Here is a 57,671-nt window from a genome sequence, read left to right as displayed (position 1 = left end):
CGACGGCCTCACGTTCGCCGAAGCCATGGAGCGCGCGCCGGACGGGTTCGCGCTGCTCACCACACCGTGGCGCTACGAGATCGTCACCACCGATGAAGCGCGCCGCTCCACGCCGGAGGGGGTCTTCGAGGCCCGCGTGTTCGACGAGCACACCGAACTGCGCTGGCTCGACGATGCCGGCAGCGGCCGCACCGTCCTGCTCACCGAGCGTCCGGCGGCTCTTCCTGCGGAATTCACAAGGCACGACCCGATGGAGACCATCGGCACGATAAAGGGCCGCTACCTGTTGTGGGGAAAGGCCGTCCATTCATCGGACGGCTGGACGACCCTCACCACGGAGCGCATCGGCAGCCTGCGCGTTCCGGGCGTCTTCGGCAGAGGCGGCCACGTGGCGCTGGCGACCCGCGAGTACATCGCACGCGACGCGGAGCACGGCAACGCCTACATCGCGGAAGAACGCCTGCTGTCCTTCGAGCCGTCCGAGCCGCTGCGCGGGGAGAACGCATGACCGAGAAGAAGCCGCCGACCCCCCGCACGATCGCGAAGAACATCCGCGGGACGTCCGCTCCCGCCAGGACGCGTGCGGAGAACGGCCGGAACGGGCGCGGGGAGCCGTTCCTCAACCCGTACACCTTCGTTCCCGCCTTCTCGCGCGAGGGGATGACGGGCGCCTTCGCCGACGCCGTTCCCCAGGGCGCCGACCGGCTGCACGAGGAGAACTGGACGGGCACGATCGGCGTCCGGCTCACCGTCCGGACGCCGCTCCTGCTTCTCGACACCGCCCGCGCCCGCAACGCGCCGGACGCCGAGGAAGGCCACCTCACCTACCCGGTGCTGCTGCGCGGCGGCCGCCCCCACCTCCCGGCGACCGCGCTCAAGGGAATGCTGCGCGCCTCCTACGAGGCGATCACCAACAGCCGGTTCGGGGTGTTCACCGGCCATGACGAGCGCCTCGGCTGGCGGCGCGTCGCCGACGACGCCCGCGACATGGAGCCCGTCCGCGTCGGGAGGAACGGAAAGACGCTGGAGTTCTGGGCCGCCGCCAAACTCCCCTTCTACCCGGACGGGTCCCGCCTCCCCTATTCGAAGAACGGGCCCCCGAAGCACGGCGAACGCGTCTGGGTCAGAACGAGGCGCCGCAACAATGCCGAGGAGGTCACCGGCATCAAGCCGTACGCCAACGGCCGCCCCTCCCCCGAATGGAAGGAGGGGTATGCCTTCATCACCGGTCGGAACGTGGAGGCGAAACGCGACGAGCGCGTCTTCGTCCAGCGGCGCACCCCCGTCACGGCGAAGCTGACCGACGAACTCCGCGAACGCTGGGACGCTCTCATGGAGCACCACCGCAAGAGCCAGCCGGACATCGAGACCGACGGCGAATTCGACATCAGCCCGCACCGGAACGACGAAGACCGCCGCAAGCTCGCGCCGGGGACGTTCTGCTGGGCGTACCGGAAGAACGGACGCGTCGAGGCTCTCTATCCGGTCATGATCCCGCGCGAGCTCGCCGTCGCGAGCCCGGCCGAGATGGTGCCGCCGAAGGTCGAACCGGCGTCCCGCTACCGCGAACTCTCCCCGGCCGACCGCGTGTTCGGCTGGGTCGCGCCGGACGGATCCGGCAACCGCCCGGCCGCCTACCGGGGCCGGTTGCGCGTCGGCGACGTCGAATGCGTCACCCGCACCGGCGAAGCCGTCAGGGAATTCAAGGAGGGGCTGCCGCTGTCGATCCTCGTCCAGCCGAAACCGGCCCAGGGCCGGTTCTACCTGTCTGGAAGCGCCGCCGAACCGCACCGTCCCATCGAGAACCGCACGCCGAAGAACGACGTGCACCGCGACCCGGACCGGGCTCTGCGAGGCCGCAAGGTCTACTGGCATCACAGGCGAGCGGCCGCGAACGACTCCTACTGGAATCCGGAGGCGTCCAGCGGCGATCCCACGCAGCACCTCATCGACGGCCTGCTTTACCGGGAATACCGGCGACCGAACGCGCCCGGCGAAGACGGCCCGCTCACCGACGACGAGACGTCGTTCGCGACGACCGGCGCCCCGCAGCGCGACAAGCAGAACCGCTCCATACTCGGCTGGATCACCCAGGGAACCGAATTCACCTTCACCATCGGCGTCCGCGACGTTCCCGCGGTCGAACTCGGAGCCCTGCTCTGGCTGCTGACGCTCGACGGCGATCACCACCACCGCCTCGGCCTCGGAAAGCCGCTCGGCTTCGGCAGCGTCCACATGATTGTGGAACCGGAGCGCACGCGGCTCCACACCGGCGCGCAATGGTCGGAGTACTACCGCGATCTCACCGGAGAACTCCCCGGCTCGTCCGCCGAAACGGTGGTGCGAACCTGCGTCCGGGCCTTCACCGAGGCGGCGGAGCGGCAGCCCGGATTCACAAGGATCAGGGACGCCTTCCTGGCGGCGGCCCGCGGCAGCGACGACCTCCCCGTCCACTATCCCCGCGTGCGGCCGAAGCAAATGAAGGCACAGCGCACGCCTCCGAACCCTTCCGGGGAGTCGTACGCGTGGTTCACCGCCAATGAGAGGCTCGCCGACAGAAAGGTCGCGCCGGGCCGGGGCCGCTCCCTCCCGTCCGCCGGGGCACCGCTAGATCACGACCTCGACGTCTATGACGAAGAGGGCTGAGGACCGGCCGCCGCTGCTGGTCCATCCGATCGGCGGCGGCGACCTCGGTCGGCCGCCGCTGGCGACCTCTCCTGGGCCGATCGACTTCCACGGCGGTCCGGGCGACCGCAGGCCCCTGCGCAAGGTCTTCGACGGCCTCGCCGAGACCGGAACCGGCGTCAGCGGCCTCCTGATCGTCGCGACGACGAACGTCCCCGGACCGTCCCCGCGGCCGTTCGCCGCGCACGCGCGGGTGATGAAGGACCTGCTGTGCTCTGCGGAAGGTCTCTGCGGCCGGACGTTCCGGAACGATGACGTCCACATAGCCGAGGTCGGCGAACCGACGGTCCGCCACAGCGTGAAGGCGATGAAGCCGGTGCTCACCGCGCTCGCGCCCCGCGAGTGCCTGCTGACCACCGGGGCCGGTTCCTACGCCCTGGGCGCGGGCGTCCTGCTCGCCGGTATCGAGACCGGCGTGCCGATGACGCTGCTGCCGGTCGACGAACCGTCCGCCGCCTACCGGCTGCGCGACCTGGTCGATCCGCGCGACACGCTCCGCGACTGGCTGCTGCGGCACCGCTTCTGGGACGAGCTCGCCGCCGTCGACCCGCCGAACGCCGGGTTGTGGCGGCTGCTCGCCGCCCGGCAGCGCGCCGACACCGGCCTCGCCGCGGCCACCGAGCCGTCCGCCGGCCTCGACCGGGGGAGGCTCACCAAGCTCGCCGAGCTGTGGCCGACCGTCCAGGCCGCCTTCTACGAGCGCCTCGCGCGGGGCGAGGCCATCGACCACTCGCTGCTGCGCGCGTGGTTCGCGCAACGGATCGGCAAGCCGTCCGCGAAGGAGGCCGCCGCGCTCTCGGCGCCGGCGCGCCGAGTGCTGGAGGACCTCGCCGGAAGGCTCGGCGACCCGGAGGAGCGCGGCGGCGCCGCCTTGATCAAGGACGCCCGCCGCCGGCTCTCGCCCCTGCCCGAGGCGCGTCCCGAGGCCCGCCACGCGGCGCTGGTGGCCGACACCGAGTTCATCGACTTCTTCCAGCGGAGCGCCTCGCACGAGGAGCACCTCGTCCCGCCCGCGGCCCGCCGCCTGCCCGGCTCACTGCTCGCGAACGCCGACCAGTGGGAGAAGGGCGACCTGGTGCCCGGCCTGGTGGAACGGTGCGGCATGACGGCGTGGCCCGTCCTCGGGACCGGCGACGTCCTTGTCCTGATGTGCGTCGGAAGGGTCACCGGGGACGACCCGAACGACCGGGAGGGCCACGCGGCCGTCCGGCGGGTGGTCGACTGGGCGCTGCGGCGCCGCGGCGCCCTGCCCCGGTCCGGCAGGATCAGGCTGCGCCTGCTCGCCAGCGAGGAGACGATGGAGCGGGCCGGATCCTGGGCCACCCTGGCCGCGTCGACCGCGCCCGCCGGGAGCCTCGACGCCGCCGTCCTCGGCCCCTTCTCCACCGAACCGGGCGACGCCGCAGGCGTCAACGCGGCGCTGCTGGCCGAACTCGCCGAAACCGAGCCGACCGGCCTGTACGGCTCGACCAGCCTCCGCGATGTGGACGAGGTCCTCCTCGTCGTCAACTCGGGGAAGCCGGTCACGGTCAACGGCATGGTCGCCGCGGGCGTGCAGTGGTCGCTGACCGCCGCCTGCCCGCTGCGCGTCGCCGAACTCGGCCGCGACCGGGCCCTGCGGACCGTGCTCAGCGAAGCCGGGCTGACGCTGTGCCGCCTCGGCATGGACGCCCGGCTCGCCCGGCTCGCGTCGGCGGCCGTCCGGCGCCTCGACACCCGCACCGCCTGGCAGCTGCTCGGCAACGGCTCGCCGGCCCTCGCCGCCGCCCGCGAGGCCGCCGCCCGCGTCCATCGCGACCTGTACGGCCACGCGACGGCGACCGCGGACCGGGACGCCCGCTGCGAGGCGGCCTGCAACCGCCTCGAACTCATCGCCCACGTGCTGGCGGACGAGCCGTGGCCCGCGTGCTACACGGCCGTCGAAGTGCTCCGTCCGGGCCTTTTCGACTGGGCCGAGTGGGCGGCTCTCAGGCGGCGTTTCGCACCGCTCCGGAAACTGAACGCCTGCCGCAACGAGACCCCTTACACCCATCTGCTCGACAGGCTCCGCGACGAGCGGGCCGGGCGGACGGCCGGAACGAGGAAACGGCCGCCCGCCCCGCGAGTGGTCCTGGAAGAACTGCGCGGCTGCGTCGAGGTCTTCCAACTACTCCGTTCTCCAGAAAGCCGCCGAAGCGCCTCGGACCGCGAACTCGTCATCCGTTATAGGCGGCTATGCGAACAACTCGCCAAGTTGGGGGAGGAGGCCCGATGAACAGGCGTTCCCCCCGCGCCGAGCACTTGACGTGAGTTGAGGGCCTCCTGATACTGGTGACCGTTCGACGGCTGCGGCCGGAGAGCATTTCGAGGCCCTGTGCCTCCTGAGGAAGACCGGGTCCCCGGATTTCGTATCCGCGGGGCGGACGGTCTGTTCGGACTGCCTCAGGGGGATTCGTGCGGCCCATCTCTCATCTGGCCGACCGCGACGACGCGATCGCGTTCGCGGCATTCCACGCCTTCGTCTCTCCGGCGCTGCGCGCCGCCGCGCGCGGGCCGTTGCGCCGGGCCAGGCACGCCGGCCGTGCCTGCGCCGCGCCGACCGGGAACGGAGGGTGCGCCGAGTGCGAGGCGACGGTCGACGATCTCCTCCAGGAGGGCTTCGCCCGGCTGCGGCGCGCGCTGGACGGGGCGGTGCCGCGGACCCGTTCGGGACGGCCCGTCCGCGAAATGGTCCTGATATGCGAGCACCTGGCGTCGGCGGACGCGCGCCACGAGGACGCCGCCGCCCGGGCCGTGGAACTGCGCCATGCGGAAAGCGGTGACGAGCCGTGGCTGCGGGCCGCCCGGGCACAACTCGTCCATTACCCATTGCTGCATCTGGAGGAGCGGACAAGGCGCGCCGACGCCGTTCGCCGGGGTGCGTCGGCGCGTCCGGACCGGGACCTGCGGCAGGCGGCATGGGCCGCTCCGCTTCGGGACGATCCGGCGGGCCTCGAAATGCTGATCGTGGTGGTGTTCCGAATGCGGCGGAGAGTCCCGGATCCATTTCACGTGCCGGACGACTTGCGAGAGCGTCACGGCCTGACATGGACGGAGGCGTCCCGGCGTATGGGAACGGCCTTGGTGGCACTACGCAAGGCCAATCCCGGATTCTTCGCCGCCAATATCGGGGAGCCGGTGACCGGCCGCGCCGTCGAGCCGCCGCCGGACCCGCAGGACGGCCTCGCGACGGCCGCCGACCGGGAGCAGGCCCGTGCGACACTGGCCCGCCTGCTCACGGCCCGCGCCGACGAACCCGTGCGGTGTGCCGCGCGCCGCGAGTCGTACCGGCATCTCGTCGGCGCCCTTTGCACGCTCGGCACCGGGCGGGCCGCGGACCCGATCGCCATGGCCCTCCAGGAGCTCGGCGTCACATATGGGCAGGCTGACCGCCTGGTTCGACGTCTCGCGACCCTGGTGGCCGCCGCGGGCGTCGAATGGACGGATCGCGCGCTGGAGGCGCCGCCCGCGGCGCTCGGTGAATTCGTCTGATGGCCGCTATGCGCCCGCCCAGCGGCGGACCTCAGCGGCGAGCCGTCCGGCGTCCCTCATGCCGAGCATCACTTTCACCGTCCTGTCGGCCGTGCACAGAATGAGCGACACGCCCTCCGCCGCTGGACATACCTCAAGTCGGCGAACAACGACGAGAACGTCATCGCCGATCGGCTGTTCCGCCACCATCCGTTCGGGTCGCGGAAGGCATGCGATCGCCGCGTTCTCAGCGGCGGTGAACAAATGGCGCAGGTCGGCGCCGAGCGAGGCGGTGTCCACGTCGGCGCGGACCGTCAGCCCCGCCTCGCCTCCGGTCAATGTCAGCACGGCGAACGGCCCGTGGAACCAGGCGGCCACCCCGTCCACGGCCAACTCGCGCGGACCGTAAGGGCGGGCGCGAATCCGCCGCGCATAAGACTCGGGACGGGCCCGATCGACGACCATCGGTTCGGCCGGACATGGCGTTCGTCTCTCACCGCGCATTCCCACACCCCCAACCGATGGACGAACCCCCGAAAGGGCACAAGTCCTCACCACCCCGGTCCGGTCGGCGGCGGCCCCGGCTTCGGTCGCGGCGACGGCCCGGGGCGGACGCCGCCCCCCGGCCCCGGCGTGCGGGACGGACGGTGACGGCTTTGCCGGGCCCCGTAACATCCTTGCGCCACAAGTGCGAATGCGATATTGGTCATCGGCAACGGGCTCTGTGAAGTAGTGGGCATTCCCGGCCTTCGGAAGGTTCCAGAAAGCGGCATAAGACGCATTCGCCCACCGAACCGGCGGATATCCTTGGCCATCGGCGAGAGGGCCGCGCTCCTCTCGTGCCATGTGCGGCGGGACGTCGTTCCGGCTTGGTCATAATGTGCGGGAGCAAGCGTCCTAATCGGGAGAGGTGCAGATGCGGGACGACGCGGGACGCGTATGGTCCGAGATCATCGACATCGGGGGCATCGATCCCGCCGAGCTCGCCGAGATTCCGAGCGAGGCGCTGTACCGGGCGATCGACCGCGTCTATCAGGAGACCGTCGAGGAAACCCCGGCCTACCAGCGCTTCGACGCCGCGATTTGACGTGCGGAGGATAACCGCGCACGTGTTTGACTAGAGTAAGAATGCGGTGTTTGGGGAGGTTAGTCTCGCGGGACGACGCCGAAGTTCCGATGGGGCGGGACCACGGCCGCGCGCTCCCAGCGGTCGCCTCGGACCGACCGCGCCACCCACTTCCCGGGAGCAGCGATGACGACTGGACCGCAGGAGACGGCACCGGGGCGGACGAACGCGCCCGTGATCGCGACCTTCCACTCGCTCACCGGCGGGGTGGGCGGGACCATGGCCGTCGTCAACTGCGCCGCCCTGCTCGCCGCTGCGGGCCGCCGGGTGCTGGTCATCGACTGGGATCTGGCCGCTCCCCGCGTCCACGCCTACCTGCGGCCGTTCCTGGACGAGACGGCCGAAGGCGGCGGCCTGATCGGGCTGACCCGCCGGTACGGCGAGACCCGGTCCGATGAGGAGGCCCCCGCCGCGCCGTTCGACCCCGCCCGGCAGATCACCCGGCTGCACACCGGCGAGCTGGAGCTGCCGGGCCAGTTGGACTACCTGCCGCCGACCGACCCCGCCGAACTGCTGCGGCGCTTCACCTTCGGGCGCGGCTGGGACGAGCGGCCCGCGGGGGTCGACGTCGGCGAGTTCGCGGCGGCCCTGCGCCGGTCCCTCGCGGCCACCCCCTACGACTACGTGCTGGTCGACGCGCCCGACGGCAACTCCGACGCGGCGCACGCCGCCACCGAGCGGCTCCCGGACGTGCTGGTGCTCGGCTGCCTGCCGGTCGCCGACAGCGTGGCGCGGACCGCCGCGCTCGCGCGGCGGATCAACGAGCTGTCCCCCACGGTCCGGATCCTGCCCGTCCTGATGCGGGTCGGGCAGTCGGCGGTCGACACCGCCGAGTACAAGCGCGTGCTGGCGCAGACGGCGGAGCAGTTCGGCCGGTCGCGGCCCGGGAGCCCGGACTACTGGGAGCGGATGCGCGTCCCCGAGAGCCCGGATCCGCGGCGCGACGCGGAGCTCACCGTCCTCACCGCGCGGCCGGCCGCCGACACCGGGCTCGCCGCGGCCTACGGGCGGCTGGTCGCGGAGATCACCCGGAACCGGGTGCGCGCCGACGTGCCGATCAAGCGGGCCACCGTCGAGGCCTACCAGCGCATGCTCGGCCGGGCGCCGGAACGGGTCTCGGTGTGCGTGCTGGCCGACCCGAGGGACCGGGCGTGGGCCGACTGGGTCCGGTTCGAGCTGGTCAAGGCGGGCGTGGAGGTCTGCGACCCGCCCGGCCCCGGCGGGACGGTCACGGCCGACCGGCTGATCGCGGTCGGGACGTCCCGGCCCGACGCCGGCGAACCGCCCTGGGCGGGCCTGGAGGTGCCGCCCGAGTGCGAGGTCATGGCGCTGCGCACCTCCCGCCACGCCGCCGTCGAGGGCCTGAGCGTGACCCGCGAGATCAGGATGGACTGGCGGGACGAGGAGTCGGCGCGCGAGGCCCTGCTCCAGCCGTTCGCCGCGGCGGCGGCCGACACGCGCCGGGACCTGGCGACCGGGTTCACCCCCAAGTTCCCCCGCCGGTCGATCGACGTCCGCTACCTGCCGCCCCCGAACCCCGCGTTCGTCGGCCGGCAGCGGGAGCTGGACGAACTGCGCGACAAGCTGCAGAGGACGGCGGGCCCCTACGTGCTGCACGGCGAGGCGGGCACCGGCAAGAGCCAGATCGCCCTGGAGTACGCGCACCGCTTCGCCGCCGACTACGACCAGGTGTGGTGGATCCCCGCGCAGAGCGACCAGGAGGCCCGCGCCGTGCTGAGCCGGCTGGCCCGGCAGTCCCTGGACGGGCAGGCGGGCCGGCGCGGCGCCGCCTCCCTGGGGCAGGCCTCCTACATCGGGGGCGACCTCGTCGCGACCGCGCTGGACCTGCTCGGCGATCCGGACAACGGGACCTGGCTGCTGGTCTTCGACAACGTCGACGTGTCGACCGACATCTCCGCGCTGCGGCCGCGCCAGGGGGGCCACGGCCACGTCATCGTCACGGCGCGCGGGCTCGGCTCCGCCGCCGCACCCGCCGAGGAGCCGGTCGAGGACGCGCCCGCCGGGCCCCCGGCCGCGACGGCCGAGCCCGGCTCGTTCTCCCGCGCCGAGAGCGTGGAGCTGCTGCGCCGCGAGGTCCCGGCGCTGCCCGCGGAGTCCGCCGACCGGCTCGCCGACCTGGTCGGCGACCTCCCGCTCGCCGTGTCGCTGGTCGCCGCCTGGATCGCCGCCGACCAGCGGCGCCGCCTCGGCGGCCCGGACCCGGCCGAGGCCAGCGCGCCCGTCCCGGTCGCCGACGAGGCGCCGCCGGAGAGCGTGCGCGGGCGCACCGCCACGGGCAAGTCCGTGGAGGCGTTCCTGGAGGCGTTCGCCGAGCGGCGCCGGATCGAGGCGGAGACCCGGCGGGGCGTCGCTCCCCCGGCCGCCGCCGTCCTCGACCTGTCCCTGGAGACGCTCCTCGTCGGGCGGCACGGCCGCGCGCTGCGGCGGCTGGTCGAGGTGCTCGCCTTCCTGTCGCCGGAGGGGGTCTCACGGCCCCTGCTCTACTCCGCCGCGATGCTGGACGCGCTGCGCGCCGCCGACGACAGCTTCACCGACAGCACCGTGCTGGACGCCCTGCTCGTCCGCGCCCAGCGGCTGGGGTTCCTGGTGGTGGACCACGACCGCGACGGGCAGATCCTCACGCACCGCCTCGTCCAGCGGCTCGTCCAGGACAACCTGGGCCCCGCCGAGCGGGCGGAGCGGCGGGCGGAGACGCTGCGCATCCTGGCGGCGTACTGCCCGCCCGACGGCGAGGTGGACCAGCCGTACCACCGCGAGGCCCTCGCCGAGCTGCAGCGCCACCTGCCGCACACCGGCGACTGGGACACCGAGGAGGGCGCCTGGAACAGCGCCGACGAGCGGGTGCGGCGCTGGCTGGTCGTCCAGGTGCGCTTCCTGCGGCTGGCCGGGGACCGCGGCAGCGCCCGCGAGGGCCGCCGCATCGCCGAGACGCTGCTGGCGCGCTGGCCGGCCGACGACCCGATGACCGTGCGCGTGCGCATCGACTTCGCCCACCTGATCCGCTTCGACGACCCGCGCCGCGCCGCGGAGCTGTTCACCAGCGCGCTCGGCCGGCAGCGCAGGAGCCTCGGCATCCACCACCCCGCCACGCTGATGACCGCGCGGGGCCGCGGCGCGGTGCTGCGGCTGGAGGGCGCCTTCAACGAGGCGTACGACAACGACGTCGCCACCTGGCGGCAGATCCGCCGGGTGTTCGGTGCGGACCATCCGCTCACCGCGACGGCGACCGGGAACCTCGTGCTGTCGGAGATCCTCGTCGGCCACTACGAGGACGCGCTGGACCGCGAGCTGAACATGCAGGACAGGCTTGTCCGCGTGAGCGGCGACCGGGAGGTGCGGGTGCTCGCCTCGCGGATCGTCGCGGGCATCCTGCTGCGCGAGCTCGGCCGGTACGAGGAGTCGGAGGCCGTCCTCCAGTCGACCCTGACGACGCTGGAGGACATCTACCCGGAGAACGCCCTCAACCGGCTGAGCGCCCAGCGGGAACTGGCGCTCGCCCGGCTGCTGCGGCCGGACCCCGCCACGGCCTCGGCCGGTCAGCTGATCCGCAGGATCGTGCCGGTCTACGCCCGGACCTACGGCGAGTCGCACGCCCACACGCTCGCCTGCCGGATCGCCGAGGGCATCTGGGCGCGCCGGAGCGGCGACGACGCGGGCGCCGCCGAGATCATGGAGCGGTGCCGCGACCGGTACCGGGAGGTCTACCGCGCCGACGACCACCCGTTCGCGCTGCTCGCGCAGGGCAACCTGGCCCTCTGCGTCCTCGCCGACCGTCCCGGCGAGGCCCTGGAACTCGGCCGCGAGGCGATGGAAGGGCTGGCGGCCCGGCTGGACGTCGACCACCCCTACGTGCTGCTGGCCCAGCTCAACCACGGGACGCTGCTGGGCGGCTCCGACGACCCCCGCGACCTGGACGAGGCCGTCGAACTGCTGGAGCAGGCCCACGCGGGCTACACCGCGCTGCTCGGACACGGGCACCCCGCCGTGGCCGTCGCCGCCGAGAACCTCGGCGCGGTGCGCGCGCGGCGCCCGGGCCCGGCGGCACGGGAACCGGGCCGCCTCATCGAGTGGACGGCGCCCCTGATTTGAGCGGCCGGACACCGTCGACCAAGGACGCGGCGCGACCGAGGGCACCGCGAAGAGGACAGGGTGAGCGCGCAATGGCTACGAACATCGTGACGGACCAGGCCGGTCATCTGGACGAGCGGTGGCGGCGGCTGATCGAGACCGTCAGGCGCGGGATGGCGGCCGACGACGGGCTGCGGTACCTCGCGCACTTCACCGACGGCATCTACAACTTCGGCATGGGGCCCGTGCCCGTCCCCGACGAGGAGCGGGACGGCGCCCAGGGGGAGTTCGAGCGCTACCGGCGGATCGGCCGCCGGCTCAACGAGGTGGCCGAGACCGCCGACTCGTGGCTCCGCCCGCTGGACAGCGGCGAGCTGATCCGGCTCGTGTTCGCCTCCGAGCGGGGCGCGATCCTGCACTTCGGCGTGCGGCCGCACGAGTACCTGGTGGGCGTCGCCCGGGGCGCCGACCGGATCGAGACCGCCGACCGGCAGCTCGCCAAGATCAGCGAGGACGTGCGGGCGCTGCTCGCGCTCGGCCCGAAGAACCCCGGGGGCTACCAGCCGTTGCCCGACCGGCTGGACGCGCCGGCCCGCAGCGAGCTGAGGGTGGTGGGCGCCGACGAGTCCGGCCGGGCGTTCGCCGAGCTGCACCGGCGGCACGTCTCGCACACCGATCTCCACTACCTGGCGACCTATGTCGGGGACCGGCTGGTCAGCGAGGTGGACGCGTTCGACGACCCGGGCGTCGACGAGTTCTTCATCGGGGCCACCCCGGACTCCCGCCGCAGCCGTTACGCCGACATCGTTCGCCGGGTGAACGTGCTCGCCAGGAGGCTCGGCTTCCAGATGCGGGCCTTGCTGGACGGGAACCTGACCCGGATCGTGCTCGACGTCGAGCAGGGAGCGCTGTACTACCGCGTCCTCCCGGACGACGTCGTCATGCTGGGCGTCACGCTCGACCAGAGGATGGTGTGGGAGGCCGAGCAGCGGATGAACAAGGTGATCGCCGAGCAGTTCGGCGGCGACCGGCCCTGAAGACACGGCCCTGAAGACACGGCCGGGAGACACGGCCGGGAGCCACGGCCGATCCGTTCGCGACGGGCGTCAGGGGCCTCCCGTGGTCTCGGACGCCTCCAGCGCCGCTCTCAGGACCAGCCCGCCCAGCCCGTCCAGCGCGCGCAGGATCGCCACGTGCCGGGTGAACCTGTCCCCGCGATACCGGACGTCCCTCGTCTCGGCGTACGCCGCCAGGTCGCCGAGCCGCTCCAGCGACGACAGCGGGACGGTCTGGTAGACGGCCTCGTAGGTGTCGCACAGCGATTCCAGCCGGCCGCGGTCGGTCTCCCGCAGCGGACGGCCCCGCGTCTCCCGCAGCCAGCCGGCGATCCCCTGCTGGAAGGAGTCCAGCAGGCTCCGCAGCGTCAGCGCGACGCCGATCGCCTCGAACGCGTTGTTGCGGCGCAACCTGCGGATGAGGAGCTGGCTCACCGGATCGGACTGCCGCGAGGAGGCGTCGAAGGCGTCGTGGAGCAGGTCGGCCACCGCGTCCACCGCGTTCAGCGAGCTGCGCGCGCCGTGGAACAGCTGGTCCAGCCGGGGGTCGAGGTGGTCGGCGGCGGGCTGCTCGGGACGCTGCCTCTCCTCCCGGAGGCTCTGCGACACCTCGCGCCACTGCTGCTGCGTCTCCTGGGCGATCTGCTCCAGGCGGACGGCCAGTTCGGCCATGCCGTCCTGGGTCCGCGAGACCTGCCATCCGACGCGTTCGAGCTTGTCCCCGAACCCCGACAGCTCGGGCGGCGCCGCCGCCGGGACGGCGGACGCGGTGCCCGCGCCGAGCTGCCGCGCGACGCCCTCCAGCCGTTCGTGCAGCGTGTCGAGCAGTTCCGAGGGCTGGTAGAGGATCGGCTCGACGCCGCCCGCCTCGGTCAGGCTCCCGCGCAGGTCCTGCGAGAGGTACTCGGCGACGACGACGAGCGCACGCCGGTCCGGCCATCGGCGGCGCACCTTGCGGCACCGGTCGCCCACCGAGGCGGCGTCCCTGGGGTCCAGGACCGCGCCGGTGAGGATGATCGCGCAACCGCTCGCGTCCTGCCCGGCGGGTATCGGCACCCAGTACTCCACCATCGGCGCCAAGGTCTGCGCCGCGGGATCGTCCGGCAGCCGGTGCTGGGCGACGAACTGCCAGCCCTTGGCGAAGAGCACCCGCTCGACGCGGGCGTTCACCTCCGCCAGGGGCTCCCCCGTCGTGCCGAGCCGGCGCAGCGCCGCCGCCTGGACCGTCGCCGGGTCCACCGGCGCGCCGCGCGGGGCCGCCAGGTGGTAGGCGCGGTAGCACAGCCGCAGCACCGGCCGCGGCGCGCCGCCCGTGAGCCGGACGATCTCGTCCACCGCGGCGCGGGTGAAGTCCAGGGTGGGGCCGTCGTGGTTGCGGCGCCGGAGCGCGATGAACGACGCGACGTCCCGGCCGGTCATCGGGGTGGGGACGAGCTGGGTGCGGATGCGGGGCGACACGTCGACCGGCAGTGCCTCGAAGAACTCCGGGAGCGCGCTGAGCACCAGCATCCCGCCGGTCGCGATGAACGTGTCCAGCAGGGCCCGCAGCGGCCGGGCCCGTCCCCAGGCCGGCCGCCGGTCATCGGAGAGCAGCTTCTCCAGGTCGTCGATGATCAGGACGAACCTGCGCCCGAGCCAGCTGTGCAGGGTGGCGAACGCGCCCAGCGCGGCCAGCGCGCCCGCCTCCGACAGCGGCTCGGCGATGCCGCGCTCGGCGAGCGCGGCGGACGGCGGCAGCCCTTGCAGCCACTCCCACGCGGCCATGTCCAGGCGGGAGTGCAGCAGCAGCGACAGCGCGTGCCCGAGGTTCTCGTCCCCGACGATCTCGGGAAGCCGGGCCTGGAAACGGGACAGCGACAGGTTCCGCTGCCCCAGCCGTTGGACGACCTCGCGGGGATCGGCCGAGCCGTTCCGCAGGTTGTCGGCCAGGGCCGGGTTGTGCTCCTGGAACTGCTCGGCCACCACCAGGGCGTAGGCGTCGACCACCAGCGCGACGATGTCCTCGAAGTCGAAGCGGCGGATGAACGCCTCGCGGTAGGTCTCGTAGAACCCGGGCCCCTGCGCGCCGATGAACACGCAGACGGCGGTCGGAGCGGACCGGTCGACCGGGTGCTGCAGCCGGTTGATGATCTCGTTGACCAGGTGCGTCTTGCCGCTGCCCGGCTCGCCGGAGACCATGACGACCTCGCCGGACGCGGCGGCCGCGGCGGCCGCGGACGCGGTGTCGCCCGGCAGCGGGCGCGCGCGGGCCAGGTAGTCGTCCACGGCCTGCCACGCGTCGACCACCGAGGTCGTCGGGACGGTCCACGCGGTGGACGACGGATCGCCGAGGCGGGCCACCGCCCCGGGCGCGAACGGATTGCGCGGCGGGCCCGTCTCCTGCTCGATCTCATCCGTCATGGGGATCCCATTCCCGCGGAGAGGAACGTGTTGAAATCATCATCACCCACCTCTGGTGCGTTTCGCTGCAAGGCCAATTCCAAAACCGTTGCCAAAAAGTTCTGCAACAGGAAAATCGTGATGTGATCGCCGACGGTGCGGCGCAGCGGCCGCAGCGTCTCCATGCTGACCGGGGGGTGCACGGCCCCGCGGCGCTCGGCGCGCCTCAGCCGGTCTCTCAGGAACTCCTGGATGTCGTCGTCGGACAGCGAGTCCTCCAGCCAGAGCTCCACCAGCGCGGCGTCGGAGTCGTTCCTCGGCGCGTCCTCGCCGTGGACGACGTCGAGCTCGGTCATCAGGATCAGGCTGGGCTGGACGAGCCGGAGGTAGGACTCCACCTCGGCGAGCGACTTCGCGGGCGGGAGCACGAGGAGGAGGCAGGCGCCCATGCCCTGGATCACGCGACCGAGGAACTGGAGCACGTCGATGATGTCCGTCTCGCGCAGCGGCCGGGGCGGCGGCTCCGGCGGTTCCCCGAACCGCGGGGCGCCGCGTTCCGGCCGGTGCACGGGATCGGCGGGGCGGCGCTCCTCCAGATCCCTGAACAGGGGGGCGAGCCGGCTGACGGCCGCCTCGTCCAGCTCCAACTGGACGAGGCCGTAGAGCTTCTTGGCGATCCGCAGGGCGTGATCGAGTTGGCCGCGGTCGTCGATGTCGTTCTCGAGGAGATGGGCGTGGTAGATCTTGGGCGGCGTTTCCTGGCTGTTCTCCACCAGCCAGTGCGCGCACCGGTTGAGCAGCGCGGACTTCCCGGCCCCCTCGCCGCCCCGCACCAGTACGAGATGACCGCGGCGCGGCAGATCGGACGGATTGATCGCCATGCGTTCCTTGAACCGCTCGTACTCGGCTTCGGCGCTTTTCAGTTTTACGTAGTAGTTGGCATGGTTGCCATCGATGAGAGGGCACAGGACGCGCGGCGGTAAATCGGAGTAGCGCGGAAGCCAGAACGGATTGTGCGAGGTCAGCTCGCGCGCGCGGCGGCGTCGCGGCCGGCCGGAGACGGCGGCCATCACTTGACCCGTCCGGGGCGGACCCACAGCAGGGGATGCGGTCGAGGACGCTCCAGATTGCGGGCGACCACCATCAGCTCTCTCTTCATGTCCGCCAGCCGCGCGCGCATCAGCGCGCAGAACGCCGCGCGGTCGGCGGCCTTCTCGTCGCCCTGGTAGTCCCGCCATTTCGGACGGCGCGTCAACGGCTCGGTGTGCTCGCTGCCGTCCTCCAGCGCGGCGATGAGCCTGCGCACGCGCCACCACCAGGCCCGCCGCACCGCCACCTCCTCCAGATGCCTGCGCAGCGCCGCGGTCGCCGCCGCGCAGGAACGCAGGGTCTCGTCACGGAGTTGTTCGTCCTCCGCCTCCGTGAGGACGGCGTCGGCCTCGGCCAGATAGGCGTCGGTCAGTTCGCGCAGGGTGCCCGCGAGCGCGCGTCCGCGGTCGATGGCCCCGCGTAACTCGGTGGTGAACATCGTCAGCACGGCTCCGGCGAGCAGCGGGAGCAGCCACCCCGGTATCCCGGAGAACAGGCCGCCGCCCCGCTTCTCCTTCGGCGGCGCGGCCGTCTTGACCACCGCGTCGCAGGCGCGCGCGAACTCCTCGGGATGCAGGCGGCTCCACGTCCTCAGATCGGTGAGCCGCCCGCCGACGAGGATCTGGTCGGGCCCCGGTGCGGCGCTCGCGGACGGGGACGGCACGGGGGAAGGGCGCTCCCCCAGGTTCAGCGCCGCGATCGCATCGACCAATTCCGGCCACTGGGCGCGGCTGAGGCAGTAGACCTTCCGCGCCTCCCCGGCGCCGACCGTGGTCGTCGTGGCGGAGGGGGACGGCGCGGGGTCGTCCTCGGGGGCGGTCAGATTACCGGAACGGGAGGTGAGAGCCATGGCGGGGGAGATCGCCGTACCGAAGGCGACCGTGCACAGCAGCCAGAGGAACAGGACCCGAACACGCATTTATCACCCTCCCATCTCACGTTAAACCAGGATCGGCCGCGTGGTCCGGCCAAAGCCGAACATGTGGAAGGGCGGACAGACATGTCGGCCCGTCCCGCCTCAAACGTCCCCGGCGGCTCCGGCGGAACGCCGGGGTTTGGAGATCATGGCATACCTGGAGATAATCGGGATCGTCCTCTCCTCTACGTATGGCGAGCCATATATGCGTTGGCCGACCCATTCCATTTCGGTCAGGGATTTTTCGGCGCTGGCGGCCGGCGGCGGTGGAGCGGCGGTCGTCCGGGCGCTCGGCGATGTCGAGTACAGCCGCAACGTCCTGCTCGTCGCGGCCGTGGCCGACACCGCGCGGAGGGCGGGACACCCCGGCGCCGAGCGGATCGGCCGGGACCTCCACCGGCTGCTCGGGCTGCTCGAGCGGGTTCCGGACGCGGCGCGTCCGGTCCTCGGCCATCCGTCGGTCGGCGTCTGGGCCCTGCGCACCCTCCGCGCCCTGCGCGACCCCGGACCGGCGGGCGCCGCCGCCCCGGACGACGATCCGTCCCAGCTCGGCGCGCTGGTCGCCGCCGTGGCGGTCCGGGCCCGCATCCCCGGCGCCTATCGGGTCGCGGTGCGCGATGGGGCGGTCACGCTGCCCTCCGTGGGACGCGCCCTCCTCGACGACCGCGCCGTCCGGGCCACGGTGCGCGTCCCCGACGACGAGCCGGGCATCGCGGCACGCGTCCACACGGAGCGGCGCCGGGTCGACGTCCCGGACCCGACCGGCACGACCGCGCCGGGGTGGGAGGGCCTGCGGCCGCTGGCCGACGACCCGTTCCCGGTGCTCCTGGACGACACCGACCCCTACCGCTTCCCGCCCGGGATCAAGCTCGCCCCGAGGCTCGACGCCGAGACGCTCGCCGAGTTGCGGGACTCCTACGCGGCCGCGCTGCGCCTCCTCGACCGCGGCCACCCGGCCGTCGCCGCGGAGGCCGGAGCGCTCATCAGCACCGTCACGCCGCTCGTGGCGGACGCCTTCGGCCTGGCCAGCGCCACCTCGCGCGAGGCGTTCGGCTGCGTGGCCACCTCGGTCACCGCCGACCCCCGGCAGCTCGCCGTGACCCTGGTGCACGAGATGCAGCACGCGAAACTCGCCGCGCTGATGGACACCGTCAGCCTGCTGCCGGAGACGTCCGGCCCGCCCCGCTTCTACGCGCCGTGGCGTCCCGACCCCCGGGCCCTGCCCGCCCTGCTGCACGGCACGTACGCGTTCCTCGGCGTCACCGGGTTCTGGTACCGGCAGCGCCACCACGAGCGCGGCCGGAGCGCGTTCGAGGCGCAGGTCGAGTTCGCGCGGTGGCGCGCGGCCGTGCGCGTCGGGCTCGACCAGCTCCTGGCCGAGCCCGCGCTGCCCCCGCTCGGCGCCCGCTTCGTCCGCGGAATGCGCGACACGCTGGCGTTGTGGTCCCGCGCGCGGGTCCCGCACGCGGCCTGCCAGACGGCGGCCCGGCTGCTCGCCGACCACCGGTCCGCGTGGACGCTCGCCAACGGTTCGCTCCCCCGGCGCGTGGCCGACGCGGCGGGGCTCGTCTGCGAGGCGGAGAGCCTGCGATGACCCCGCACGCGGACGAGTGGCCGGCGACCCTGGACGTGCCCGCGCTGCTGGCGTCCGGCTGGCGGCCGAGCCCGTTCCGCGAGTTCGTCCTGAAGGTCCACAGCCGCTGCGACCTGGCCTGCGACTACTGCTACATGTACGAGATGGCCGACACGGGCTGGCGGCACCGGCCCCGGCAGATGCCCGGCCCGGTCGTGGACGCCGCCGTCGCCCGGATCGGGGAGCACGTGCGCGCGCACCGCCTGGACTCCGTCCGGCTCGTGCTGCACGGCGGGGAGCCGCTGCTCGCCGACATCGGCCTGCTCGCGCACACGGTCCGGGCGGCGCGGCGCGCGGCGGGCGGCGCGCACGTCCAGGTCACCGTGCAGACCAACGGGACGCGCCTGGACGAGGCCCGGCTGCGCGCCCTGGCCGAGCTGGAGGTCCGGATCGGGGTCAGCCTGGACGGGGACGCCGCCGCCCACGACCGCCACCGGCGGCGGGCCGACGGGCGCGGCAGCCACGAGCGCGTCGCCGCGGGCCTCCACCGGCTGACGTCGCCGCGCCACCGCTGGATGTTCACCGGGTTGCTGTGCACGATCGACATCCGCAACGACCCGGTGGAGACCTACGAGGCCCTGCTCCGCTTCGCCCCGCCCCGGATGGACTTCCTGCTCCCCCACGGCAACTGGCGCACGCCGCCTCCGTACCGCGACCCGGACGACCCGGAGAGCACCCCCTACGCGGACTGGCTGCTGCGGATCTTCGACCGGTGGTACGGCGACCGGGGCACCGGCACCGAGGTGCGGATCTTCGCCGAGATCCTGCAACTCCTGCTCGGCGGCCGCGCGTCCAGCGAGCTGCTCGGCCTCGCGCCCATCGGCGTCGCCGTCGTGGAGACCGACGGCACCATCGAGCACTCCGACCTGCTGAAGTCGGTGTCCGCGCAGGCCCCGGTGACCGGCCTGCACGTCAGCCGCGACTCCTTCGACCAGGTGCTCGCGATGCCGACGGCGGCCGCCCGCCAGCTCGGCGCCCGGGGGCTGTGCCCGACGTGCCGCGACTGCCGGTGGGCGAGGGTCTGCGGCGGCGGTCTCTACGCCCACCGCTACCGTCCCGGGACCGGCTTCCTGAACCCGTCGGTCTACTGCGCGGACCTGCTGCGGCTCATCGACGGCGTCCACCGCCGCCTGGTCAGCGACCTGCCCCTCCCCTTCGCCGCCCGGACCGGCGACTGACGCCCCCGCCCGGCACGCCTGGATCCGGCGGCCGTGGCGGTCAGGCGTCACGGGCCTCCGGTGGAGGCAGGTAAGGGCCGAAGTGGTCGGCGACGTCGGCGGCGACGGCGGCGGCGTCGCGGGACCCGTCGACCTCGATCACCCGGATGCCGAGGCGTCGCGCGGAGCGGACGGCGTCCTCGGCGACGAGGCGGTCCCGCTCCAGCCGGTTGCGCTGCGCCCGTTCGGGGTCGCTGACCTGGTGGCTGACGGTGGCGCTGCGCGGGAGTTCGCGGAGCTGGCGGTCGCGGAACGCCTGGGTGGGCGCCATGACGACCATCCGCCGGGGCGAGTCGATGATCGGGGCGACGAGCTCGGGGCGCAGCCCCCAGCCCTCGGCGATGATGGGGCGCCCGGAGACCAGGCAGCGCAGGTCGTCCAAGGCCCATTCGAACCGGACGGGGAAGCCCGCCAGCGTTTCGGCGGCCATGTCCTCCGGGGTGGTGTCCACCCAGGTCTGGTCGGGGTCCGGGTCGGCGGGAGGTTGACCGAGCATGACGCGGCGGGCGATCCGCCGGTCGTTGTGGCCGCGGGCGTCGTGGTGGTCGTAGTGGTAGGCGGTCAGCCCGTACCGGACGGCCAGCAGCCGCGCGACGGTGGACTTGCCCGCCCACTGCCCGCCGCTGATCCACAGGACCCGGTGAAGCGTGCCGAAGGGATCCCACACTTGCCGCTTTGTGTCGCTACTGTTCACGGGATCTCCTCGGATAGTGCTGGGGGCGTCCGCCGCGCAGGCCGTACAGTCTCCAATGCGGTCGATCATCGCTGATGGAGGTCCGGACGTATGACGTCGATGGAGATAGACGGCTCGATCCCGCATTCCGCGCGCGCCTACGGGTGGATGCTGGGATTAAAGGACAACTTCTCCGCCGACCGGAAGTTCCTGCTGGATCTGCTCCCGAACTTCCCCGAGTGCCTGGATATCGCCCGGCAGAACAGGCAGTTCCTGTACCGCGCCGTGAGCTACCTGGCCGCCCCGCCCGACCAGGGCGGCGCCGGGATCTCCCAGTTCATCGACTTCGGGTGCGGGCTGCCGTCCGGCGACAACGTGCACCAGGTGGCCAAGCGGTTCAGCGCCGACGCGCGGGTCGTGTACGCCGACATCGACCCGATCGTGCTGGCGCATGGCCGGGCCCTGCTCGCCGAGGACGAGTCGACCGTCATCGTCCAGGCCGACATGCGCGATCCGGCCGTCCTGCGGCACCCGGACCTGGTTCGCCTCATCGATTTCGACCAGCCGGTCGCGGTGCTGTACCTCTCGGTGGGGCACCACCTCAAGGACGACCCCGGCGGCGGTCTCGCGGGGGCGCGCGACACCCTGCACGCCGTCATCGACCACGCCGCCCCCGGCAGCCACATCGCCGCCTCGCAGGTCGTCTGCGACGACCCGGTCCGCGGCCACGCGTTCGGCACCGCCATCGACGCCGCCGGAATTCCCTGGCAGTCCCGGACGCCCGAGGAGTTCGCGGCCCTGCTGGACGGCCTCACCTCCCTCAGCCCCGGCCTCGTGAACCTCAAGGAATGGCGGCCGGACCCCGGGCAGCCGCCGCTCCCGGCCATCGACGCCGCGCTCCGGCCCTTCGAGGGCCGCGCCCAGGGCTCCAACCTCTACGAATACGGCGGCGTCCTGACCCGGTGAATCCCGGCGCCCGCCGCCGCGGACGGCCCGATCCCCGCGGCCGCTCACTTACCCGGCGGTAGGCGCCACCCGCCCGGCCTGGGGGTTGTCACACTCGGCGCGGTCCATCGACGTGGGAAGACCAGCCGGTTATGCTCCGACCCTATAAATGTCAACGACACCCCAAGGGCAACGGATGAGTGTCGACGAGACGGCCCCACTGCGCGTCCTCGTGGTGGACGGTGACCCCCATGTCCGAGCTGACGTGACCTCCCTGCTCGACTCCAGCGACGAGCTCCAGGTCGTCGCCGAGACGCCCGACCCCGGCGCGGCCCGCTCCCTCGCCGGTCGGCTCCGGCCCGACATCGTCCTGCTGGACGCCGCGTCCGCCGACCAGGCGGGCCCGCTCAGCCACACCTCGCGCGTCTTCGTCCTCGCCCGGCGGGACGGCCCCGAGGTCCAGGACGCGCTCCGCGCCGGCGCGTGCGGGCACCTCGTGCCCGGCGCCTTCACCGTCCCCGACCTGATGCGCAGCGTCCGGGACGCGTCCCGGACCTCGCTCGGCCTGTCCGCCCGCGAGTCGGAGGTCATGGACCTCATCGCCACCGGCCGCTCCAACGGCGAGATCGCCCGCCAGCTCTTCCTCAGCGAGAAGACGGTCAAGAACCACGTCAACCGCATCTACGCCAAGCTCGGCGTCAGCTCCCGCGCCACCGCCATCGCCCTCTGGCGCGGCATGGTCAGCGTCCTCCCCGCGCGGGACTAAACCGATTCGCACTAGGTCCGCAGCTCCTGATACTGTTCCTCCTGTCGCAAGGGCCCCAGGGGCCCGCCGACAGGCGCCGTTAGCTCAATTGGCAGAGCAGCGGACTCTTAATCCGCGGGTTCGGGGTTCAAGTCCCTGACGGCGCACCCGTGATGGCCTGGGTATACGCATCCACAGAAGCGTTGCCCATCGTCATTCTGGGGCCGTTGCCACGCATGCTGCTCCGCGTTCACTCGCCGTCCCCACTCCAGACATCAACGGCGCCAGATACGGCACCGGCGGCCTCTACTCCCAGTGCCTACAACGCACCGCGCTCCACCCAAACCGCCGCCAGACGCGCCCATCGCGACTCTCGCCCACTAACTCCGGCGACCGCTCCAGGGAATCGTCTCGATCCGGCGGGCGGGAGTCCCGTCGCCAGGGCGGCGGCCGTGCCCGTCAGCCACGAGTTGTGCCACCGTCACAAGCCCCTGTGCGAAGAGCTGAGTCGGTCAGGCGCGGGCTGCCGTAGTTGCGGTTGGTCAGCGCCCAGCCGATCGCCCCTCTAGCACGTCGGGTTGGCTAGCGGCGTTGCCGCAGTTGCTGGACGACCGGGACCACGGCCAGACAGAGCAGCGCAGCGCCTCCAAACGCCGCGCCCGCCGAGAGGACGGCATCGGCGGCCAGGCTGCCGTCAAGGGCCTTGAGGAAACCGACACACACCGCAATGAGTGTGGAGAACAACACCATGACCAGCAGCCAGGGGATCCAGGCGCTGTTCGGGGGCAGGGGTCTCGGAGAGTGCGAGGTGGTCAATGCGGACGGCGGGTGTGGGGTGTTCACGGCGACGCTTCCTTCTGAGGTCGGTGGTAGTCACTGGGCGCAGAGTCGTGTTCGGCGGGTGCGCTTAGGAGCGCGCCCGCCAGGACGGCGCGGGTGTGCGACAAGGACGCGGCTACGGTTCGGTGCGCGCGGTCCAGGTCGTCCAGACCGTCCAATGCGGCCGTGATTTTCAGTTGCTCGGTCAGATCCGGTAGAGGGACACGCAAGGTCCCGAGTGACTCGGTGCGCAGTGATGGGGCTGCGGTGGCTGCCGCTCGGTCACGCATCCAGGCGACGGACTCGTCCAGGCTCAGGTAGTGAAACAGGTACTCCGGCAGCACCTGGTCCACGCACTCCGGCCATACCCGAAGCCGGATGATGTTCGGGCTCATCAGCCAGCCGACCTGATGCTCCTGCACGAGTGCCGGCGGGATGATCGCGCCGGAGCGGACGCATACTATGTCCTTCGCCCGCAGTTCGAAGCCCGTCAGTCGGTAAGCGATCTCCTCCGAGACGCGCTCATCCTTCTCGTTGCTAATGCGCCGGTCCCTCAGGTGCCGTGGGAAGACGACGGGGACCGGACCGCCCATCTTGCGCTGCGCTTTGCCCAACTTGGAATAGGAGGGACCCGCTTGGATGTCGCATAGTGCGCCAAGGGCGGACGTCACGGTAGGCCGACCCTTCAGCGGCCTCGATTCGCGATTCGCGATGAACGGCAATCCGGCAACTGCCTCCTGGACCTCACTAAGGCGCGTCTCGGCATCACCTTGCCGTCTCCAGGCAAGCTCGAGGTCGTGCTCGTAGCGCTCGGCGCCACTCTTTTGAAGTTCGACATGGTCTAGAGGGTTTAGGGAGTACCCACTTCGCCTCAGCCCCTCTCGGGAGACCAGGGCACTGGGCACTTGCTGCTTCGTCGCGGATACTTCGAGGCCGACTGCAGCCTTCTCAGGATTCCTGCAGGTGCGATAAGCGTCGAGGAGCGTCTCCACATCCAGGGCGTCGAGAGTTCGGCGGGAGCCATTCTGCATTCCCATATGTCGTGCGTCGAGGAACAGCGTGCTATCGCATGGCGTGCCGGGATGACGGAGCAGCCATACAGAGACCGGTACTGCAGTTCCAGTAAACAATCGATCCGGGAGGGCAATGACACAGTCGACAACTCCGGATTGCACCAGTTTCCTGCGAATTGCACTCTCTGACTTGTGGCCCGAATTCCCTGCTTTGTTGGGCATAATGATCGCGGCCCGGCCTCTCCTGCTCAGTTTCGACAGGCAATGCTGCACCCAAGCGAAGTTGTCGTTATCCAAGGGAGGGGCCCCGTACTCCCAATGGCCCTCATGACGTTCCCCACGGCCAGGATCACTCATGTTGAAGGGCGGGTTGGTGAGCACGATATCGAACGGCTCCGAGGGCGTAGGGTCGGCGTTCCATGGAGCTTCGCGTTTGAGGTCGATAGTCGGCGCGGCACCGTGAAGGATGAGGTTCATGGTCGCGAGCCGCCAGGTGTCGGCGCGCCGGGTCTCGCCGTACGTCCGCAAGGTCTTCTCTCGCGGCAGGCCGTTGTCGTCGAAAGCGCAAGCGGCGACTGCCTCGATAAGGAATCCGCCGTCGCGGGCGAACGGGTCATAGATTGACTCCGGCAGCTCAGGGCCGAACTCGGAGCAGGCCAGTCGGGTCGCCACCCTGACCACCGCGCGTGGAGTGAAGAACTCGCCACTGCCCAGTGCGGCTCGTCGTTCGTACTCATCAAGGATTAGTCCGAACACGTCCTCGTCGAGGAGGCTCATCGCATCTACGACCTTGCGCAGATCGCGAGCGGTCCTGGGTTCGAGGCGCCCCAGCGCTTCCCGCATGCTCGGACGAATGCCGAGGCCGCGCATGTCCTCATCGACCGCGCAACCGATGTCTCGCAACAGTTGGGCAGTCTCGTCGAGATTGGTGACAGTGCGCGCCCTGGCGGCGAACCTCTCGAACTGATCGCCGGCGGCACCACGGAGGTAGTGGAGACATAGCAGCAGGTTCACATAATCGAGTACACCGGCAGCTCCGCGAACGCGGTCCACGGCAGTGTCCAGCAACTCGGTCACGATCCGCAGGTTGTCGGGGTGGGGTTCGTCGACCGCGCCGAACGGGTGGCGGTATGGCGATCGTCCCCCGGACCGGCGCTGTACCTCTCCGGCTAGGGGCGTCCCGCTTCCCGCTCTACGCCTTGCTCGATCGCCGTAAGTGGTTCCGACGGGCTCATTGATGGCGAGGCGTTCCGGTGGCACAGGCTGCCGATCCAACCAGGTCATGACCTCCGACCGCAGGAAGTAGTCCTGGCCGCTCGAGCGCCTAGGTGAAGGGAAGCCAGCATCCAGTCTCTCCCAGGAGGTCACGGTGGGGCGACTGACGCCAGCCAGCGCGGCGATCTCCGTGCGGCCGAGTAGAGCGTCCTTACTCGTCGGCGGATACGACATGAGCGTTAGCTCCCATAGCGGTGTGAGGTTGTGGTCTTTATGGCTAGTGAGCCTAGGAGCGCGCACTCCTCACGAACAAGTGCGCACTCGCAGTGCGCAACTGCCTATCAGCCTCCGAGGTGGCTCAACGCGACGAGCCACTCGCTTCCTGCGGTGGCGGGCTCGGTCTTCAGCAGGCCCTCGACGGCCTTGCGGCCTCATGGTCCTGGCTGCAGAGAGTGACGGCCCCGATCGTCAGCTGCCGCGAGGCGCGAGGAGGGCAGCCACGGCGGTGGCGGGCACGTGTACTTGGAAGGCTTCGCTCATGGTCACCTCCCCCGCCAGGATCGGAGAAGGTTATGCGTACCTACAACTGCCCGGATCTCGGATTAGCAGAAGAGAACCTCAACGAGAGCAACGCCGATAACATAGAGAAGCATTACAATAAGAGCCAATACTGTCAGAATAAACAACAGTAGTGCAACCAGCATCATAATGCAAAGAAACATGTATCCTACAGTTAGGATAATGCGCCAGGACAGACGGATCATGCTGAGCAATAACCGGATAGGCGCACCCGCAATCCCATGGGGCGAGTGGACCCAGACGGGTCGGCGCCACATTCGACGAAGAGACTCACCCAATTGACCTAACGCCAGGAAGCCGTCCTCGATGTCATCGTCGCTCACGTTTCCCACGCAAGACCCTCCACTGGAAATATAACGCAGGGGAACGACAACCCCACGTTCTTGCGCTTAAGCAAGTAGAAGTCCATCTCCCTACCGTTGGGAGGGGCAAAAGTTCAACAGGCTGATCAACTCCAGGGCGGTCGGGCGGGCTCCGGTGATGTCGAAGACCAGCCGCGCAGCCTTGTTGAGCGTCTCGGCCGTCTGGTTGACCTCCCAGCCGCCGAGTGCATCGCCTACCGATGCGATCTGGGCCAGTTGCGTCGGTCCGATGAGTCGGCGTGCGTCGTCGACCGCTCTGATTAACTCAGACCTGGACCACGTCACGTAGTTCTGCACAGCGATCGGTGTAATGACTTCGGTTCCCACAGCAAGCCCCGTTCTCCAGGGACGCACATCCTGAATGATGGGTAGCGGTGTGGACACCGAACCACGCAACCGGTTGAAGCGATGCGCCTTGAAGATCAAACGAAGCGTCGTCACATAGAGGTGGCCCCCGATCGCCTCCTTGCCCCCAGGCCGGTCAAGGGGAAAAGCTGGTCGGCGGCGAACCTGGACAGACCGTGCTCGGAGGGGATGACAATGGCGTTCGCTTTGCAGGAGCACAAGATCTTCTCATCGGGCATCAGCTGTAACGTTGACACGTTCCTCGCCTCCGATTGAGTTGCTCCCACTCTGCGTTCCCTCATGAGCAAGGCTATCGCGTAGCCACTCGAGGCGCGGAAGCAGCGTTGGAGCAGCGTAAATATCTTCGCCCTCCACTTCGGTGGGCGTCACGAACGTAGTCGCTGGATCCTTCGATCACAGGATTCGAGATGCAAGAGTCGAGTACTGCGTCACCGGCTACAAGCTGCGCTGGCGGAGATGACGGACGACCAGCGGGCGTGTTCTGGTGCCTCCGAGTTCGCTCGCCGTTCGCTCGGGCACCGACGCTCGACGGCAGGCGGCGGCACCATCGACGCTGTTCGACGCATCGCTGCAGGTTTACCGCGCGTCCATGTTCGCTCGACGTTCACTCGACAGCATCGGAACTGTGCACCAGGCAGCGAAAGAGGCTATCCAAAAAAAAGGCGCCGGATAGGGCCAGGGCAACATAGTTCGACAGCCCAAATCACGAAAGAATCCACTGTTATCCGACTTTTAATCCTCGGGTTCGGGGTTCAAGTCCCTGACGGCGCACCCGTGATTTCTTTTCCGGCAGGGCGTTCCTTAGGGGAGCGCCCTCCGTCGTTCTCCGCCATCGCCTGGGTGCCGCGAGGGCCCGCCCTCTCCGGTGCGGGTCCTCGCGGAGCGCGGGTGGTGTCAGGGCGTCGTTGTGACCGAGGACTCGGGGATGAGGAGGAAGGCGTGGTAGAGGTTGAACTCCCCGTCCCAGGCGCGGTCGAGGTGGATCTCGGCGTCGCGGTTGGGGAGGTTCCCGGCCGTGGCCATCGCGAAGTTGGTGCCGCGCAGCCGTAGCGCGCGCACCAGCGGGTGGCCCGTGGCGTCGGGCAGGCCGGGGATGGGCGTGGGCTCCCACAGAGCGGCGTTGGACTCGTTCAGCCGCAGGATCACGACCGCGTTGGCCTTCGCCACGTCTCCCCGGATGCCGAGGTAGCGCTCGTTGGGCTGGGACCGGATGTGGTAGGCGCCCGGCCGGCCGGAGGCGGGCTCGAACTTCCAGTAGACCGAGGCGTTGGCCGGCCAGGGGTCGGCGAAGAAGGTCTGGAGCTCGTCGTCGCCGGTCGTCTCGGCATCGCTGATGCCGTCGGGCATGAGGTAGGCGTTGATCACCTTGTGCACGATCAGGACCTTGCCGGTCGGGATGTCACTGGTGTACTCGGACACGGGGGGCGTTCTCCTTGGGGGGTCGGGAGTGTTCACCCCTTCATTCCCCACTGACTGTGGTCGACCGATCGCGCTCGGTAGATAGTTGGGAGATTTCCCGCCCGTGTCCTGCGGCTGGCCGTTGTCGGACGCGGGTTCCGCGTGAAGTTCTCCCCGCGGGGTTGTCCGGTCGCGGCTCCGGATGCGACAGAGGGGATGTGCAGGCGAGAGGTCCGGATGCCGACGACGCGGCGCTGCTGCGGAGGGTCGGCGGTGGTGATGAGCAGGCGCTGCGGGTGCTGTTCGAGCGGCACGCGCCGTGGCTGCGGGTGCGGCTGGCGCGGCGCTGCGGGGACGCGGACGCGGTGGCCGACGTCCTGCAGGACACGTTCGTGGCGGTGTGGCGCGGCGCCGGGCGGTTCCGCGGCGAGGGCGAGGTCGCGGCGTGGCTGTGGGGGATCGCGGTGCGCCGTCTCGTGTCGCGGCTCCGCCGGGCGGACGCGGCGGCGCGGCCGTCCGCGCGGACCGACGGCGGGGTGCTGGCGAGCGCCGAGGAGCAGGTGCTGCTCGGCGTGGAGTACGGCGACGCGGGTGGAGCGCTGCGGCGGCTGTCCCCCGAGCTGCGCGCGGTGGTGCAGGCCACGGTGCTGGACGGCCTGAGCACCCGCGAGGCGGCGCGGCTGCTCGGGATGCCCGCGAGCACGGTGAAGTTCCGGCTGCGCAAGGCGACCGCGCAGTTGCGCGAGGACCTGCTGGCCCTACCGACCGAGGGAATGTCATGAGCACGTGGCACTGCGACGCCGCCCTCCTGCGGCGCTACACGGCGGGTGAGACCGATCTGGTGGCGTCCGCGTCGATCGAGGCGCACCTCGTCCGGTGCGCGGGCTGCCGGGCGGGGGTGGCGGCGCTGGCCGACCCCGACCCGCTGGAGCGGGTGTGGACGGGCGTGCGGGAGACGATCCAGCGGCCCCGCCTCCCGCTCGCGCTGCGGCTGCTGCGCCGGGCCGGGCTGAGCGCGGAGGACGCCGCGCTGCTCGCCGCGTCCCGGTCGCTGCGCGGCCCGTGGACGCTCGCCACCGTCGCGGTGCTGGTGTTCGCGGTCGCCGCGTCCTGGCCCGGCGCGGTGCTCGGCACGGCGCTGTACCTGCTCGTGGCGCCGCTGGTCCCGGTGCTCGGGGTGGTCGCCGCGTTCACCGCGACCGATCCGCTGGTCGAGCTGACCAACGCCACCCCCTACTCCAAGACCCGCCTCGCGCTGCTGCGGACCGTCGCGGTGATCGCCACGACCGTCCCGCTGGTGACGGTGATGGGCGCGGTCGCCGGAATCGGCTGGCTCGCGGTGGCCTGGCTGACCCCGGCGCTCGGCCTCACGCTGGCCGCGCTGGTCGCCCTCACGTGGTGGCCGCCGCCGGTCGTCGGCGGCGCGGTGTCCGGCCTGTGGGTCGCCGTGGTCGCGGCGGCCTACCTGCGGGACGACCTGGACGACGCCGTCCGGCCGACCGCGCAGATCTGCTACCTGGTCCTGGCCGCGATCACGGTCGCCGTCCTCGCGGCCCGGATCCGTGCCGCACGCACACCTGGAGGTTACGCGTGAGCGCATCCGAACCACGTCCGCCCATCGTCGCGGTCGAAGGGCTGGCCAAGCGGTACGGCCGGACCGTCGCCGTGGACGGCGTCGACCTGGAGCTCGGCCCCGGCGTGACCGGGCTGCTCGGGCCGAACGGCGCCGGGAAGACGACCCTGATCCGCATGCTGACGACGTCCACCCCGCCCACCGGGGGCCGCGTCACGGTGCTCGGCCGGGAGGCGACCGGATCGGTCGCCGAGCGGACGGCGGTCCGGCGGCTGCTCGGCTACCTGCCGCAGGAGGTCGCGTTCCCGCGCGGCATGACCTGCTTCGCGTTCGTCGACTACGTCGCGCTCCTCAAGGAGTGGACGGACACGGCCCGGCGGCACGCCGAGGCGCGCCGCGTCCTGGACCTGGTCGGTCTCGGCGACCGCACCACGAGGAGGATCCGGACCCTGTCGGGCGGGCAGCGCCGCCGCCTCGCCCTGGCCCAGTCGTTCATCGGCGCGCCGCCGCTGCTCGTCCTGGACGAGCCGACCACCGGCCTGGACCCGGAGCAGCGCGCGTCCCTGCGGACCCTGCTGTCGGAGCACGCGACCGGCGGCGCCGTCCTGCTCGGCACCCACCAGACCGAGGACGTCGCCGCGCTGTGCGAGCGGGTGATCGTCATGGACGCCGGACGGATCCGCTACGACGGCGCGGTCGCCGACTTCGTCGCCACCGCCGCCGGACGGGTCTGGCTCGCGCCGCGGGCGCTGCCCGGCGCGCTGCACTCCTGGCGCACCGGCTCCGGGCGGATCAGGTCCGTCGGCGGCTCCGCGGTCGCCGACGCCGTGCCGGCCGACCCCACCGTCGAGGACGCCTACCTCCTGATGCTGGGTTCGGACGCAGGCACCGACCGGCAGGAGAGCGCGGCATGAGCGCGCAGGCCCTCCCCCTCCCCGCCACCGCCGCCGGCCGGGGCGTGCTGCGGCGCCTCGCCGCGAGCGAGACGCGCCGCTACGCCCGGCACCCGCTGTTCGTCATCGGAGTGCTGCTGTGCCTGCTCGGGCTCCGGCCGGACGCGCGGGAGGCGAGCTTCGCCAACCCGATCGTCCCGGCCGCCGCGCTCGGCGTGCTCGGCCTGGTCGCGATGGCCTCGATGACCCGCGACGCGGCCGCGCTGCGCCGGGCGGCGGGGGCGCCGCCCGTGCCGGAGCGCGTCCAGACCGCCGCGCTCGTCCTGGCCTGCCTGCTGCCGTTCGCCGTCGGCCTGCTCTGGTACGGGTGGAACGTCCGGCTGTACCACGTGAACCCGCCGCCGCCCGACGGGTTCCCGTTCGGGCCCGTGACGGAGGGCTGGCGGCTCGCGGTGCTGTTCGGCGAGGGGCCGATGGCGGCGCTCGGCGGCCCGCTGCTCGGCGTCGTCATCGGCCGCTGGTGGCCGCGGCGCGGCGTCGCGCCGATGGTCGCCGTGCTGCTCGTGGCGTTCGTCATCGCCTTCCAGGGGCTGGTCGCGCCGCTGCGGCCCGTCCGGCACGTCTCGCCGTGGACGTACTTCGGCGGCCCGTTCGGCGTCAAGGGCGATCCCGAGCGGATGCTGCTGATGTCCGGGTCGCCGCAGTGGTGGGTCGGGTACCTGGTGTGCCTGTGCGGGCTCGCGGTCGTCGCCGCCCTCTGGCACGACCCGCGCGCACGCACCCCGCGCCTCCGCGCGGTCGGTGCCGTCCTGCTCGCCGCCGCCGTCGTCGCCTGCGTCCTCGCCATGGTCACGGGCATCGACCACACGATGGTCAACCCGCTGGGCAGCCCGTGATCCGCTACGCCGTCCGGGTGACGCCCGGGGTGCTGCTCGGCGCGTCCTGCGCGGTCATCGCCGGGCTGATGGCCATGGTCGCCGCCCGCCCGTACGTCATGTGGCCGCTGCAGGGCGCCGCGGTCGGCCTCATCGCCGGGACGGTGGCGACGGCGCAGGACGAGCGGTGCGCCGCCCTCGTCGACACGCTGCCGCGCGGGCTGGTCTGGCGCACCGCCGCCCGCGCCGTGATCACCGTCCCGGCCGCCCTCGGGGTGTGGGCCTGCTGCCTGCTCGTCTGGCGGCACCGGCTGCCCGACCACCCGGGACTGTTCGCGCTGCAGGGGGTCGGCGCGGCCACGCTGGCGGTGTCGGTGTCCGCGTGGCGGCGGCACCGGGGCGTGCCGCAGCCCGGCGCGGTGTTCGCCGCCCTGGTCGTCCCGGTCGCGACGGCGGTCGCCCTGATCCGGCCCTGGTCGGGGGTGCTGGCCCTGTTCCCGATCTGGCCGGCCGACGAGTGGGGCCGCAGCCGGGCGCTGTGGCTCGCGCTCACCGCCGGGGCGCCGCTCGCCGCCCTCTTGGCGGCGGTCAGGTCTCGGCGGAGGTGCCGAGGCCGCCCTCGCGGGCGCGGACGATGGCCTCGGCCCGGCTGGCGACCTGGAGCTTGGCGAAGATGTTGGTGATGTGGTTGCTGACCGTCTTCGAGGCCAGGGACATGCGGGCCGCGACGTCGGCGTTCGCCAGCCCGGCGGCGATGAGGTCGAGCACCTCCCGTTCGCGCGGCGTGAGCTGCGGGAACTCGGGGGTGGCGGGCGGCGGCGCGGTCAGGAAGGTGAGCGCGCGGCGGGCGACCCCGGGGCCGAAGATCGCCTCCCCGGCGGCGATCGCGGCGATGGCGCGGATGATGTTGGCGGAGGCGGCGCCCTTGAGGACGTAGCCGAGCGCTCCGGCGCGCATCGCGGCGAACACCGAGTCGTCGTCGTCGAACATCGTCAGCATCAGGACGCCGACGTCCGGGGCGACGCGGGCGATCTCGCGGGTGGCCTCGATGCCGGTCCGGCCGGGCATCTGGATGTCCATGACGAGGACGTCCGGGCGCAGGGTGACGGCGGCGCGGACGGCCTCGTCGCCGGTGGAGGCGGTGCCGACCATCTCGTAGCCGTCGACCGCCGAGAGCAGGGCGGTCAGGCCGTCGCGGACCACGCCGTGGTCGTCCGCGATGACGATCCGCAGGGTCATGCGGGCTCCTTGCCGAGGGGGATGGTGATGGAGACGCGTCCGCCGGTCGGGGCCGGGTCGAGGTCGCAGGTGCCGCCGAGCTCGGCGGCGCGCTCGCGGATCGAGCCGAGGCCGACGCCGGGGACCCAGGGGGCGTGGTTGGCGCCGTCGTCCTCCACCCGCAGGCGCAGCGCGTCGGGCCCGGACGCCAGCACGACGGTCGCCGAGGCCGCCGTCGAGTGCCGGGCCACGTTGGTCAGCGCCTCGGTGACGATCCGGTAGGCGGCGACCTCGACGGCGGCGGGGAGTTCCGGCGCGGGCTCGGTGGCGTGCACGGTCACCGTCAGCGGCGAGCCGTCCGCGCGGCGGGTGAGGGCCAGGGCGTGCTCGCGGAGCGCGCCGGTCAGGCCCATCCCGTCGAGGGCGGGCGGACGCAGGTCGTAGACGAGCCGCCGGATGTCGTCGACGGCCTCGGTGGCCTGCTCGCGCAGCGTGCCGAGCAGGTCGCCCGCGCGCGCCGGGTCGGTGGCGAGGAGGTGGCGGGCGGCGTCGGCGTTGAGGACGACGCCGGTCAGGATCGGCCCGAGGCCGTCGTGCAGGTCGCGGCGCATCCGGCGGCGCTCCTCCTCGCGGCCGGTGATCACCCGTTCCCGGGACCGGCGCAGCGCCTCGGCGAGCTCGCCCGCCCGGTCGGCGAGCAGCCCGGCGTGCACGGCGACCGCGACCGGCGCGGCGAGCAGGCCGATCACCCGCTCGTCGGACGGGTCCAGCCGCGACTCCCCCGCCCGCAGCCCGATGACCAGCTCCCCGAGCTCGTCGTCGCCGTGCCGCAGCGGGAACACGTGCCGGACCTCGGCGGGCGTCCCGTACGCCGCGACCCGCCCGCCCCGCACCACGATCGACGCGGACGGCAGCTTCAGCGCCCCGCACAGCGACTCCAGCACGCCGTCCAGCCCGCCGTCGGCGTCGCCGAGCCGCGCGCCCACCTCGGCCACCGCGCGCAGCGGGTCGCGCCGCGCCCCGTAGAAGGACCGGTCGAGCAGCCGCTGCAGGACGATCCGCACCGGGTTGAAGGCCAGCGCGATCACCAGCGTCGCCGCGACCGACGCGCCCGCGGGCACGTGCCGCCGCAGCGCGCCGTCCAGCATCGTGATCAGCGCCAGGTAGGCGGCGACCACGCCGAGCGTGAGCAGCAGGTACAGCACCGACCTGGAGATCACCAGCCGGATGTCGAGCAGCTCGTGCCGCAGCACCGCCACCATGATCGCCAGCGGCACCAGCGCGATCGGCAGGATCGCGAACACGCTCTGCAGGTCGAGCACCGCGTCCGCGAGGAACACCGCGACCATGATCGACGCGGCGGGCACCAGCCACAGCAACCGGCGGCGCGTCCGCTCGCCGCCCCGCCGGTACCGGACGACGAGCGCCGCCAGCGCCCCGAGGTAGGCGCAGGCGATCGAGACCGTCGCCAGTGGACCGCCCCACGTCCGCAGGGCGGGCGCGTCCCAGCCGATCGGGTCGTCGTAGCCCAGTTCGGACGCCAGCCCCATGGTCGGCACCAGCGACGACGCGGCGAACAGCAGCGCGCCGGCCGCGAGCGGGACGGCCAGCAGCCGCCAGCGCGGGCCGGGCAGCCGCCCGTCCGGGAACAGCAGCAGGACGAGCGGCAGCAGCGGGCACAGCATCCACGGGAACGCCGCGTTGACGACGGTGGCCAGCGCCGTCCAGCCCGGCCCCCGCAGGTCGTGCGCGGACGCCACGCCCAGCAGCGCCGTGCCCGCCGCCGTGGTCAGGAAGCACAGGCCGCCCGCCAGCAGCAGCCAGCCGATCGGGTTGCGCGGCCGGTGTCCCGCGATCGGCCAGCCGGACACCGCGAGCGCGAGCCCGATCACGGCGTTGCTGAACACCAGCAGGTCGACGAGCCGGTCCCAGCCGAGGCCCGACCACGCGCCCGCGCCCGCCGCCACGGCCGCCTCGGCCAGCGCGAGGCCGAGCAACGCCGCCGCCATCCCGCGAGGAGTCACCAGGTCATGATGACCGGCGGCGTCCCCGGGCAGGTAGGGGCACGCCCCCAACCGGCCAGGGACGGGCCCCTGTCGGCCGTCCGGCGGCGCGCCGCACACTGGCGCGGAACCCGATCCGCACCGGCTCGCAAGGAGGCCGTCGTGACCGCAGCCACCGCCCCGCCCGCCACCCCGACCAAGGTCCGCGACGCGCGCACGTTCTGGCGCGTGCTGCTCGCGGTCGTCGCGCCCGTGCCCGCGCTGGCGATCGCGGTGGGCGGCTTCGTCGCCCCCTACGACTACGGCGCCGAGGACGGCCGCGACCAGTTCGCCGCCACCGTCGCCCACCACGACCGGGTGGGGCTGATGCTGCTGTTCAGCCCGATCCTCATCTTCACCCTCGTCCCGTCGGCGCTGGCGATGATCGCCGCCTGCCGCCGCCACGCGCCGGTGTTCGCCACCGTCGTCGGCGTCCTGATGACGCTGGGCTTCCTGGCGGGCACCGCCAACCCGAGCACGGACCTGCTCGACTACATCGCGGTCGACAAGAACCTGGACGCGAACACCGTCATCACGCTCGGCGACTCCATCGAGAACTCCGGCTTCGGGCTGATCCTGCTCCCGATGCTGCTCACCATCACGATCGGCCGCGTCCTCCTCGCGGTCCTGCTGTGGCGCGTCCGCGTCGCGCCCCGCTGGATGGCCGTCGCCGTCGGCGCGGCCGCGCCGGTCGAGTTCGTGAACGTGCTCGGCGGCAACCTCCAGCCCGGCGTCGCCTGGGTGCTGACCGCCGTGGGATTCGCGTCCGCGAGCGTCGCCCTGCTGCGGACGCCGAACGACGAGTTCGACCTGCCGCCGGTCCGGCGGCCGCGTCCCGAGGCGGGCTGACGGCCGCGCCGGCCGGGCATCCAGGTCACGGTCTGGTTCCGGTGGGATGCCCGGTCTGGCCGTCCGCCCGCTCCGACCGAATGCTGAGGGCATGGACGTCGTGGCCGCCTTCGCGTTCTACTTCGTGGCCTTCCGCTTCGTGTACCGGGAGGCGGGGGTCCGGGCGAACGTGTGGACGACGTCGGCGTCGGCGAGCCTGCCCGCCGCGCTCACCGCCGCCCACGCGGAACTGCGGGACGGGTACGCGTCCGTCGGCGCGGGCGGGGCCGCGGGGTGGCTCGCGGTCCTCCATCTCGTGCTCCTGCCGCAGGTCGTCCTGTACGGCACCTATGTGGTGCGGCGGTTCGAGGCCGCGCCCCCGCCGCCCTTCCTGTCCCCCCACGCCCTGCAACTGCTGGCGCGGCGTCCGCGCTTCTGGCGCCGATCGCGCGCCCTGGCGGTCGGGTCCGCGGTGCTGGTCGTCCTCGCCGGGGCGGCCTGGGACGAGCTGAAGTGGGTGCTCGCCGTCACGGCGGCCGCCGCGGCCGCGGCGGTGTGCGGCGCGGTCCTGGCGCCCGCCGCCGCGAAGGTCCGGCGGCGGCGCGCGCGTTCCGTCCGGCCGTTCTTCGCCCGGGTCGACCGCTGGGGCATCGCGCAGCTCCGGGTCGCGGAACGGCAGGGCGAGCACGGCCTGCTGCTCGTCGACGACCTCATCCGCGACATGCGGCGGCGCCTCGACGGCAGGTCGCCCCGGTACCGCCGCTACGGGGCCTTCAGCATGCTCCTCCTGACGGCGCTCCTGCTCCGGTACCGGCTGCTCGGACAGCGCCGGGACCTCGACTCGGCGCTGGAGACGGGCCGCCGCCTGCTCGCCTCGCGGCCGCCGGAGGACGCCGCCCGGAACGGCTACGCGATCCAGTACGCGACGGCGCTCCACGTCGCCTACACCGCGACCGGCGACCTCGACATGATCGACGAGTCGATCCGCATCCTGCGGGAGGCGGCCGGGACCGCCAGTCCGGCGGTCAGACCGCTGGTCCTCGCCGAACTGGCCGTCGCCCTCGACGAGCGGGTCCTCGCCCTGGACGACGTCGACGCGCTGCGGGAGTCGATCGGGCTGCACCGCCGGGCGGTCGCCGAGACGCCGACGGAGGACTACCAGTCCGTCCTCAGGCGGGCGCTGGTGCCGATCTTCTCGCCGTTCACCAGGCCCCGGACCCGCAAGGCGCTCCGCGAGGCGGTCGGCGTCGCCCTGGTCAACAGCCACCACCTGCCGCAGCGCCTGAGCAACCTCGGCCTCGCCCTCGTCCTGCTCTACGGCGTCGACGAGGACCCGGCGCTGCTGACCGAGGCGGTCGAGGTGATGCGGCGGGCGCTCCGGGTGATGCCCGCGGGCCACACCCAGCGCCCGCTGGTCGAGGCCAGGCTCGCGGACGCCCTGCTGGTCAAGCAGGACGCGGAGGGCGGCGACGCCCTGCTGGACGAGGCCGAGCCGCTGCTCCGCCGGTCCCTGGACGGGCTGGCCGAGGGTCATCCGCAGCGGGCGGAGTTCCGCTACCTGCTCGGCACGTCCGCCCGCCGCCGGTTCGACGCCACCGGGGATGTGGCGCAGCGGGAGCGGGCGATCGAGCAGTGGCGGCAGGCGGCGCACGCCCCGGCCGCTCCCGCCTGGGTGAGGGGCGGCTCGGCCGAGGCGTGGGGGCATCTGGCCGCCGAGTCCGGGGACTGGGAGTCCGCGCTCGAAGCGTTCTCGCTCGCCGTCGAGACGCTCCCGCAGCGCGCGTCGCGGGCCCTGTCGCGTCCCGAACGGGAGCGGGCGCTGACCCGGCCGAAGGGGCTCGCCGCCGACGCGGCCGCCGCCGCGCTCTCGGCCGGACGGCCCGACCGCGCCGTGGAACTCCTCGAACAGGGCCGGGGCGTCCTCCTCGGGCAGACGCTCGACACGAGGAGCGACCTCGGGCGGCTCACCGCCGAGCACCCGGAGACGGCGGCGGAGTTCGTCCGGATCAGGGACGCCCTCGACCGTCCGGACCTCGGCGGCGCCCCCGACGAGATCATCGAGCGGCGGCACGCGCTCGCCCGGCGCTGGGACGAGACCCTCGCCGCTATCCGCCGCCTGGACGGCTACGCCGACTTCCTCCTGCCGAGGACGTCCGCCGAGCTGTGCGCCGCCGCGCGGCAAGGGCCGATCGTCTTCGTCACGCAGAACGACCGCCGCGCCGACGCGCTGATCATGCTGCCGGACGGCGTCCGCCCCGTCCCGCTGCCGGAGGCCACGGCGGCGGAGACGGGACGGCGGATCAGCGACCTCTACGGCGCGCTGGCGGTCGCGATCGCGCCCGGCGGCTCGCTCCGCGAACGGGCGCGGGCGGAGCGGGACCTGCGGGACGTCCTCGGCTGGCTGGAGCGGGCGGTCACCGGGCCGGTGCTCGCCGAACTCCCCCCGGACGTCTCCCGGCTGTGGTGGGTGCCGACCGGGCTGATGGTGTTCCTGCCGCTGCACTCGACCGAGCACGGGTCGATCGTCCCGTCGTACACGCCGACCGTCCGGGTGCTGGAGCACGCGCGCGAGCAGCAGGCCGGAGCCACCGTGTCCGAGGGCGTCGCGTCCGAGGGCGGGCTGGTCGTCTCGGCGGCCGCCGCCGTCGACGGCCTCCCGCTGCCCGGCGCGGCCGGGGACGCCGAGACCCTGGCCGGGCTCCTGCCGGGCGCGCGGGTGCTGAGGGACGCCGAGGCGACCCGCGCGAACGTCCTCGCCGCGCTGCCCGGCGCGCCGCTGGCGCACTTCGCCTGCCACGCCGTCAGCGACCCGTCCGCGCCCGCGCTCAGCCGCCTCATGCTGCACGACGAGCCGCTGACGCTGCCGGACGTCGGCGGGCTGAACCTGGCCGGCGGGCGGCTCGCCTTCCTGGCCGCGTGCACGACGGCGCTCGGCGCGATCGACCTGCCGGACGAGGCCGTCCACCTGACGTCGGCGTTCCAGCTCGCCGGCTACGCGCACGTCGTCGGCACGCTGTGGCCCGCCGACGACCGCACCGCGACGGCCGTCACCCGCGGCTTCTACCGGCGGCTCGCCGCCGGGCGCCCGGTGCACGCCGCGCTGGCGGAGACGGTCGCCGACGTGCGCGCCGAATCCCCGAAGACCCCATCGCTGTGGGCCTCCTACGTCCATGTCGGCCCCTGATCCCCCCGAGGTGCGCATGCCCGACGACGCCGACCGCCTCTCCGCGCTGTGCCGCGCGCTGGAACTCGGCGAACTCCAGGAGATCGCGGCCGAGGACGGATTCGAGCCGCTCCTCGACCGGATCGTCGCGGCCCTGGCGGACGGGGCGGAGGCGCCCGCCGCCGACCTCGACGCGCTGGACGCCAGGCTCGTCGCCTACGGCGTGCCGGGCGGCCTGCTCCCGCCGACCTGGCGGCAGTACCGGCCGAACCCCGCCGCGACCGGGGCCCCCGCCCCGGCGGCCGAGCTGTGGGCCTGCCCGACCGGCCGGTGCGCGCGCTGGACGCCCCGCGCCGACGGCCCGCCGCCGACCTGCGCCGTCAGCGGCGAGCCCCTGGCCGAGCGGCGGCTCGCCCCGTGACCGGGCTCCTCGGCGAGGTCGGGAAGCGCCTGCTCGACAAGTGGTTCACGTTCCTCGTCCTGCCCGGGCTCCTCTTCGTCGGGACGGCCGTGGCCGGGTTCCACCTGGGCCAGGCGCACGCGTTCGACGCGCCCGCGCTCGCCCGCTGGGTCACCGACCGGCTCGGAACCCGGCGCCCGAACGACACGGGGGCCGTCCTGCCGGCGATCGCGGCGGCGGGCCTCGCCGCCGCCGGGGCCGGGCTGGGCGCGGCGGCGCTGGGCCGACTGATCGCCGCGCTGTGGACGCTGCCCGCCGGGCGCGGGCCGCTCGGGCGCCTCGCCCGCCGCCGCCGCGACCGCTGGAGCGACGCCGACGCGGCCGTCACCGCCGCCGTGTCGGCCGCCGTCACCGGCGCCCCGCCCGGCGGCGTCGGGGCGGCCCTCGCCGCCCGCGACCGGATCTCCCGCGCGGAGCCGACCCGCCCGTCGTGGACGGGCGACCGGCTGACGGCCCCGGCGGACCGCGTGCGGAGCGCCTACGGGCTGGACCTCGGCGCCGTCTGGCCCCGGCTCTGGCTCCTCCTGCCGGACGCCGCCCGCGCGGACCTCCTGGCCGCCCACACCGCCTACGCGTCCGCGACCAGGCTCTCGGGGTGGGCGGTCCTCTACGCGCTGCTCGTCCCGTTCTGGTGGCCCGCCGCGCTCGTCGCCGCCGGCACCGGGGCGGCCGCCCACGTCCAGACGCGGGCAGCGGCGGCGGCGCTCGCCGATCTCACGGAGGCGGCCGTCGACCTCTACGCCCCCGAGCTGGCCGCCCGGCTCGGACTGCCGGACGACACGCCCCTCTCCCGGGAGACCGGCTTCGCGGTGACGGCGGCGCTCCGCAAGGACGTCCTCCGTCCTCCGGAGACGGGTTCCCTGCTCCGAAGGCGCGACCCGGGGGCCCTCAGCTGAGGAGCAGGGCGCCGAGCGTCCCGGTGGCGAGGAAGGCGAGGGCGGCCCAGGCGGTCAGGGGCAGCGCGAAGCGCGGCCTGGGGAGGGTCGGGTCCTCGTCGGGCGGCTGCTCGGGGACGGCCGCCGCCGCGTGGAACGTCGCGGTCAGCGGGACGCCCCGGTACCAGTAGCGGGCGAGGGCCCGCCACAGGACGGGCTCGTCGGGCTCGTCCGGTCTCGGGTGGCCGAGGGCCTTCAGCAGCAGCCCCCGGTGGACGTCGAACGTCACCTTCACCTGCTGCCCGTAGATCCGCGCGGGGGCGAGCGAGCACGCGTAGGCGGCGAGCGCGAGCGCGGCGCCGCCCCAGTGGCACAGCAGGAAGAGCGGGACGTCCGCCCCCGCCGCCGCGAGGAACGCGCCGACCCCGGCGGAGAAGGCGGCGGCGAGCACCGAGACGGTGAGGAAGAACTCCATCTCGGCGCGGGCGGCGGCGAGCGAGGCGCGCTGGTCGGCGGGCAGCAGCGGATGCAGGCGGGGCCAGACGAGAACGGCGTCGATGCCGTAGCGCGCTTCCGGATGCAGTTCGGAGTTCTTGAGGATGTTGCCGAGCCGCGTCGGCTGGAGTTCGGCCTCGCGCCCCGGGTAGCTCGTGTGGAGGCGCGCGTAGTCGGCGTCGTCGCGGGGGTCGAGCGCGGCGAGGCGGCGCCGGTGCCAGCGGACGCCCCAGCCGCGCGGCGGCCGTCCGAGCGGGCCGGACCAGTAGCCCTCGTAGAGCCGGACGAGCCCCGTCGACGCGCTGGACAGCCAGGCCGCGGCGAGCATAGCGACGACGGCGAACCCCGCGACGGTCAGCGTCTTGACCGGGCCGCTCCAGCGGTTCCAGTGGTCCGCCGCCGCGGCGGTCCCGGACGTCCCGGCGGCGACGGCGAGCGCCGACGCGCCGAGGAACACGAGCACCGGCAGCAGGGAGTTGAGGAAGAAGCGCCGGTCGAGCAGCCCCCCGGCCTCCTTGACGACGGAGCCGAGCACCGGGTCAGCCGCCCAGCCTGAGCCGGTGCCGGGGCGGCGGCGCCGGACGCTCGCACCACGGCGGCCTGTCCGGATCGAAGGACGCGAGCCAGTTGACGTGCCCGCAGCCCGGCTCCAGGCAGACGGCCGGTGCGAGGCCCGTGCGCGGACGCCCGGGAAGGGCGCCGTCGCCGAGCCCGCCGGAGCCCGCCATCTCGTTCGACGGGGCGGTGTAGTCGCGCGAGGCGAGGTGCGCGCCGACCATCTCGACGGGCAGCACCGCGACGGCCCGCCCGCCGTCGGCGAGGACGAGCGCCCGCGCGCCGAGGTCCAGCAGCGTCAGGGCGGCGGACCCGGCGAACTCGGCGAAGGTGACGTCCGCGTCGACCACGACCGCCGGCGGCAGGCGCGGCAGGGCGGCGCGCAGGTCGCGGGCGGTCTCGTCCGCGAGGTCGCCGTGCAGGACGGTCGCGACGAAGCGCCCCTCGTCGTCCTGGACGACCCCGAGCGTCCCGGAGGCGAGCGCCGCGCGGGCGCCGTCGAGGTCGAGGTCCCAGGAGAGGAGGACGAAGAACCCGTCCGCCTCGGACAGCAGCGTCGGGGAGGAGGTCATCGCCAGTCACCGACCAATACGAACGCGGCCCAATGGTAGGGGTCACTGTAGATCGCGCGGCCGTAGTCCGGGGGCTCGGTCGCCGCCTCGGCCGCCCGGCGGCAGCGCGCCTCGGCGGTCCGCCACCGCGTGGTCCGGGCGTCGCCGGGGTCGGCGCGGGCGAGGAGCCGCGCGTACCCGTCCCTGGCCGCGCCGAAGTCGCCGCACCGGAACCGGGCGTCGGCGACGTCCTCGTCCAGGAGGTCGCCCGCGCCGAGGGACTCCTCGCAGCGCTTGATCACCGTGGTGGCGGGCATCGCCCGCAGCGTGTTCTGCGCCCGCCGCAGGGACTCGGCCTTGGACGTCCCGGCGGCCAGCTCGCGGTAGAAGTCGTCCATCAGCAGGCTGGTCGACACCTCGTCCACCGACCACAGGCTGACCAGCACCGACGCCGCGCCCGCGTAGATCAGCGCGCGGGTCAGCCCGACCAGCTCGTCGCCCGGGCGGTGCGCGTTGACGCCGCTCTCGCAGGCGCTCAGCGTGACGAGGTCCGCGCGCAGGGAGCTGCCGAGGATCCGCTCGGCGGTCAGCTCGCCGTCCGCGAGGACGATCGCCGAGTCCAGCGGCGCCTGCGGGGTGAACGTCCCGTGGCAGCCGAAGTGCAGGATCCGGGACGTGCCCGTCCCGGCGTCGGCGGGCAGCGCGGCGAGGGCGGCGGCGCGGCCGAACCGCAGCACCGCGTCCGCGCCGAAGCGCCGTCCGAGGTCCCCGGCCTGCTGGCGCGCGTGCGGCAGCGGCCGGTCCGGGCGCGAATCGGCGTACACGACGACGCGGCGGGCGTCCGGGCTGCGTTTGGCCTGGCAGTACCGCATCACCGAGGCGCTCGGCGTGTAGCAGACGGCGTTGCGCTCGACGAGCGGCGCGCCGTCCACGGGAAGCGCGCCCAGCGGGACGTAGTGCAGCGTGTCGTGCGGGACGAACCAGACGACGTCCCCCGGCTCGCACGCCTCCGCGACGGGCGCGACGAGCGCGGCGAGGGGCTCGTCCGCCGCCGGGGTCTCGTGCCCGCGGGTCGCCGCGCGGAAGCGGGCGACGTGGGCGCGCAACTCGTCCCGGGTGAGGGCGAGCGTCTCGGTCCGCGGTTCGTCGCCGTCGGGCCGCACGAGGAAGACGTGGGTCGCGTCGTCGGTGACGAGGTATTCGGCGAGGATGGTCGTCACGCCGTGGCCTCCGGTCGCAGCAGCGCCCTCACCTCCGTGAAGGTCAGCGGGGTTCCCCGGGAGAGGCTGATGTACTCCTCGCCCGGGACGGCGGCCGCCGCGATCCGCTCCTGCGCCGCGGCCAGCGAGCGGAGCGCGTCGCGGAGCGCCCGGAGCGCGTCCTCCTCGCCGTCCCCGGCCGGGCGCGGGGCGCGCCGGGCGGCGACCTCGGCGCGGGCCCGCGCCTCGTCCGCGAGGAGGTCCGGCGGCACCGCGCCCGCCGGCGGGACGGTCGTCCCGAGCAGCTCCAGCAGGCTGCGCGAGCGGGCGCGCTCGACGAGGTCGAAGGCCGCCGCGCCGGGCGCCGCGGGCCAGCCGGGGCCGGTCCCGCGCGGAGCCTCGGTGAGCAGCAGCCCGACCAGCATCACGAGGAGCCGTTCGATCGGGCCGCCGGACTGCATCCGCAGCTCGTCGTCCAGGATCCGGTCGCGGAGGGTCTCGTAGATCTCGGCGGCGGCGGACAGGTTCCGGAACGCGCCGGCGGGGTGCGTGCGGATCTGCGCGCGGCCGAGTTCGAGCAGGACGTCGAACGCCGTGTGGAGCTGGTCGCTCGCGCGCAGCAGTTCCGCCGCCTGGAGCAGCAGCTCCTCGGCCTTGTCCTTGCGTCCGAGGGCCCACTGGCGCAGGGCGCGCAGCGTGAGGTCGCGGGCCCGGCTGGCCGGCCAGCCGGCGACCGTGATCCCGGGGGCGTCGACGGGCGCGAAGCGGCTCGCCGCCCGCAGCGGGCCGCTGTTGATCGCCACCATGCGGTCGAGCAGCGCGAGCTCGGACGCCCGGCGGCGCAGCCCGGCCGACCTGTACTGGCGGGCCAGCCGCCACCGGTCCCGGGCGCGGCGCGGGACGGCGAGGCCCGCCGCGCGCAACCGCTCGGCGCGGGCGCGGTCGCCCTCGTCCTCGTGGAGCACCGCAGCGGTGAACAGGACCTGGCGCCGCGCGAACGACCGCAGGTCGGCCGAGCCGACCAGCGGCCCGACGAGGTCCAGGCCGTCGGCGACCGTGAGGAGCTGGAACGTGTGGTCGACGCCCGAGTTCTGGAGGACGGTCACGGACTCCTCGGCGGCGAGGTCGTGCAGGCCCTCCGCCGTCCACAGCGCCCGCGCCTCGGCGAAGGCGGCGCGGAACTCGTCGCGGTGGCCGGTCGCCAGGTAGATCGCCGAGCGCGCGTGCGCGCAGTGCGCGCGGGCGAGCCGCAGCCGCCGCCGGACGGCGGCCCTTCCGGTGTCCACCTCGGACTCGGCGAGGTCGACCAGGGCCGCCGCCGCTTCGGCCCACTCCAGCGACTTCATGCCGGGACGCGCGGCGGACGCGCTGAGCCCGTCCAGGTCGAGGACGAGCTGCCGCGCCTGCTGCACCGAGGACACGGCCTCGTGCGCGAGGGTGTGCACGAACGTCAGGTCGGGCGCCTTGCGGCCGCGCTTCGGACGGACCGAGTCCGCGAGCCAGACGTCCTCGTAGAGCAGCCGCCTCGCGTCCCGGTCGAGCTGGAGGTAATTGTGGGCGTCGTCCGTCCGGGCCAGCCACGAGGGGCTTTTCGAATCGCGGGTCATGTACAGGAAGCTCGGCAGTTCGAGAAGCGCGATCCACCCCGCCAGCCGGAGGAGGCCGGGCGAGGAGTGCGACGTCGCGGCGTAGAAGAGGAAGATCCCCTTGTCGAAGAGCAGCCGACTCGCGACCGTGTGCAGCCAGACGACGGAATGGACGCGGGCCTTGTAGAAGGGGCCGGAGGTGAGTGACAGCGCGCCGATGGCGAGGGCGATCCAGAATTCCTTGCCGTGCGCGGCGGGGATCTCGTCCCAGAGGGCCGCGAGGAGCCCGCCGAAAAGGACTCCGCCGAGTGCCTGGTAGGGCGTGAACCTGCGCTCGCCGTCCAGCCGCAGCGCGCTCGCGTAGCGCGTCAGCCTCCTGTAGGCGCGGTAGAGGAGAAGGTAATCCGCGGTCACGCAGAAGGCGACCGCGGTGCTCAGGACGGGCTCCCGGAGGTTTCCGGTGAGGAGCGCGCCCGCCGCCCAGATGAGCGGGAAGAACGCCGCGTAAAGGTAGAAGGCCCGGCTGAACCGGAAATCGCGGTCGAGTTCCGCCGCCTCGCCGGTCACGCTTCGGCTCCGCGGGCCGACGCCTTCCGGTCTCGTTGGTCCTGCCGGTCTCGTGCTTCTTCGGGCGCGCCTTTCTCGGCGATGGACGCGCGCAATTGTGCCTCGCATGCCGCGATGACGCGGGCGCATTCGTCGGGGCTCCACCGTTCGAGCCGGTCCGGATGGGGGTCGTCCGCCCAGGCGGCGCGGAACGCCCTGGGCGTCACCGGGGACAGGCCGTCCAGCGTCGCGGCGGCCGCGCGGGTGTCGCCGCGGGCGGACGCGGCGGCGGCCCGGGCGAGGGCGACGCAGCTCCGCAGCACCGGCGGCCCCGCCGTGGACCGCGCCAGCCGCGCCGCCTGCCTCTCCGTCTCGGCCGGACGGTCCAGGTGCAGCGCGAGCAGCAGGACCACCATGACGCGGGCGAACAGTTCGTGGTTCGGGTGGCCGAGCACCATGTGCCGTGCCGCGGCGTCGCGCCAGTGCCGCTCGGCGTCCGCCCACGCCCGCACGTGGGTCGCCGCGACCGCCCTGCTCCACGCGGTGTCGGCGCGGGCGACGTCCTGCGCCGCGCTCAGCCGGGCGCGGTGCTTCGCCGGATGGCGGGGGACGACCTCCTCGTCCACCAGGTCCAGGAGCCGTCCGGCGAGGTCGTTCCAGCACGCCGCCGCGGGGCCGGTGCGGGGCGGCCTGGCCCGGTCGCCCCCGGTCACGCCGCGGGCGGCGCGGGCGGCCCGCGCGTTCAGGGCGCGGATCAGCGCGTACTCGGGACGCGCCGGACGGCTCACGACGGCGTCCTGCAGCCATCGCCCGGCAAGCCTGCCGTTCCGGTTGACCGACACGTCGATGAACAGGAGCCCGCCCGCCGCGGTGAGCGCGTCGATCACCGACCGGTCGCGCCCGGCGAGGAGCGAGGCCGTCTCGGCGGCCACGATGACGAGGGCCGCGACCGGCAGCCCCGCCCGCGGATGGAAGATCGCCACGGTGAGCGGCAGCAGCCCGCCGGTGAACGGCAGCCGGACGAGGCTCGCGGCGAGGTTCACGCGGCCGGGCAGCCGGCGGTCCCGGCGGGCCAGCGCGACGGGGACCGCCCACAGCGCCGTCACGACGGCGGCGACGATCAGCCCGCCGCCGAGCCCGGTGAGCACCGGCGCCCGGGCCCACAGGTCCGCGCACAGCGCACCGGCCGGTCCGGCCGCGGCGACCGTGACGAGGACGCGCGCCGCGGCACCGCTCGCCACGCGCGGCAGCCGGTGCCACCGGTGCGGGATCTCCCGCGACCGCCGATCGGCCCACGCGGAATGGAGGATCACGAGCGCCGCCCCGCCGTAGCACGCGTACCGGTCGGGTGCGGTGTCCGGCGGCGAGACGACCAGGAGGCCGACGAGCGGCGCCGTTCCGGCCAGGAGCCCCGCGACCCGCCAGAAGGGATCGGCGCGGGTGGGCCCGGCGATGACCGTCCCCCGGCGGGTCAGGTCGAGCGCGAACCGCCACGCGCTGTGCCGGTGGAACTCGTCGACGTGCACGAAGCGCACCGCCACGCCGCCGACGATCGGCGCCGTCCAGAAGAGGGAGAACTCCGGGCCGGGTGACCAGAAGAGCGTGTGGACGGCCGCGCCGAGCCCGACGAAGCCCAGCCCGGACAAGCCGAGGCACAGCCCGATCGCGGCCGCCAGGACGCGCCCGGCCGTGCCGTCCCCGACCAGCCGCGTGATCGGCGGGTCGAGCACGAGCGCGAGGCCGGTGGCGAGGGCGCCGAGCACCAGCACGGCGCTCAGGTTCAGCGTCCGCCACCGGGGCGAGGTCAACTCGACGCCGAAGTACGCGGAATTCCAGATCCGCCGCTTGAATTCCTGGACGTTGACCACCGTCGCCGGAATTGCGGCGGCCGTCGCCAGCACCGGAGCCACGGATCCGACCATGCTCCCCCGCCCTCTTCTCCGCCGCGAGAATAACCGGAGGATGGTGATCCTTTCAGTGTTTTCCGGAGCAGAACATGAAATGGCCGGATTGTGCCTTGAGGCTTCCGGGCGCGCGAGACGGTGCGCGGCGCATGGCGGTGCGGGCAGCCGAGAATTGCCTTCGACGGCTCATTTCCGTTCGGCCGGGTCGGGGGTCAGGTGCACGATCTCGTCGACCGTGCCCGGCGGTGGTGGCGTGTGGGTGATCAGCAGGATGCCGGGACCGGCGGCGTCGCCGAGGATGTCGGCGAGGAGGTCGCGGGCGGCGCCGGGATCGAGGTGGGCGGTGGGTTCGTCCAGCACGAGGATCCGCGCGCCGGTCAGGAACGCGCGGGCGAGCGCGATGCGCTGCCGCTGCCCGCCGGAGACGCGGACGCCGTGCTCCCCCACCTCGGTGTCGAGGCCCTCGGGCAGGTTCGCGACCCAGTCCCAGACGCGGGCGCGGCGGAGCGCGGCGACGATCTCGGGTTCGGTGGCGTCCGGCCTGGCCAATCGGACGTTTGCGCGGATGGTGGTGGCGAACAGGTGTGCGTCCTGGCCGACCAGGACGACGACCTTCCGGACGTCGTCCTGCGCGTAGTCGCGGAGGTCGCGGCCGTCGAGGGTGACCCGGCCGCGGTCCGGGTCGCGGAACCGGACGAGCAGGTGGGCCAGGGTCGTCTTCCCGCTGCCGCTCGGGCCGAGCAGCGCGACCCGGCGGCCGGGACGCAGGTCGAGGTCGACGCCCGTGAGGACCCAGGGCGAGTCGGGGCCGTAGCGCACGTGGACGTCCCGCACCCGCAGCAGGTCGCCGCGCGGCGCGGGCAGCGGGGCGGGCGGGTCGGCGGCGGGCGGCGCCGGAGCGGTGAGCGCGGCCAGCCGGACGGCGGCGCGGTGCGCGGTGAGCAGGTCGCGGGCCGCGTCGGGCAGCGGGCGGACGGCCTCGAACGCGGCCGTCGCGACCAGCGCGAGCGCCGCGAGCAGGACGCCCGGCAGCGCGTCCCGCTGGACGGCCGCCAGCCCGGCGACCAGCACGGCGAGGGTCGTGGCCGAGGTGAGCAGGACCGTCGCGGCGGCGCCGGACGCGGCGACGCGGGCGTCCCGGCGCGCGACCCGCGCCAGCACGGCGTCGGCGGCGGCGATCCGCGCGAGCTGGCCGTCCACCCCGCCGAACGCGACCAGGTCGGGCGAGGCGTGGACCAGCTCGACGGTCTCGGCGTCGAGCGTGCCCCGGGCGTCGGCGCGGCGGCGGGCGGTGCCGCGGGTCAGCGCGACGGTCGCGGCGGGGAGGACGAGCGCGGCGGGCAGCAGTCCGAGCAGGAGCCAGAGCCCGGCGGCGGGGAGGAGCGCGGCCAGCGCGGCGGCCGAGCCCGCGCCGACGGCGAGGGCGACCAGCGGCGGGACGAGTCCGCGCAGGTAGAGGTGCTGCGTCGCGTCGACGTCGGCGACGAACCTCGCGAGCAGGTCGCCGCCGCGCGCGCCGGGCAGCCCCGCCGGGACGAGCGGCTCCAGCCGCCGGAACCAGCGCACCCGCAGCGCGGCGAGCAGCCGCAGGCTCGCGTCGTGCGCGACGAGCCGCTCGGCGTAGCGGAACACGGCCCGCGCCAGGCTGAGCGCCCGCACCGCCGTGATCGCCAGCGCGAGCGCGCCGAGCTCCGGGCGCAGCGCCGCCCGCGAGATGAGGTAGCCGGACGTGCCCATCAGCGCGGCGCCCGCGCCGAGGGCCAGCGCGCCGCACAGCGCGGCGGCGGCGAAGCGGTGCGCCGCCGGACGCGCCGCCGCGAGCAGGGCGGCCAGCGGGCGGGCGGTCGGCGGGCGGGCGGTCGGCGGGCGGGCGGTCGGCGGGCGGCCGGTCGGCGGGCGGCCGGTCGGCGGGCGGGCGGTCATGTCAGCGCGTCCGCGCCTCGCCGGGCGCGGCCCGCCGCCAGCTCGACCACCTGGTCGGCGTCCTCCGCCAGGCGGGCGTCGTGGGTGGCGACGACGACCGTCCGGCCGGGCAGGGCGCGGACGGCGTCGACCACGAGCCGCGCGGCGGCCGCGTCGAGATGGGCGGTGGGCTCGTCCAGCAGCAGGAGCGGCGCCGGACGGGCCAGCGCCCGCGCGAGCGCGAGGCGGCGCACCTCCCCGGCGGACAGCCCGGCGCCGTTCTCCCCGACCGTCCGCCGCAGCAGCGCCCCGGCTCCGACCAGCTCAGCGGCGCCGGCCGGGTCGGCGGAGCCGACTGCTTGGAGCGCCGGGCCTGGACGCAGCCGGGGACGCTGCGGCAGCCAGCCGACGAGGCGCCGCCACTCGTCCGGGTCGAGGGCGGAGAGGTCCGTCCCGTCCACGGTGACCAGGCCGGACGACGGCGGGACGAACCGCAGCAGCAGCGCCAGCAGGGTGCTCTTGCCCGCGCCGCTCTCCCCGAGGACGACCGTCCGCTCCCCCGGCCTGATCTCCAGGGAGACGTCCTCCAGCACGGGCGGGCCGCCGTCGTCGTAGCGGACGGTGACGTCCGCCAGCCGGAGGACGCCGAACCGCGCCGGGCGGGCCGGTCCGGGCGGCGCCGGGACGGCGGGCGGCAGCGCGAGCAGCTCGCCGATCCGCCGCGCCGCGGCCATCCCGTCCGCGCCCGCGTGGTACTCGGCCGCGAGCCCGCGCAGCGGCCCGTACAGCTCGGGCGCGAGGACGAGGATCGCGAGGCCCGCGTCCAGTCCGAGTCCGCCGGTGACGAGCCGGAGCCCGATCCCCACGGCGACCAGCGCCGTCCCGAGCGTGGCGGCCAGTTCCAGGACGAACGCCGACAGGAACGCGATCCGCAGCACCCCCATCGTCTCGCGGCGGTACCGCTCGGTGGTGTCGGCGACCGCGTCGGCCTGGGCGCGTCCGCGGCGGTAGGCGCGCAGGGTCGGGAGGCCGGTGACGACGTCCAGGAAATGCCCGCTCATCCGGGTGAGGGCGCGCAGGCGCGCCCGCGTCCGCGCCTCGGTGGCGCGTCCGATCAGGGCCCCGAACAGCGGGATCAGCGGCAGCGTCACCAGCATGACCAGCGCCGACGGGACGTCGTGGAACGCGACCCAGGCGAGGATCGCGGGCGGCGCCAGCGCCGCCGTCGTCACCTGCGGCAGGAACCGGGCGAGGTAGGTCTCCAGCGCCTCGCCGCCGTCGACCGCCGCGGTCACGGCCTCGGCGGCGGTCACCCGTCCCGGCCGGACCCGGGTCAGCCGCCGCAGCACCCGGCCGCGCAGCTCGCCGACGATCCGGTTCGCCATGACGCGGCATCCGGCGTCCCGCGCCCAGCCGACCGCCGCGCGGGCGGCGGCCACGGCGGCGAGGCACAGCAGCGACGGCGCGAGGTCCCGGACGCCGCGATGCCGGAGGAACCCCGCCACGACGACGTCCGCGAACAGGACGACCTGGACGATCGTGAGCACCGCCGAGCACGCCGCCGCCAGCCCCGCCGCCGCCAGGAGGCGGCGGACGCCCGGGACGTGCCGGGGCAGCCACGAGTCGGTCGCGCGCACGGGTCGGCTACTCCGTCTCCCCGGTCTGCCGCTTGGCGCGGCCCCGGGTGATCGCGTGCAGCGGGCTGGGCGGGCGCGTGAACTCGTCCCGCGACAGCCGGGCGCGGAACACCCAGAGCGCCCAGCCCTGGTAGGCGAGGACGACGGGCAGGAAGACCGCCGTGATGACCGTCATCGCGACCAGCGAGTAGTGGTTGGACGCGGTGCCGTAGATCGTCAGGCTGGGCGAGCCCGCCGTGGACGACACGAGGACGCGCGGGTACAGGCGGGCGAACAGGGCCGCGACCAGCAGCACCGCCGCCGCCGAGGTGGCCGCGAACGCGACCTCGGCGCGTCCGGCCAGGGCCGGCGGGCCGGACGCCGCCGCCGCGGCGAGGCTCAGCCCGATCAGCACGAGCGCCGGTGTCCGGTACGGCGCGGACGACCACGTCTGGACGGCCGTCCACACGAGAAACGCGATCAGCGGCGCCGCCGCGACCGGCCACAGCATGAGCGCGGTGCGGCGGGCCCGGCGGGACAGGTCGTCCCGGGTGCGGAACGCCAGGAACAGGGCGCCGTGCAGCGCGAACGCCGCGACGAGCGCGACGCCGGTGAGCACCGAGTAGACGTCGAACATGCCGAGTTCCCCGCCGGTCAGTTCGCCGCGCCCGTCCATCGGCACGCCCCGGGTGACCTTGGCGAAGACGACGCCGAGCAGGAACGGGATCGCCGCGCTCGCCGCGGGCAGCGCGACGTCCCAGCGGCGCCGCCAGCCCGGATCGCTGTGCTTGTTCCGGTACTCGATCGCGACGCCGCGCACGATCAGCGCGACCAGCACCGCGAAGAAGACCAGGTAGAAGCCGGAGAACATGCTCGCGTACCAGCCGGGGAACGCGGCGAACGTGGCGCCGCCCGCCACGATGATCCACACCTCGTAGCTGTCCCAGACGGGCAGGATCGTGGCGAGCAGCGCGTGCCGCTCCGGGTCGTCGCGGCCGAGGAACGGGTAGAGCATCCCGACGCCGAAGTCGATCCCGTCGAGCAGGAAGAACCCGATCCACAGCACCGCGATCAACGCGAACCACAACGTCTGGAGATCGAAGTGCCCTGACGTGGTGCCCATGGACGGTGCGCCTTTCGACGGTCAGTACAGCATCGGCGGGAGCGCGTCCTCGCGGGTGATCTCGGGGGCGGGGCGCTCCGGGCCCGTCCGGACGGCGCGCAGCATCAGCCACCCCTCGATCACCGCGAGCACGCTGTACACGACGGCGAACCCGCTCAGCGTCGCGATCACCGAGCCGGCGCCGACGAGCGGGGAGATGCCGTCGTGCGTGCGCAGCAGCCCCTGGACGATCCACGGCTGGCGTCCCATCTCGGTGAACAGCCATCCGGCGGTGTTGGCGAGGAACGGCAGCAGCAGGAACAGGTAGGCCGACCACGCGAACCAGCGGGACCGGTCGAGGCCGCGGCCCCGCCGCCGTCCGAGCCACAGCCACGCCAGCCCGTACAGGAGGGCCAGGAACCCGATCGTGACCATCACGCGCCACGACCAGTAGACGCTTCCCACGATCGGCGTGTACCCGCCCGGGCCGTAGCGCCGTTCGTACTCCCGCTGGACGTCGTCGATGCCGCGGATCTCGCCGTTCCAGCTGTTGGTGGCCAGCACGGACAGCCCGTGCGGCAGGACGATGTCGACGTCCGTCCGCTCCGGGTGCTTCTCCCACGGCCCGATCGCCAGCAGGGACAGCGGCGCGGGCGACCTCGTCTCGTACAGCGCCTCCGCCGCCGCCATCTTCATCGGCTGCACCCGCGCGATGATCTGCGCCTGGTAGTGCCCCACCCCGATGACCACGACGGCCGCCGCGACCGTCACCCACAGCGCGCCCCGGACGGCCGACCGGAACAGCTCGACGTTCTCCCCCTTGCGCAGCCAGTACGCGGACACGGCGGTGACGAGCAGCCCGGTCGTGACCAGCGACGCGGCGATGGTGTGGAAGAAGTGCGTGAGCTGCAGCGGCTGCAGGAGCACGTCGCCGAGCGAATCCATCTCGGCGCGCCCGTCCTTCAGGACGTGCCCGACCGGATGTTGCATCCACGAGTTCGCCGCGAGGATGAAATAGGCGGACGACGTCGTCCCCGCCACGACCATCCAGATCATGGCCAAATGAACACGCGGCCGAAGCCGATCCCACCCGAAGAGCCAGAGCCCGAGAAACGTGGACTCCAGAAAGAAGGCCACCACGCCCTCGATCGCGAGCGGCGCCCCGAACACCGACCCCACGAACCGGGAGTACACCGACCAGTTCATTCCGAACTGGAACTCCTGCACGATCCCGGTCACGACACCCAACGCAAAGTTAATCAGGAACAGCTTCCCGAAGAACCGCGTCATCCGCAGATAATGCTCTTTCCCGGTACGGTGCCACGCAGTCTGCATCCCCGCCACGAACCACGCCAGCCCAATCGTGACCGGGACAAAAAGAAAGTGATACACAATGGTGACCGCGAACTGCCATCGATCCAACGCAGCAGTCGCCCCCACGAACACCCCTCCGAACGCCCCGGCAACGGCCCGGCCCACCCACGATTCCCCACCCGCGACCGCACCAAAAGCACCCGCGGTCAAATCTCAACCAAGCCCCACCGGTCGCGGTCCGCGTTATTCGCGGTCCAAGGCAGGGCTTGGCGGATGCAACTTCGCAGGGGCTTCCTTGTTCATTTCGGCGGGGTCTTTCGGCGGCGCGGCTCGGCGCCGCCGCGAGCGCCCGCGACTGGTCGAAGGGCAGGACGGCGCGGGGATAAGCATTCGGTAACCGCGTCCCGGCATGATCGACCGGGCGACGCGGGCGCGCACGGCGCCCCGGACCCGGGAGAGCGATGAGACAGCGGCTGAGCGTGATCACCCTCGGCGTGGCGGACGTCCGCCGCGCGACCGCCTTCTACGAGGCGCTCGGTTGGCGGGTGGACGCCGGCGTGGACGACGAGTCCGACCAGATCACCTTCTTCCAGGCGGGCGGGGTGATCGTCTCGCTGTGGGACCGCGCGAAGCTCGCCGAGGACGGCGGTGTGGTCGACGGCGGCGGATGGGGCGGCGCGACGCTGGGGCTCAACCTCGCCACACCGGAGGAGGTGGACGAGGTCCTCGCGGCGGCGGAGGCGGCCGGGGCGGTCATCACCCGTCCGGCGCGGGCCATGTTCTGGGGCGGCTACTCCGGCGTGTTCGCCGATCCGGACGGCCACCCCTGGGAGATCGCCCACAACCCGGCCTGGACCGTCCACCCCGACGGCTCGGTCACGCTGTGAGGAGCCCGCGCGTCAGCCCGCGAGGACGGAACGGGCGAGGGCCCGGATCTCCTCGTCGGTGAGCGGACGCTCCAGCCGGGACAGTTCCGCGCGGTACGCGTCCACGACGGCCGGGACCGATGCCGGGTCGGCGGTGACGCCGAGCCGCCGCAGCGTGTCCGCCATGACGCGCGGGCCGCTCTGCGGGGTCAGCGGGATCCGGCGCTCGTTGCCGAACAGGGCGGGCTCGACGCAGTTGTGGATCAGGGGGTCCACGTCGCGCTCGGCGACGACCCAGTCGCCGCCGCCCCAGCAGAACGCGTCCCGGCCGGTGATCGGCTGGTTCGCCGCCGCCGGGTGGCCGGTCAGCTCGGCGGCGGCGCGGGCGAGCCCGGTCAGCGTGTCCAGCCGGAGGCCCGTGCGGACCCCGTAGAGGGCTTCGAAGGCGGCGGCGGTCGCCGCGAGCTCGGCGTTTCCGGGGCCGCCGCAGTAGCCGTTCACCGACGACTCGACGACGGCCGCGCCCGCCCGCGCCGCCGCGACGGCGCACGCGACGCCGAGCCCGAACGTGTTGTGCGGGTGGACGCCGATGTCAACGCCGGGCGCGGCCGACCGCGTCGTCCCGACCAGGCGGCCGAACGCCTCGGGGCCGACCGCGCCCGGCCCGTCGAACAGGACGATCTCGTCCGCGCCAGCGCGCGCCATCGCCGCCGCCGACCCGGCCAGGTCCTCCTCCGCCAGGTAGGACACCAGGGTCAGCGCGGCGGCGGTCCGGAGCCCCCGCGCCCGCGCGTGCGCGACGACGGCGGCGGCCCGCGCGACGACCTCGTCCCGGGACGCCGGGACGGGCCCGCCGTACATCCCGGACGCGGGCCCGAACCCGGGCACGGCCACCTGCACGGCGTCGTAGCCGAGGTCCCCGGCGAGGTCGGCGCCCTCGGCGGTCGACACGAACGGGCAGGACACCACGCAGTCCGGCCGCTCCCCCTTGATCAGCGCCAGCTCGGCGCGGACGGCGTCCGGGTCGCGGCCGCCGGGCCCGGCGGTCACGATCTCCGGCACGTCCGAGCGGACCAGCGAGCGCAGGAACGCCGCCTTCGCCTCCGGCGCGGGCGCCACGCCGGGCATGGACTCGATCGCGCGCATCGACGTGTCGCGCAGCCGGACGCTCTCGGGCGGCGTCCCGGTCACGGCGGCGTCGCGGTTCGCGGGGGCGACCGACCAGCGGCCCGGGACGTAGGCGCCGGGCGTCCTCGCCCGGCCGATGTCCGCGCGGAAGCGTTCGACGGGGTCGGCCACGGTCAGGCCCCTCCCGCGGTGGGCGGCGTCACGGGCGGGCGGCGCCCGCCAGCGCCGGGACCAGCTCGCCGAACGCCTCCAGTTGCTCCGCCGGGTCGTACAGCGGGTAGAGGATCAGCTCGTCCGCGCCCGCGTCGAACAGCGTGGCCAGTTGCTCGGCGCAGCGGTCCGGCGGGCCGAACACGGCGACCCGGTCGGTCATGGTCGCCGCGTCGTAGACCGGGTTCCCGCCGAACGCGCGCTCGAACGCGGGGACCAGGCGCCGCCGCGCCTCCTCCTCGTCCTTCTCGACCGCGACGTAGACGCTCTTGGAGACGGTGAAGCCGGACGGGTCGCGGCCCTGCTCGTCCAGCTCCCGCTGGACGAACGCGAGCTGCTGGAGGAAGTCGTCGGTCGCGACGGGCGCGGCGCCGGTCCACCCGTCGGCGATGCGGACGGCGCGGCGCAGCGCGGGCTCGGCCCGCGCCCCGATCCAGATCGGCGGGCCGGGGCGCTGCACCGGTTCCGGCTGCGCCCCGATGCCGGAGAACGAGTAGATCTCCCCGTCGTAGGACGCCGCCCGGGACTGGCTCCACAGCGCCCGCATCACGCCGATCCCCTCGATCAGCCGCCGGACCGGCCGGTCCGTCCGGATGCCCAGCGCGGCGAGGTTCTCCCGGTGGTAGGCGAGGCCGACGCCGATGCCGACGGTGAGCCGCCCGCCGGAGAGCTGGTCGATGGTGGCGAGCTCGCGGGCCTGGACGGCCGGGTTCCGCCGTCCGGAGTACAGCACGCCGATGCCGAGCCGGAGCCGCTCGGTGACGGCGGCCAGGTACGACAGGACGTGCAGCCCGTCGAGGGAGAAGTTGGCGGCGCTCAGCGTGTCCTGCGTCCAGATCCCGCCGAAGCCGAGCTCCTCGGCGCGGCGGGCGAACGGGACCAGCAGGTCCGGGGCGTTCGGCGCCCCGACCGACAGCCTGGACGGCGGCGACGCGGCAGAGGTCGACTCCATGCGGCTAGGCGATCTCGCTGCCGAACACGGTGATCGCCGACTCGCGGTCGACCATCTTGCGGAAGCCCGCGACGACGTCGGCCATCTCGGGCGACGTCAGGCACTCCTGCCAGGCGTCCCAGGACTCGACCTCGATGTCCTCGACGACGTCCCACGGGGACGGGCCGCCGCGGGACCCGGCGAGCTGGAACACCCGGAAGCTGCGCACGCACGGCTGCCGCCGGGTGATCTCCTGGTCGACGGTCTTGGACCACTCGACGTACTCCTCGGCCGTCACACCGGGCTTCAGCTTGTACAGGGCGTAGACCTTCTGCACGCGTCTCTCTCCGTTTCGCCGCACCGCCGGGACAGGCTCCGGAGGCGCACCGCCCCTCCGGAGCGGCTCCAAGCATGGAGAGTTCTGTTGTATCTGTCAACACAAACAAGGGCCCGACACCCTGCCTCATCCCGCCGATATCGCTTCTGAACTGCGCTTTCTCCAGAAGACGCTTACCGAAGCCCGCAGGCCGAGCCGGATGAGGCAGGCAGAGTGTTGACAACCTCAACACTTTGCGGGGCGCCGGTGGGTTCGGGGCCCCCGCTCCCGTCGAAGACCGTCCGTCCCCGTGCGGACGGGCTTCGATGCAACCCACCGGCGAGCTCATCGGCGTCCCCGCCCCGCCCCGGTCAGCGGCCGGCGGCGGGCAGGACGACACGGGGCGTCACCGCGAGGCGCAGGCCGAGGACCCCGTAGGAGAGGGCGAGCCAGATCGTCCCCGGGTAGGTGCCGCCGTCGTCGCCGAGCACGCCCTGCCCCACCCCGGCGACGAGCAGCCAGAGCCCGCAGAGCAGGAACTGCCAGCGCAGCACGCCCCGGTAGCGGCCGACCTTGGCGACGGCGATGCCGATGACGAGCATGCCGAGCATCGACAGCGGCCAGCACATGTCGAACGGCGTCACCCAGCCGGGGGTGTCGTCGGGGTAGGCGATGGCGAGCGGGCACCAGATCACCGCGAACGCGTTCAGCGCCATCTCCACGATGGGGATGTAGCGGCCCTTGCGGCGTCCCGTGGCGTTCGTGGACAGCACGAGCATGGCCAGGGACATGACCCCCAGCATGAAGGCCATGCTCCCCCAGATCTCGACGGCGACGACCTCGTCCTGGACGCGGTTCCCCGCGATGAGCAGGCCGGTGATCCAGGCGGTGGTCCCCGCGGCGACCGCGAGGCCGGTGAGCCGGGCGCGGAGCAGGAGTCCGCGGGGCGCGGAGTCGTACGGATCCGGTGAGTAGATGGAGCCGGGCTGGGCGTGCGTGGTCATCGGTCTCTCCCGTGACGGGGGCGGCGCAGGGGCGCGCCGCCGGTGACCATGACGCTCCGCGCCCGATGTCCCGGGCGCCCAGTGACAGACCCGGCGGGCGCGCCCCGATCGGGGCCCTTCCCGGCGGTGACCGGTGTCCCAGCGCGCCGGGACACCGGCCCCAGGCAGGCGGGACGTCGCACCGGTCAAGCTGGGCTGATGAGGAGCGCCCGCCCGGCGCCTCGGGGCGAGCGGCTCCTGAGGCCGCCCGCCATCGCGGTCGCCGTGCTGTGCGCGGCGGCCACCGTCGCGACCGTCTGGCTGGACGTCCTGCTGGCGGGCGGGCCCAGGGCGCCGTACCCGCTGGACTGGGCGCACTGGGGGTCGTCGCTGTCGGGGCTGCCGGTGGCGGTCGCGGGCGGCGTCCTCGCCACGCGGCTGCCCCGGCACCCGCTGACGTGGCTGATGCTGGCGGGCGGTTTCATCGCGGTCCTGGACGGGGTCGCCGCCGCGTACGCGTCGGTGTCGGTGCTGCAGCACGACGGCGACCTGCCGCTGACGGCGTTCGCGGTGTACGCGGGCGGCCGCTTCGGGCCGATGATCAACATGATCGTGCCGCTGACGCTGATGTTCTTCCCGGACGGCCGGCTGCCCTCGCGCCGCTGGCGGTGGCCGGTGGCGGTGGCGATCACCGCGCAGACCATCGGGGTCCTGGCGCTGCTGATGGTGCCGTGGGACGTCTTCGCC

Annotated in this window: 47 protein-coding genes and 1 tRNA gene (2 of these 48 cut by a window edge); 23 read left to right on the top strand and 25 right to left on the bottom strand. The window is 73.5% G+C overall.

Translation table 11 applies throughout. The features are described from left to right. The 4 genes from csx19 to ACH01S_RS22925 form a co-directional block, all read left to right on the top strand. Window positions 1-508: the 3' portion of a type III-D CRISPR-associated protein Csx19 gene (gene csx19, locus ACH01S_RS22940; RefSeq protein WP_067894934.1), read on the top strand. The gene continues 32 nt to the left of window position 1, outside the view; only the last 508 of its 540 coding nucleotides appear in the window; the start codon falls outside the window, past its left edge; it ends in the stop codon at window positions 506-508. Then, window positions 505-2,646, top strand: coding sequence for a TIGR03986 family type III CRISPR-associated RAMP protein (locus tag ACH01S_RS22935; protein WP_067894931.1), 2,142 nt, complete (start codon window positions 505-507; stop codon window positions 2,644-2,646). The genes csx19 and ACH01S_RS22935 overlap by 4 nt, the downstream gene beginning before the upstream one ends. Continuing rightward, window positions 2,630-4,939 (top strand): hypothetical protein, encoded by a 2,310-nt coding sequence (locus tag ACH01S_RS22930; RefSeq protein ID WP_067894928.1) that lies wholly within the window; start codon window positions 2,630-2,632, stop codon window positions 4,937-4,939. The genes ACH01S_RS22935 and ACH01S_RS22930 overlap by 17 nt, the downstream gene beginning before the upstream one ends. Before the next feature lie 179 nt (window positions 4,940-5,118). Beyond that, on the top strand, window positions 5,119-6,195 hold the full coding sequence (locus ACH01S_RS22925; RefSeq protein WP_067894925.1) for a hypothetical protein: 1,077 nt from the start codon (window positions 5,119-5,121) through the stop codon (window positions 6,193-6,195). A 6-nt stretch (window positions 6,196-6,201) separates the two neighbouring features. Here the strand turns inward: ACH01S_RS22925 and ACH01S_RS22920 are convergent, their stop codons facing one another. After that, window positions 6,202-6,639, bottom strand: a complete 438-nt coding sequence (locus ACH01S_RS22920; protein ID WP_067894922.1) for a hypothetical protein — start codon at window positions 6,637-6,639, stop codon at window positions 6,202-6,204. A 451-nt stretch (window positions 6,640-7,090) separates the two neighbouring features. Between ACH01S_RS22920 and fxsA the strand changes: the two genes are divergently transcribed. The 3 genes from fxsA to ACH01S_RS22905 all read left to right on the top strand — a co-directional run bounded on the left by fxsA (window position 7,091) and on the right by ACH01S_RS22905 (window position 12,426). Beyond that, a complete protein-coding gene (fxsA, locus tag ACH01S_RS22915) occupies window positions 7,091-7,261 on the top strand; it encodes an FxSxx-COOH cyclophane-containing RiPP peptide (RefSeq protein WP_067894919.1) in 171 nt (56 codons plus the stop codon). A 165-nt stretch (window positions 7,262-7,426) separates the two neighbouring features. Further along, a complete protein-coding gene (gene fxsT / locus ACH01S_RS22910) occupies window positions 7,427-11,410 on the top strand; it encodes an FxSxx-COOH system tetratricopeptide repeat protein (RefSeq protein ID WP_157406302.1) in 3,984 nt (1,327 codons plus the stop codon). Window positions 11,411-11,481: 71 nt separating this feature from the next. After that, window positions 11,482-12,426 (top strand): hypothetical protein, encoded by a 945-nt coding sequence (locus ACH01S_RS22905; protein WP_067894913.1) that lies wholly within the window; start codon window positions 11,482-11,484, stop codon window positions 12,424-12,426. 69 nt (window positions 12,427-12,495) lie between these two features. Here ACH01S_RS22905 and ACH01S_RS22900 read toward each other — a convergent pair whose 3' ends face one another. Genes ACH01S_RS22900 through ACH01S_RS22890 form a run of 3 tightly spaced genes read right to left on the bottom strand, consistent with a single transcriptional unit; the run spans window position 12,496 to window position 16,831 of the window. After that, on the bottom strand, window positions 12,496-14,844 hold the full coding sequence (locus tag ACH01S_RS22900; protein ID WP_067894910.1) for an ATP-binding protein: 2,349 nt from the start codon (window positions 14,842-14,844) through the stop codon (window positions 12,496-12,498). Then, complete coding sequence (locus ACH01S_RS22895; protein WP_067894907.1) at window positions 14,841-15,893, bottom strand: hypothetical protein; 1,053 nt, start codon at window positions 15,891-15,893, stop codon at window positions 14,841-14,843. Before ACH01S_RS22895 ends, ACH01S_RS22900 begins: the two co-directional genes overlap by 4 nt. After that, window positions 15,893-16,831, bottom strand: a complete 939-nt coding sequence (locus ACH01S_RS22890) for a hypothetical protein (protein WP_067894904.1) — start codon at window positions 16,829-16,831, stop codon at window positions 15,893-15,895. Before ACH01S_RS22890 ends, ACH01S_RS22895 begins: the two co-directional genes overlap by 1 nt. Window positions 16,832-17,033: 202 nt before the next feature. Between ACH01S_RS22890 and ACH01S_RS22885 the strand changes: the two genes are divergently transcribed. Further along, window positions 17,034-18,422, top strand: a complete 1,389-nt coding sequence (locus tag ACH01S_RS22885) for an HEXXH motif domain-containing protein (RefSeq protein ID WP_067894901.1) — start codon at window positions 17,034-17,036, stop codon at window positions 18,420-18,422. Continuing rightward, the gene (locus ACH01S_RS22880) at window positions 18,419-19,639 is read left to right on the top strand and encodes an FxsB family cyclophane-forming radical SAM/SPASM peptide maturase (RefSeq protein WP_067894898.1); all 1,221 of its coding nucleotides are present in this window, start codon (window positions 18,419-18,421) and stop codon (window positions 19,637-19,639) included. Before ACH01S_RS22885 ends, ACH01S_RS22880 begins: the two co-directional genes overlap by 4 nt. A gap of 40 nt (window positions 19,640-19,679) precedes the next feature. Here the strand turns inward: ACH01S_RS22880 and ACH01S_RS22875 are convergent, their stop codons facing one another. Next, window positions 19,680-20,372, bottom strand: coding sequence for a hypothetical protein (locus tag ACH01S_RS22875; protein ID WP_067894895.1), 693 nt, complete (start codon window positions 20,370-20,372; stop codon window positions 19,680-19,682). Window positions 20,373-20,462: 90 nt separating this feature from the next. On the opposite strand from ACH01S_RS22875, the gene ACH01S_RS22870 reads away from it, so the two are divergent. From ACH01S_RS22870 to ACH01S_RS22860, 3 genes are all read left to right on the top strand, one after another. Further along, the gene (locus ACH01S_RS22870) at window positions 20,463-21,317 is read left to right on the top strand and encodes an SAM-dependent methyltransferase (RefSeq protein ID WP_148344399.1); all 855 of its coding nucleotides are present in this window, start codon (window positions 20,463-20,465) and stop codon (window positions 21,315-21,317) included. Window positions 21,318-21,492: 175 nt separating this feature from the next. Beyond that, window positions 21,493-22,062, top strand: coding sequence for a response regulator transcription factor (locus ACH01S_RS22865; RefSeq protein ID WP_067894892.1), 570 nt, complete (start codon window positions 21,493-21,495; stop codon window positions 22,060-22,062). Between the two features lie 73 nt (window positions 22,063-22,135). Continuing rightward, a tRNA-Lys gene (locus ACH01S_RS22860) sits at window positions 22,136-22,208 on the top strand. A gap of 415 nt (window positions 22,209-22,623) precedes the next feature. Here the strand turns inward: ACH01S_RS22860 and ACH01S_RS22855 are convergent. From ACH01S_RS22855 to ACH01S_RS22835, 5 genes are all read right to left on the bottom strand, one after another. Then, window positions 22,624-22,884, bottom strand: a complete 261-nt coding sequence (locus ACH01S_RS22855) for a hypothetical protein (protein ID WP_067894889.1) — start codon at window positions 22,882-22,884, stop codon at window positions 22,624-22,626. Beyond that, the gene (locus ACH01S_RS22850; protein ID WP_067894886.1) at window positions 22,881-24,950 is read right to left on the bottom strand and encodes an N-6 DNA methylase; all 2,070 of its coding nucleotides are present in this window, start codon (window positions 24,948-24,950) and stop codon (window positions 22,881-22,883) included. Before ACH01S_RS22850 ends, ACH01S_RS22855 begins: the two co-directional genes overlap by 4 nt. Window positions 24,951-25,690: 740 nt before the next feature. Then, window positions 25,691-25,990: a hypothetical protein gene (locus tag ACH01S_RS22845; protein ID WP_067894883.1), complete on the bottom strand. Its 300-nt coding sequence runs from the start codon at window positions 25,988-25,990 to the stop codon at window positions 25,691-25,693. 90 nt (window positions 25,991-26,080) lie between these two features. Beyond that, window positions 26,081-26,455, bottom strand: a complete 375-nt coding sequence (locus ACH01S_RS22840) for a hypothetical protein (protein WP_169809335.1) — start codon at window positions 26,453-26,455, stop codon at window positions 26,081-26,083. Between the two features lie 834 nt (window positions 26,456-27,289). After that, window positions 27,290-27,814, bottom strand: coding sequence for an RICIN domain-containing protein (locus tag ACH01S_RS22835; protein ID WP_067894877.1), 525 nt, complete (start codon window positions 27,812-27,814; stop codon window positions 27,290-27,292). A gap of 197 nt (window positions 27,815-28,011) precedes the next feature. Between ACH01S_RS22835 and ACH01S_RS22830 the strand changes: the two genes are divergently transcribed. Genes ACH01S_RS22830 through ACH01S_RS43730 form a run of 5 tightly spaced genes read left to right on the top strand, consistent with a single transcriptional unit; the run spans window position 28,012 to window position 31,817 of the window. After that, a complete protein-coding gene (locus ACH01S_RS22830) occupies window positions 28,012-28,575 on the top strand; it encodes an RNA polymerase sigma factor (RefSeq protein WP_067894874.1) in 564 nt (187 codons plus the stop codon). Continuing rightward, window positions 28,572-29,387 (top strand): cupin domain-containing protein, encoded by an 816-nt coding sequence (locus ACH01S_RS22825; protein WP_067894871.1) that lies wholly within the window; start codon window positions 28,572-28,574, stop codon window positions 29,385-29,387. Before ACH01S_RS22830 ends, ACH01S_RS22825 begins: the two co-directional genes overlap by 4 nt. Continuing rightward, entirely contained in the window at window positions 29,384-30,280 is an 897-nt protein-coding gene (locus ACH01S_RS22820; protein WP_067894868.1) for an ABC transporter ATP-binding protein, read from the top strand. Before ACH01S_RS22825 ends, ACH01S_RS22820 begins: the two co-directional genes overlap by 4 nt. Beyond that, window positions 30,277-31,155 carry a hypothetical protein gene (locus ACH01S_RS22815; RefSeq protein ID WP_067894865.1) on the top strand — a complete coding sequence of 293 codons (879 nt, stop codon included), beginning with the start codon at window positions 30,277-30,279 and terminating at the stop codon, window positions 31,153-31,155. Before ACH01S_RS22820 ends, ACH01S_RS22815 begins: the two co-directional genes overlap by 4 nt. Then, a complete protein-coding gene (locus tag ACH01S_RS43730) occupies window positions 31,152-31,817 on the top strand; it encodes a hypothetical protein (RefSeq protein WP_148344397.1) in 666 nt (221 codons plus the stop codon). The genes ACH01S_RS22815 and ACH01S_RS43730 overlap by 4 nt, the downstream gene beginning before the upstream one ends. Here ACH01S_RS43730 and ACH01S_RS22805 read toward each other — a convergent pair. Both ACH01S_RS22805 and ACH01S_RS22800 read right to left on the bottom strand, forming a co-directional pair. After that, entirely contained in the window at window positions 31,723-32,373 is a 651-nt protein-coding gene (locus tag ACH01S_RS22805; protein WP_067894859.1) for a response regulator transcription factor, read from the bottom strand. The genes ACH01S_RS43730 and ACH01S_RS22805 overlap by 95 nt on opposite strands. Next, window positions 32,370-34,376, bottom strand: coding sequence for a sensor histidine kinase (locus tag ACH01S_RS22800; RefSeq protein ID WP_148344396.1), 2,007 nt, complete (start codon window positions 34,374-34,376; stop codon window positions 32,370-32,372). Before ACH01S_RS22800 ends, ACH01S_RS22805 begins: the two co-directional genes overlap by 4 nt. Before the next feature lie 141 nt (window positions 34,377-34,517). Here ACH01S_RS22800 and ACH01S_RS22795 point away from each other — a divergent pair, with 141 nt between their 5' ends. The 4 genes from ACH01S_RS22795 to ACH01S_RS22780 all read left to right on the top strand — a co-directional run bounded on the left by ACH01S_RS22795 (window position 34,518) and on the right by ACH01S_RS22780 (window position 39,741). After that, complete coding sequence (locus ACH01S_RS22795; protein ID WP_067894851.1) at window positions 34,518-35,243, top strand: hypothetical protein; 726 nt, start codon at window positions 34,518-34,520, stop codon at window positions 35,241-35,243. 91 nt (window positions 35,244-35,334) lie between these two features. Then, complete coding sequence (locus ACH01S_RS22790) at window positions 35,335-38,406, top strand: CHAT domain-containing protein (RefSeq protein WP_067894848.1); 3,072 nt, start codon at window positions 35,335-35,337, stop codon at window positions 38,404-38,406. A gap of 16 nt (window positions 38,407-38,422) precedes the next feature. Then, window positions 38,423-38,806, top strand: coding sequence for a hypothetical protein (locus ACH01S_RS22785; RefSeq protein WP_067894845.1), 384 nt, complete (start codon window positions 38,423-38,425; stop codon window positions 38,804-38,806). Beyond that, window positions 38,803-39,741, top strand: coding sequence for a hypothetical protein (locus ACH01S_RS22780; RefSeq protein WP_067894841.1), 939 nt, complete (start codon window positions 38,803-38,805; stop codon window positions 39,739-39,741). Before ACH01S_RS22785 ends, ACH01S_RS22780 begins: the two co-directional genes overlap by 4 nt. Here the strand turns inward: ACH01S_RS22780 and ACH01S_RS22775 are convergent. The 9 genes from ACH01S_RS22775 to ACH01S_RS22735 all read right to left on the bottom strand — a co-directional run bounded on the left by ACH01S_RS22775 (window position 39,734) and on the right by ACH01S_RS22735 (window position 52,616). Beyond that, on the bottom strand, window positions 39,734-40,750 hold the full coding sequence (locus ACH01S_RS22775; protein WP_067894838.1) for a hypothetical protein: 1,017 nt from the start codon (window positions 40,748-40,750) through the stop codon (window positions 39,734-39,736). The two genes, ACH01S_RS22780 and ACH01S_RS22775, sit on opposite strands and share 8 nt — an antisense overlap. A 4-nt stretch (window positions 40,751-40,754) precedes the next feature. Continuing rightward, complete coding sequence (locus tag ACH01S_RS22770; RefSeq protein ID WP_067894836.1) at window positions 40,755-41,342, bottom strand: hypothetical protein; 588 nt, start codon at window positions 41,340-41,342, stop codon at window positions 40,755-40,757. Beyond that, the gene (locus tag ACH01S_RS22765; protein ID WP_067894833.1) at window positions 41,339-42,541 is read right to left on the bottom strand and encodes a CHAT domain-containing protein; all 1,203 of its coding nucleotides are present in this window, start codon (window positions 42,539-42,541) and stop codon (window positions 41,339-41,341) included. Before ACH01S_RS22765 ends, ACH01S_RS22770 begins: the two co-directional genes overlap by 4 nt. Beyond that, window positions 42,538-44,673 carry a hypothetical protein gene (locus ACH01S_RS22760; protein ID WP_067894830.1) on the bottom strand — a complete coding sequence of 712 codons (2,136 nt, stop codon included), beginning with the start codon at window positions 44,671-44,673 and terminating at the stop codon, window positions 42,538-42,540. Before ACH01S_RS22760 ends, ACH01S_RS22765 begins: the two co-directional genes overlap by 4 nt. Next, window positions 44,670-46,562 carry a hypothetical protein gene (locus ACH01S_RS22755; RefSeq protein WP_148344395.1) on the bottom strand — a complete coding sequence of 631 codons (1,893 nt, stop codon included), beginning with the start codon at window positions 46,560-46,562 and terminating at the stop codon, window positions 44,670-44,672. Before ACH01S_RS22755 ends, ACH01S_RS22760 begins: the two co-directional genes overlap by 4 nt. A 180-nt stretch (window positions 46,563-46,742) precedes the next feature. Next, window positions 46,743-48,479, bottom strand: coding sequence for a thiol reductant ABC exporter subunit CydC (gene cydC / locus ACH01S_RS22750; protein ID WP_067894825.1), 1,737 nt, complete (start codon window positions 48,477-48,479; stop codon window positions 46,743-46,745). Beyond that, the gene (cydD, locus tag ACH01S_RS22745; protein ID WP_067894822.1) at window positions 48,476-50,095 is read right to left on the bottom strand and encodes a thiol reductant ABC exporter subunit CydD; all 1,620 of its coding nucleotides are present in this window, start codon (window positions 50,093-50,095) and stop codon (window positions 48,476-48,478) included. The genes cydC and cydD overlap by 4 nt, the downstream gene beginning before the upstream one ends. A gap of 7 nt (window positions 50,096-50,102) precedes the next feature. After that, window positions 50,103-51,197: a cytochrome d ubiquinol oxidase subunit II gene (cydB, locus tag ACH01S_RS22740; protein WP_067894819.1), complete on the bottom strand. Its 1,095-nt coding sequence runs from the start codon at window positions 51,195-51,197 to the stop codon at window positions 50,103-50,105. A gap of 21 nt (window positions 51,198-51,218) precedes the next feature. Continuing rightward, entirely contained in the window at window positions 51,219-52,616 is a 1,398-nt protein-coding gene (locus ACH01S_RS22735; protein ID WP_067894974.1) for a cytochrome ubiquinol oxidase subunit I, read from the bottom strand. A 335-nt stretch (window positions 52,617-52,951) separates the two neighbouring features. Here ACH01S_RS22735 and ACH01S_RS22730 point away from each other — a divergent pair, with 335 nt between their 5' ends. Then, window positions 52,952-53,377: a VOC family protein gene (locus tag ACH01S_RS22730; RefSeq protein WP_067894816.1), complete on the top strand. Its 426-nt coding sequence runs from the start codon at window positions 52,952-52,954 to the stop codon at window positions 53,375-53,377. Window positions 53,378-53,389: 12 nt separating this feature from the next. Here the strand turns inward: ACH01S_RS22730 and ACH01S_RS22725 are convergent, their stop codons facing one another. The 4 genes from ACH01S_RS22725 to ACH01S_RS22710 form a co-directional block, all read right to left on the bottom strand. Continuing rightward, on the bottom strand, window positions 53,390-54,655 hold the full coding sequence (locus tag ACH01S_RS22725) for a hydroxymethylglutaryl-CoA lyase-like TIM-barrel protein (protein ID WP_067894813.1): 1,266 nt from the start codon (window positions 54,653-54,655) through the stop codon (window positions 53,390-53,392). Between the two features lie 28 nt (window positions 54,656-54,683). Next, the gene (locus ACH01S_RS22720; protein WP_067894810.1) at window positions 54,684-55,646 is read right to left on the bottom strand and encodes an LLM class flavin-dependent oxidoreductase; all 963 of its coding nucleotides are present in this window, start codon (window positions 55,644-55,646) and stop codon (window positions 54,684-54,686) included. 4 nt (window positions 55,647-55,650) lie between these two features. Further along, the gene (locus tag ACH01S_RS22715) at window positions 55,651-55,962 is read right to left on the bottom strand and encodes a RedY/HapK family protein (RefSeq protein ID WP_067894807.1); all 312 of its coding nucleotides are present in this window, start codon (window positions 55,960-55,962) and stop codon (window positions 55,651-55,653) included. Between the two features lie 350 nt (window positions 55,963-56,312). Next, window positions 56,313-56,945: a hypothetical protein gene (locus ACH01S_RS22710; protein WP_067894804.1), complete on the bottom strand. Its 633-nt coding sequence runs from the start codon at window positions 56,943-56,945 to the stop codon at window positions 56,313-56,315. 198 nt (window positions 56,946-57,143) lie between these two features. Between ACH01S_RS22710 and ACH01S_RS22705 the strand changes: the two genes are divergently transcribed. Continuing rightward, on the top strand, window positions 57,144-57,671 hold the start of the coding sequence (locus ACH01S_RS22705) for a sensor histidine kinase (protein ID WP_067894801.1). Its footprint extends 1,599 nt past the window's final position; only the first 528 of its 2,127 coding nucleotides appear in the window; it begins with the start codon at window positions 57,144-57,146; its stop codon lies off the right edge, out of view.

Source organism: Actinomadura chibensis NBRC 106107, assembly GCF_001552135.1.
GTDB classification, from domain to species: domain Bacteria; phylum Actinomycetota; class Actinomycetes; order Streptosporangiales; family Streptosporangiaceae; genus Spirillospora; species Spirillospora chibensis.
The sequence above is the reverse complement of the archived record's forward strand: the minus strand, read 5'-3'. Positions and strand labels throughout refer to the sequence as shown.

Excerpts from the sequence above, each read along its gene's own strand:
- ACH01S_RS22785 (WP_067894845.1), top strand. The coding sequence starts at position 38,423 with ATGCCCGACGACGCCGACCGCCTCTCCGCGCTGTGCCGCGCGCTGGAA.
- ACH01S_RS22930 (WP_067894928.1), top strand. The coding sequence starts at position 2,630 with ATGACGAAGAGGGCTGAGGACCGGCCGCCGCTGCTGGTCCATCCGATC.
- ACH01S_RS22905 (WP_067894913.1), top strand. The coding sequence starts at position 11,482 with ATGGCTACGAACATCGTGACGGACCAGGCCGGTCATCTGGACGAGCGG.
- ACH01S_RS22805 (WP_067894859.1), bottom strand. The coding sequence starts at position 32,373 with ATGACCCTGCGGATCGTCATCGCGGACGACCACGGCGTGGTCCGCGAC.
- cydB (WP_067894819.1), bottom strand. The coding sequence starts at position 51,197 with ATGGGCACCACGTCAGGGCACTTCGATCTCCAGACGTTGTGGTTCGCG.
- ACH01S_RS22710 (WP_067894804.1), bottom strand. The coding sequence starts at position 56,945 with ATGACCACGCACGCCCAGCCCGGCTCCATCTACTCACCGGATCCGTAC.
- ACH01S_RS22815 (WP_067894865.1), top strand. The coding sequence starts at position 30,277 with ATGAGCGCGCAGGCCCTCCCCCTCCCCGCCACCGCCGCCGGCCGGGGC.
- fxsT (WP_157406302.1), top strand. The coding sequence starts at position 7,427 with ATGACGACTGGACCGCAGGAGACGGCACCGGGGCGGACGAACGCGCCC.
- fxsA (WP_067894919.1), top strand. The coding sequence starts at position 7,091 with ATGCGGGACGACGCGGGACGCGTATGGTCCGAGATCATCGACATCGGG.
- ACH01S_RS22770 (WP_067894836.1), bottom strand. The coding sequence starts at position 41,342 with ATGACCTCCTCCCCGACGCTGCTGTCCGAGGCGGACGGGTTCTTCGTC.
- ACH01S_RS22825 (WP_067894871.1), top strand. The coding sequence starts at position 28,572 with ATGAGCACGTGGCACTGCGACGCCGCCCTCCTGCGGCGCTACACGGCG.
- ACH01S_RS22880 (WP_067894898.1), top strand. The coding sequence starts at position 18,419 with ATGACCCCGCACGCGGACGAGTGGCCGGCGACCCTGGACGTGCCCGCG.
- ACH01S_RS22885 (WP_067894901.1), top strand. The coding sequence starts at position 17,034 with ATGCGTTGGCCGACCCATTCCATTTCGGTCAGGGATTTTTCGGCGCTG.
- ACH01S_RS22895 (WP_067894907.1), bottom strand. The coding sequence starts at position 15,893 with ATGGCCGCCGTCTCCGGCCGGCCGCGACGCCGCCGCGCGCGCGAGCTG.
- ACH01S_RS22730 (WP_067894816.1), top strand. The coding sequence starts at position 52,952 with ATGAGACAGCGGCTGAGCGTGATCACCCTCGGCGTGGCGGACGTCCGC.
- ACH01S_RS22870 (WP_148344399.1), top strand. The coding sequence starts at position 20,463 with ATGACGTCGATGGAGATAGACGGCTCGATCCCGCATTCCGCGCGCGCC.
- ACH01S_RS22890 (WP_067894904.1), bottom strand. The coding sequence starts at position 16,831 with ATGCGTGTTCGGGTCCTGTTCCTCTGGCTGCTGTGCACGGTCGCCTTC.
- ACH01S_RS22790 (WP_067894848.1), top strand. The coding sequence starts at position 35,335 with ATGGACGTCGTGGCCGCCTTCGCGTTCTACTTCGTGGCCTTCCGCTTC.
- ACH01S_RS22865 (WP_067894892.1), top strand. The coding sequence starts at position 21,493 with ATGAGTGTCGACGAGACGGCCCCACTGCGCGTCCTCGTGGTGGACGGT.
- cydC (WP_067894825.1), bottom strand. The coding sequence starts at position 48,479 with ATGACCGCCCGCCCGCCGACCGGCCGCCCGCCGACCGGCCGCCCGCCG.
- ACH01S_RS22720 (WP_067894810.1), bottom strand. The coding sequence starts at position 55,646 with ATGGAGTCGACCTCTGCCGCGTCGCCGCCGTCCAGGCTGTCGGTCGGG.
- ACH01S_RS22935 (WP_067894931.1), top strand. The coding sequence starts at position 505 with ATGACCGAGAAGAAGCCGCCGACCCCCCGCACGATCGCGAAGAACATC.
- ACH01S_RS22920 (WP_067894922.1), bottom strand. The coding sequence starts at position 6,639 with ATGGTCGTCGATCGGGCCCGTCCCGAGTCTTATGCGCGGCGGATTCGC.
- ACH01S_RS22900 (WP_067894910.1), bottom strand. The coding sequence starts at position 14,844 with ATGACGGATGAGATCGAGCAGGAGACGGGCCCGCCGCGCAATCCGTTC.